The sequence below is a fragment of the Chloracidobacterium sp. genome (assembly GCA_025057975.1).
Lineage (GTDB): Bacteria > Acidobacteriota > Blastocatellia > Chloracidobacteriales > Chloracidobacteriaceae > Chloracidobacterium.
Genome location: JANWUV010000017.1, coordinates 1 through 57,671, shown reverse-complemented (window position 1 = coordinate 57,671; position 57,671 = coordinate 1). Strand labels below are relative to the sequence as shown.

The 57,671-nt window shown below is 61.4% G+C and carries 43 protein-coding genes and 2 tRNA genes (1 of these 45 running past the window's edge); 26 read left to right on the top strand and 19 right to left on the bottom strand.

Annotation, left to right across the window (positions count from 1 at the left end):
• The 3 genes from selB to NZ585_13610 form a co-directional block, all read left to right on the top strand.
• Positions 1-1,611: the 3' portion of a selenocysteine-specific translation elongation factor gene (gene selB, locus NZ585_13620; GenBank protein ID MCS7081073.1), read on the top strand. 282 nt of this gene lie to the left of the window's left edge; 1,611 of the gene's 1,893 nt are visible here — the last part of the coding sequence; its start codon lies off the left edge, out of view; it ends in the stop codon at positions 1,609-1,611.
• Positions 1,612-1,979: 368 nt separating this feature from the next.
• On the top strand, positions 1,980-3,107 hold the full coding sequence (locus NZ585_13615) for a hypothetical protein (GenBank protein ID MCS7081072.1): 1,128 nt from the start codon (positions 1,980-1,982) through the stop codon (positions 3,105-3,107).
• Positions 3,091-4,278 (top strand): DegT/DnrJ/EryC1/StrS family aminotransferase, encoded by a 1,188-nt coding sequence (locus NZ585_13610; GenBank protein MCS7081071.1) that lies wholly within the window; start codon positions 3,091-3,093, stop codon positions 4,276-4,278. The genes NZ585_13615 and NZ585_13610 overlap by 17 nt, the downstream gene beginning before the upstream one ends.
• A gap of 278 nt (positions 4,279-4,556) precedes the next feature.
• Here the strand turns inward: NZ585_13610 and NZ585_13605 are convergent, their stop codons facing one another.
• The 3 genes from NZ585_13605 to NZ585_13595 form a co-directional block, all read right to left on the bottom strand.
• On the bottom strand, positions 4,557-9,233 hold the full coding sequence (locus NZ585_13605) for a hypothetical protein (GenBank protein MCS7081070.1): 4,677 nt from the start codon (positions 9,231-9,233) through the stop codon (positions 4,557-4,559).
• Between the two features lie 1,130 nt (positions 9,234-10,363).
• Positions 10,364-11,440 (bottom strand): WD40 repeat domain-containing protein, encoded by a 1,077-nt coding sequence (locus NZ585_13600; GenBank protein MCS7081069.1) that lies wholly within the window; start codon positions 11,438-11,440, stop codon positions 10,364-10,366.
• 243 nt (positions 11,441-11,683) lie between these two features.
• Positions 11,684-13,039 (bottom strand): GTP-binding protein, encoded by a 1,356-nt coding sequence (locus NZ585_13595; protein ID MCS7081068.1) that lies wholly within the window; start codon positions 13,037-13,039, stop codon positions 11,684-11,686.
• Positions 13,040-13,208: 169 nt separating this feature from the next.
• Between NZ585_13595 and NZ585_13590 the strand changes: the two genes are divergently transcribed.
• From NZ585_13590 to NZ585_13570, 5 genes are all read left to right on the top strand, one after another.
• On the top strand, positions 13,209-13,874 hold the full coding sequence (locus NZ585_13590; protein MCS7081067.1) for an ABC transporter ATP-binding protein: 666 nt from the start codon (positions 13,209-13,211) through the stop codon (positions 13,872-13,874).
• Between the two features lie 43 nt (positions 13,875-13,917).
• Entirely contained in the window at positions 13,918-15,354 is a 1,437-nt protein-coding gene (locus NZ585_13585) for an ABC transporter permease (protein ID MCS7081066.1), read from the top strand.
• Positions 15,355-15,373: 19 nt separating this feature from the next.
• The gene (gene rfaE1 / locus NZ585_13580; protein ID MCS7081065.1) at positions 15,374-16,360 is read left to right on the top strand and encodes a D-glycero-beta-D-manno-heptose-7-phosphate kinase; all 987 of its coding nucleotides are present in this window, start codon (positions 15,374-15,376) and stop codon (positions 16,358-16,360) included.
• A gap of 160 nt (positions 16,361-16,520) precedes the next feature.
• Positions 16,521-17,648, top strand: a complete 1,128-nt coding sequence (locus NZ585_13575) for a citrate synthase (protein ID MCS7081064.1) — start codon at positions 16,521-16,523, stop codon at positions 17,646-17,648.
• A 26-nt stretch (positions 17,649-17,674) separates the two neighbouring features.
• Positions 17,675-18,871, top strand: a complete 1,197-nt coding sequence (locus NZ585_13570; GenBank protein ID MCS7081063.1) for a M14 family zinc carboxypeptidase — start codon at positions 17,675-17,677, stop codon at positions 18,869-18,871.
• A 95-nt stretch (positions 18,872-18,966) separates the two neighbouring features.
• Here NZ585_13570 and thpR read toward each other — a convergent pair whose 3' ends face one another.
• A complete protein-coding gene (gene thpR, locus NZ585_13565; GenBank protein MCS7081062.1) occupies positions 18,967-19,530 on the bottom strand; it encodes an RNA 2',3'-cyclic phosphodiesterase in 564 nt (187 codons plus the stop codon).
• A gap of 9 nt (positions 19,531-19,539) precedes the next feature.
• Positions 19,540-21,492: a hypothetical protein gene (locus NZ585_13560; GenBank protein ID MCS7081061.1), complete on the bottom strand. Its 1,953-nt coding sequence runs from the start codon at positions 21,490-21,492 to the stop codon at positions 19,540-19,542.
• Between the two features lie 167 nt (positions 21,493-21,659).
• On the opposite strand from NZ585_13560, the gene NZ585_13555 reads away from it, so the two are divergent.
• From NZ585_13555 to hisF, 3 genes are all read left to right on the top strand, one after another.
• A complete protein-coding gene (locus tag NZ585_13555) occupies positions 21,660-21,896 on the top strand; it encodes a DUF465 domain-containing protein (protein ID MCS7081060.1) in 237 nt (78 codons plus the stop codon).
• 171 nt (positions 21,897-22,067) lie between these two features.
• Positions 22,068-23,180 (top strand): M48 family metallopeptidase, encoded by a 1,113-nt coding sequence (locus tag NZ585_13550; protein MCS7081059.1) that lies wholly within the window; start codon positions 22,068-22,070, stop codon positions 23,178-23,180.
• Between the two features lie 6 nt (positions 23,181-23,186).
• Entirely contained in the window at positions 23,187-23,957 is a 771-nt protein-coding gene (gene hisF / locus NZ585_13545; protein MCS7081058.1) for an imidazole glycerol phosphate synthase subunit HisF, read from the top strand.
• A gap of 47 nt (positions 23,958-24,004) precedes the next feature.
• Here the strand turns inward: hisF and cofG are convergent, their stop codons facing one another.
• A complete protein-coding gene (cofG, locus tag NZ585_13540) occupies positions 24,005-25,060 on the bottom strand; it encodes a 7,8-didemethyl-8-hydroxy-5-deazariboflavin synthase subunit CofG (protein MCS7081057.1) in 1,056 nt (351 codons plus the stop codon).
• Positions 25,061-25,134: 74 nt separating this feature from the next.
• On the opposite strand from cofG, the gene hflX reads away from it, so the two are divergent.
• The 5 genes from hflX to NZ585_13515 all read left to right on the top strand — a co-directional run bounded on the left by hflX (position 25,135) and on the right by NZ585_13515 (position 32,255).
• Complete coding sequence (gene hflX, locus NZ585_13535; protein ID MCS7081056.1) at positions 25,135-26,877, top strand: GTPase HflX; 1,743 nt, start codon at positions 25,135-25,137, stop codon at positions 26,875-26,877.
• Between the two features lie 156 nt (positions 26,878-27,033).
• Positions 27,034-30,039, top strand: coding sequence for an outer membrane protein assembly factor BamA (gene bamA, locus NZ585_13530; protein ID MCS7081055.1), 3,006 nt, complete (start codon positions 27,034-27,036; stop codon positions 30,037-30,039).
• Positions 30,040-30,107: 68 nt separating this feature from the next.
• Entirely contained in the window at positions 30,108-30,704 is a 597-nt protein-coding gene (locus NZ585_13525; protein ID MCS7081054.1) for an OmpH family outer membrane protein, read from the top strand.
• Between the two features lie 15 nt (positions 30,705-30,719).
• Positions 30,720-30,793, top strand: a tRNA-Arg gene (locus NZ585_13520).
• An 82-nt stretch (positions 30,794-30,875) separates the two neighbouring features.
• Entirely contained in the window at positions 30,876-32,255 is a 1,380-nt protein-coding gene (locus NZ585_13515; GenBank protein ID MCS7081053.1) for an aminopeptidase P N-terminal domain-containing protein, read from the top strand.
• Here the strand turns inward: NZ585_13515 and NZ585_13510 are convergent.
• From NZ585_13510 to NZ585_13485, 6 genes are all read right to left on the bottom strand, one after another.
• Positions 32,241-32,558: a hypothetical protein gene (locus NZ585_13510; GenBank protein MCS7081052.1), complete on the bottom strand. Its 318-nt coding sequence runs from the start codon at positions 32,556-32,558 to the stop codon at positions 32,241-32,243. The two genes, NZ585_13515 and NZ585_13510, sit on opposite strands and share 15 nt — an antisense overlap.
• 33 nt (positions 32,559-32,591) lie before the next feature.
• On the bottom strand, positions 32,592-33,284 hold the full coding sequence (locus NZ585_13505) for a hypothetical protein (protein MCS7081051.1): 693 nt from the start codon (positions 33,282-33,284) through the stop codon (positions 32,592-32,594).
• A 27-nt stretch (positions 33,285-33,311) separates the two neighbouring features.
• Positions 33,312-34,046 (bottom strand): CDP-alcohol phosphatidyltransferase family protein, encoded by a 735-nt coding sequence (locus tag NZ585_13500; protein ID MCS7081050.1) that lies wholly within the window; start codon positions 34,044-34,046, stop codon positions 33,312-33,314.
• Positions 34,047-34,182: 136 nt separating this feature from the next.
• Entirely contained in the window at positions 34,183-36,384 is a 2,202-nt protein-coding gene (locus NZ585_13495; protein ID MCS7081049.1) for an ATP-dependent RecD-like DNA helicase, read from the bottom strand.
• On the bottom strand, positions 36,381-36,692 hold the full coding sequence (locus NZ585_13490) for a Rieske (2Fe-2S) protein (GenBank protein MCS7081048.1): 312 nt from the start codon (positions 36,690-36,692) through the stop codon (positions 36,381-36,383). The genes NZ585_13495 and NZ585_13490 overlap by 4 nt, the downstream gene beginning before the upstream one ends.
• 112 nt (positions 36,693-36,804) lie before the next feature.
• Positions 36,805-37,383: a type II secretion system GspH family protein gene (locus tag NZ585_13485; protein ID MCS7081047.1), complete on the bottom strand. Its 579-nt coding sequence runs from the start codon at positions 37,381-37,383 to the stop codon at positions 36,805-36,807.
• A 370-nt stretch (positions 37,384-37,753) separates the two neighbouring features.
• Here NZ585_13485 and NZ585_13480 point away from each other — a divergent pair, with 370 nt between their 5' ends.
• The 3 genes from NZ585_13480 to aroE are packed head-to-tail and all read left to right on the top strand — an operon-like array spanning position 37,754 to position 40,367.
• Positions 37,754-38,338, top strand: a complete 585-nt coding sequence (locus NZ585_13480) for a hypothetical protein (protein MCS7081046.1) — start codon at positions 37,754-37,756, stop codon at positions 38,336-38,338.
• Between the two features lie 5 nt (positions 38,339-38,343).
• Positions 38,344-38,805 carry a DCC1-like thiol-disulfide oxidoreductase family protein gene (locus NZ585_13475; GenBank protein MCS7081045.1) on the top strand — a complete coding sequence of 154 codons (462 nt, stop codon included), beginning with the start codon at positions 38,344-38,346 and terminating at the stop codon, positions 38,803-38,805.
• A gap of 35 nt (positions 38,806-38,840) precedes the next feature.
• Positions 38,841-40,367 carry a shikimate dehydrogenase gene (aroE, locus tag NZ585_13470; GenBank protein MCS7081044.1) on the top strand — a complete coding sequence of 509 codons (1,527 nt, stop codon included), beginning with the start codon at positions 38,841-38,843 and terminating at the stop codon, positions 40,365-40,367.
• Here the strand turns inward: aroE and NZ585_13465 are convergent.
• From NZ585_13465 to speA, 4 genes are all read right to left on the bottom strand, one after another.
• Positions 40,345-40,842, bottom strand: a complete 498-nt coding sequence (locus NZ585_13465; GenBank protein ID MCS7081043.1) for a GNAT family N-acetyltransferase — start codon at positions 40,840-40,842, stop codon at positions 40,345-40,347. The genes aroE and NZ585_13465 overlap by 23 nt on opposite strands.
• Before the next feature lie 6 nt (positions 40,843-40,848).
• A complete protein-coding gene (locus tag NZ585_13460) occupies positions 40,849-41,238 on the bottom strand; it encodes a 6-carboxytetrahydropterin synthase (protein ID MCS7081042.1) in 390 nt (129 codons plus the stop codon).
• Between the two features lie 108 nt (positions 41,239-41,346).
• Complete coding sequence (locus tag NZ585_13455; GenBank protein ID MCS7081041.1) at positions 41,347-42,396, bottom strand: deoxyhypusine synthase family protein; 1,050 nt, start codon at positions 42,394-42,396, stop codon at positions 41,347-41,349.
• Between the two features lie 101 nt (positions 42,397-42,497).
• Positions 42,498-44,387, bottom strand: a complete 1,890-nt coding sequence (gene speA / locus NZ585_13450; protein MCS7081040.1) for a biosynthetic arginine decarboxylase — start codon at positions 44,385-44,387, stop codon at positions 42,498-42,500.
• A 243-nt stretch (positions 44,388-44,630) separates the two neighbouring features.
• Between speA and NZ585_13445 the strand changes: the two genes are divergently transcribed.
• A tRNA-Leu gene (locus NZ585_13445) sits at positions 44,631-44,713 on the top strand.
• Between the two features lie 64 nt (positions 44,714-44,777).
• Here NZ585_13445 and NZ585_13440 read toward each other — a convergent pair.
• Entirely contained in the window at positions 44,778-46,247 is a 1,470-nt protein-coding gene (locus NZ585_13440; GenBank protein MCS7081039.1) for an AarF/ABC1/UbiB kinase family protein, read from the bottom strand.
• A gap of 194 nt (positions 46,248-46,441) precedes the next feature.
• Here NZ585_13440 and NZ585_13435 point away from each other — a divergent pair, with 194 nt between their 5' ends.
• From NZ585_13435 to NZ585_13415, 5 genes are read left to right on the top strand one after another with little or no spacing between them, the layout of a single operon-like run.
• On the top strand, positions 46,442-47,764 hold the full coding sequence (locus tag NZ585_13435) for a Glu/Leu/Phe/Val dehydrogenase (protein MCS7081038.1): 1,323 nt from the start codon (positions 46,442-46,444) through the stop codon (positions 47,762-47,764).
• Positions 47,757-48,344 carry a methyltransferase domain-containing protein gene (locus NZ585_13430; protein MCS7081037.1) on the top strand — a complete coding sequence of 196 codons (588 nt, stop codon included), beginning with the start codon at positions 47,757-47,759 and terminating at the stop codon, positions 48,342-48,344. The genes NZ585_13435 and NZ585_13430 overlap by 8 nt, the downstream gene beginning before the upstream one ends.
• 20 nt (positions 48,345-48,364) lie before the next feature.
• On the top strand, positions 48,365-49,435 hold the full coding sequence (gene lpxD, locus NZ585_13425) for a UDP-3-O-(3-hydroxymyristoyl)glucosamine N-acyltransferase (GenBank protein MCS7081036.1): 1,071 nt from the start codon (positions 48,365-48,367) through the stop codon (positions 49,433-49,435).
• A complete protein-coding gene (locus tag NZ585_13420) occupies positions 49,432-49,971 on the top strand; it encodes a hypothetical protein (GenBank protein MCS7081035.1) in 540 nt (179 codons plus the stop codon). The genes lpxD and NZ585_13420 overlap by 4 nt, the downstream gene beginning before the upstream one ends.
• 9 nt (positions 49,972-49,980) lie before the next feature.
• Positions 49,981-50,997: an MBL fold metallo-hydrolase gene (locus NZ585_13415; GenBank protein MCS7081034.1), complete on the top strand. Its 1,017-nt coding sequence runs from the start codon at positions 49,981-49,983 to the stop codon at positions 50,995-50,997.
• 45 nt (positions 50,998-51,042) lie between these two features.
• On the opposite strand, the gene NZ585_13410 is transcribed toward NZ585_13415, so the two are convergent.
• Entirely contained in the window at positions 51,043-52,647 is a 1,605-nt protein-coding gene (locus tag NZ585_13410; protein ID MCS7081033.1) for a methylcrotonoyl-CoA carboxylase, read from the bottom strand.
• Between the two features lie 327 nt (positions 52,648-52,974).
• Here NZ585_13410 and NZ585_13405 point away from each other — a divergent pair, with 327 nt between their 5' ends.
• The gene (locus NZ585_13405) at positions 52,975-53,865 is read left to right on the top strand and encodes a class I SAM-dependent methyltransferase (GenBank protein ID MCS7081032.1); all 891 of its coding nucleotides are present in this window, start codon (positions 52,975-52,977) and stop codon (positions 53,863-53,865) included.
• 219 nt (positions 53,866-54,084) lie between these two features.
• On the opposite strand, the gene NZ585_13400 is transcribed toward NZ585_13405, so the two are convergent.
• Positions 54,085-57,426 (bottom strand): Swt1 family HEPN domain-containing protein, encoded by a 3,342-nt coding sequence (locus NZ585_13400; GenBank protein ID MCS7081031.1) that lies wholly within the window; start codon positions 57,424-57,426, stop codon positions 54,085-54,087.
• Positions 57,427-57,671: the final 245 nt, after the last annotated feature.

Here is a 57,671-nt window from a genome sequence, read left to right as displayed (position 1 = left end):
CAAACGGTTGAACATCTGGCGATCTGTCGGTTGCTAGGTCTGACGCGCGGCGTCGTTGCCCTGACCAAGCGCGATCTCGTCACGGCGGAGTGGCTCGCGCTGGTTCAGGAAGATGTCGCGCGGCTGACGGCTGATACGTTTCTGGCCGACAAACCGATTGTTCCGGTCAGCGCCAAAACCGGCGAAGGTGTAGATGACCTACTGGATGCGCTTGAAGTGGAAGCCGCGTTGGTCAGCGTCCGCGATGCGACACGTCCGCCGCGCCTGCCGATTGACCGCGTGTTTACCAAGCGCGGCTTCGGTGTGGTAGCGACGGGTACGCTGATTGCTGGAACATTTCGCGTTGGTGACGAAGTCGGCGTTGAGCCGGGTGGTCTTACGGCGCGCATTCGCGGGATTGAAGTTCACGGCGAAGCGCGGGAAGTCGTCCGGGCCGGCGAGCGGGCGGCGTTGAATTTAGGAGGGCTAGCGGTCGCCGATCTTCGGCGCGGCCAAGTGATTGTGCCGGCGCGTTGTTTTCAGCCGACTTCCCTTCTTGACGTACGGTTGGAATTGCTTCCTGACGCGCCCCAACCGTTGCCGCAGAATGCCCGCGTTCGCTTCCACCACGGGACCAGTGAGGGAATGGCGCGGGTGACGCTGCTTGACGGTGGCCGCGAACTTCCGCCCGGCGACGCCTGTTTCGCCCAGCTTCGCCTTGAAGCGCCGATTCTGGCGCTGCCCGGCGACTGCTTCATTGTCCGGCGACCTTCACCGCCCGCGACGATTGGCGGTGGGCGCATCCTTGACGCCCACCCACCGCGCCGCCGCGGCCGTTTGCGCGCTGCCGCCGACTTCCTCTCAAGGCTGGACGCCGATCCTGACCATCGGCGCTTAGCCTTTGTTGAGCGAGCCGGAGCAAACGGGCTGACGCTTGAAGAGCTTGCCGGACTGACTGGCGACGCCGACGCCGAACTGGAAGCCTTCGCGCGCCGGACGGTAGGTTGCGTGTATTTGACAGCGACCCGTCGGTTGGTGTCCAAAGGTGCGTTGGACGCGCTTGCGCAAACTATTCTCGATGCGCTGGCGGCGACTCATCGTGAGCGTCTGCTTCAGCCTGACCTGCCGCGCGAAGACATCCGCAACCGTGTCGCCCGGAATGCCCCGCCGGAAGTTTTCCAGTACGCCGTCGCTCAGCTCGTTCAGCGCGGAAACATCATCGCCGACGCCCGCGCCATGCGGCTGGCGACGCATCGGGTTCAGCTTTCCGAAGAAGAAACGGCGCTGAAAGACCGCGTTGAGCGCGTATGCCGTGCGGCCGGCGCGCAGCCGCCGACGATCGAAGAGATTGGCCGTGCTACCGGCCTGGCCCTAGCGCAGGCGCAAGCCAGCGTCGCGGCGCTGCTGGCGGAACAGCGCATCCTGCGAGTAGCTGATTTCCTGCTTCATGCCGAAGTCGCCGCCGAGATTGTCGCTCGCGTACGGCAGGCGAAATCACCGGGCGAAAAGGTGGAAGTCGGTGACTTCAAAGCAATGTTTAACCTGCCGCGAAAGTATGCGATTCCGTTGTTGGAATGGCTTGACCAGATCGGCGTCACGCGGCGCTATGGCGACAAGCGGATTGTGGTGTAATAAATGTAAGGCGACGCGCGCGCTTTCGAGTGTAAGTCGCCGCCTACTGCCCAGGCTGCTCATATAACCCTGCCCGTACCGCCACTACTCGGCAGACCGACCCAAGCGTCGAAGGCGAAGCGCCCTTTCCGGGAGATGCAGCGCACGGGAAACGCCGCCGCACAGCAAATGGCAAGCCAACTTGTTACTTTCTTTGCCTGAAGAAAATCCTCTGACCTAACGTATCAGAAGTCACAAAACGGGACTTGGCGTTGTCCGGGGTTGCAATGTAGGGTGAAAGAGGAAAAGTGCGCGACGGCCCCGACTCTGCCGTACGTCATCTTCGTCTCCGCGTCGCGCTCGACCTTATCTCGCAAGCGAGATTGACCATGACCGACGGGGTGCAACTGCTGTTCTTTTCGGTGTTGGGGTTGGCCGGGCAAGTCGTAGCGGTGGGCGGCGCGCTGATGGCCTTTCGGCTCGGCGCGCGGATTGAACGGCGGCGGCTGCCGTCGGCGTCGCCAGTCACCGATGGAGTTTTTCCGGCGACGCAACCGACGGCTGCAAATGCGCCGCCAACTGGAGGGCTAGATGCGCGGTCGGTAGCTCTCCTCCGCTGCCTGCGCCTACCGCAGGTAACGGATCAGGCGGCTTTGCTGGCATGGTACAGCCGGTTGCAACTAGATGGAGCGGCGCTGGCGGCGGCCTTGCCGCCTGATATTCAGGCTGGCTTTCAGAAGGCGCTGAACGCTATTCGGGACATTTTGGAAACTCCCAATTTGGACGACCGCTATGAACTTCTGGCGGCGGCTCTCCTCCCTGTGTACGAAAGCCTGCACGCTGAGCCGACCGGGGCTCCCACATCAGCTGCCGTCAACCGAACGGTGGCGGTTGCCGCGCCAGGTTCAGCGAACGGTTCGGCCGTGACATCTGGGCCGGCTACCCCTGTCGCCGCCTATCGGGAAACACCCACGCCGGTTAGTGAGAAAGACCGTTTGGCGGCTTTGTTTGAGCAGGTAGAGGCTGTCGCGCGGGTCAATGGGCTGTCAGCGAGCGCTCCGGCGGGAGCGCCGCCCGGCGAGGCGATGCGAACAACGCATGGTACGCCAGCGGCTACCAAAGCCAACGCCGAACCCCTTCACCACGTATCGCCGTCGCAACTGGATACCTCCCGGCTTTCTCGCCGTTTGGCGGAGATTCTCAAGACGGCGGAGCGCAATGACCAACCGAGTGAGCCGAAAGCTGAGGAAACGCCGACGGCTGAACCAAGCGCTCCCGATTTGCACTTAGTGACGCCGCCGCTCAAGTCGCGCCTCAAACGTAGCAGCAAGCTCACGCCGGAGCAGGAAATCTCGCGCAAGGCGGCGCACGTCGTCGGGCGTGCGCGGGAGTGGTATGGCCGGCCGGATATTACACTCCGCGAGGTGCAATTGGCGTGCGAGGCGTTTGGACTTGAATTCAACGAAGTCGCTGCGCGAGCCGAACTTGCCAAACCGCTTGCTGAAGAAGCCTCCTGAAACCGCGCCAGACAGTTTCATCCCGATTCTCAACCTCGAACCGCAGTACCGTGCGCTTCGTCCTGCTTTGCACGCAGCGATGGAGCGCGTTTGTGCGTCGCAGCGGTTTATTCTGGGCGAGGAAGTGACGGCTTTTGAGGCGGAGGTTGCACAGTACTTAGGCGCGGCGCACGCTGTCGGCGTCAACTCAGGGACGGACGCCTTGGTGATTGCGCTTCGGGCACTCGACATCGGCCCCGGCGATGAAGTCATCACGACGCCGTTTTCATTTTTTGCGACGGCGGAGGCGATTAGCCTAGTCGGTGCGACGCCGGTTTTCGCCGACATCGAAGCTGACAGCTTCAATCTTGATCCACGCAACGTTGAGGCCTGCATCACCCCGCGCACGCGGGCGATACTGCCAGTGCATCTTTTCGGTCGCCCGGCGGCAATGGGAAGGCTGCTGGAGTTGGCGGAGCGTCATGGTCTGGCTGTCATTGAAGACGCGGCGCAGGCTTTTGGGGCGCAGTACTCGCCACCTTGCGCTGGTTGTGACGGTCTAGCTTGCGCGCCTACCACGCAGAGGGGGCTGCAAGGACGTTACGTTGGAACGCTGGGAACCCTGGGGACTTTTTCATTCTACCCGTCAAAAAACCTCGGCGCGTACGGCGACGGTGGTCTCATTGTCACCAACGACGCCCACTTGGCCGAACGTTGCCGTAAGTTGCGCTCGCACGGCTCGCTTATCGCGTACCAGCACGAAATGCTGGGGTACAACTCGCGGTTGGACGCGCTTCAAGCGGCAATTCTCCGGGTGAAACTGCCTTATGTCGCCGAGTGGAACGCCGCTCGGCGGGCGATTGCCGAGACCTACCATCGGGCCTTTGCAGGGTTGCCGGGCGTTGTGACGCCGGCTGTGACGCCCGGCCACGTCTTTCACCAGTACACGCTGCGGATTCAGGATGGGCGGCGCGATGCAGTACGCCAACGGCTAACGGAGCAGCGTATTGGGACGATGGTGTACTACCCGACACCGATTCACCAACTGCCAGTGTATGCCGGGCGGTTTCCGCCGCAACCGGTTAGCGAGGTGGCGGCAAGTGAAGTACTCAGCCTGCCGATGTGGCCGGAAATGACAGAGAGTGAGCAGTTACAGGTGACAAATGCTGTTGCGCGAGCTCTTTCGGGGTAAACCACGTCAACGGTTCGGCGTGCAGCGGCATTCCGCCGCTTTCCCCTGCGGCGGCTGCTCGTTACGAGAACCACGTCACAAAAGGCGTAGCAAGAGCACCCTTCTCTGAAGCCGTCTGGTGCAGCGGAGCTCCCCAGCCTACTTGGGAGACCGCAACTTCACAGAAGCGCACTGAAAAACAAAACCGCTGGAGCATTCTGCAGAACGCTCCAGCGGCTCAAGGTTACGCCGTCAGGTAGGGTGGACGACCGCCCGACCCTACCTGCGGGTTGAGAGGTTTACTGCCACTTACCAACCACCGGTCGGTCAGCCGGATTACCGTAGTTGACGGTAATATCCGCTGTGCCGCTGGTGTTGGTGTTGCGGAGGAAGAACACCGGGAATGGCGCCGCCCGGAAGACGCCGATGGTCGTAATACCATCACCGTTCCAGTCGCCCGCAATCGGCGAGTCGCCCGCGCTGCCGAAGAACGCCTGAATGTCGGCGTTGCCCGGCGTGTTCGAGTTGCGCAGGAAGAAGAACGCAATTGAGCTGCGGAATGCCCCGATGGTCGTCACACCGTCGCCGTCCCAGTCGCCGACAATCGGCGTGTCGGTCGGCAAACCGTAGTTGATGATGAGGTCGGGTGCGCCGCTGGTGTTCGAGTTGCGCAGCAGGAAGACACCGCCACGGAACAACCCAGCCGTCGTTGTACCGTTGCCGTCCCAGTCACCAACAAGCGGAATGTCACCCGGCTGCGTACCGGCGATAGCAAACGCTGGAACATCCGCCACGCCGGCCGTGTTGCTGTTGCGCAGCAAGAACTGACCGCCACGGAAGACGCCGATGGTCGTGATGCCATCACCGTTCCAGTCACCAGCGAGTGGGATGTCCGCCGCCTGACCGTAGAAGAAGCTCGTATCGGCGAAGCCCGACGTGTTGGTGAAGCGCAGGTAGAAGAAGCCATCCGACGGACGGAACATACCAATGGTGTCCGCTCCGCTGTCCGGCGCCTGCGACACTGTAACTGACTGCGGCGTAGCGCCCGGAGCCGTCACCGTGATAGTCGCCTGCCGCGCCGCGCCGCTATTGCGGCCGACGGAGAAGCTGACCGTACCGGTTGGGCCGCCGGTCGCACCCGACGTGATGACCAGCCATGGCGCACTGCTCGTCGCCGTGTAGGTGCAACCTGCCGAGGTCGTCACCGTGAAGCTGCCCGTACCACCGCCGACCGGCTGCGACGTACCTGTCGGAGCGCCAAGCGTCAGCGTGCAGGTGCCGTCCTGCGTGATGGTGATGGTCTGACCTGCCACCGTTACCGTCGCTGAACGCGGCGCGCCGGTGTTGGCCGCCACCGCGAAGCTCACCGTAGCGGTACCGCTGCCGCTCAACGGGCTGGCCGAAATCCAAGCCGGCAGTCCCGTGATTGTCCACGGGCAACCCGCTCCGGTCGTGATCTGGAACTGGCCCGTACCGCCGGCGGTCGGGAAGGTAGTCGGCACAGCTACGGCCGAGAAGGTGCAGCCGGAAGGCAAAGGACCTTGGCCGAAAGTAAAGGTGGTCGGCGCAGGCGACGTACCCGTTTCGCTCGGCAGCGTCACCGTCACCGAGCCGGTGCGGAGCGCGCCCGTACCGTTGGGTGACACACTGATAACAATGTCCACAAAGCCCGGATTCGTCGTACGTGGTACCGCACCGACGATCGTGACGAACCCGGAGGTTGTCGAGATGGTCGGCAGCAGGTTGCACAACGACACGGCGCTGCGGGTCATTGTGGCGATGACCATTTGGCCACCAGCAGGACTCATTGCCGGAAGCGTCACGGTACCGCCAGCTGGAATTGGCTGGAACGGCGGGAAGCTCGGCAGCACAAGGCCATACGAGCAGCCGGAGCCATTCTGCAATGCCGCCACACCCGGCCACCGGATGTCAAGGTTGAGCCCAGTCGGAGCACCCGCGCCGTCGTTCTGGAAGTCGGCGCGTACCGACTCAAAGACATTGAACAGACCGCCGATGTATGCGCGCCGCCGCGCCGGATCAAGCGTGATGGTGTTGACCGTCATCGCCGTATCTTGGAAACGCGGCCCAAACGGCGGCGTTATGCTGAACGGCAGGTTGGGGTAGTAGCCAATTTCATCGCCGCCAACCGGGAAGATGGACGCCGGCGAACCAAAGTCGTCCACGGCGTACGGCCCCGGCTGGAAGACCAGCGGCGCATTCGGGTTCTGACCGACGCCCGGTGGAACAGCTAGGAAGGTCGCCCGTGGGACGCCGAAACCGTCCACATCGTCTTCAAATGTACCGTTGACGCCGGTGCGATGGACGCGGACGCGCGTTGTGTTGTTGATGTAGCCGATAAAGTCACCCGGAACCAAGTCACGCGGCCCGATTCGGAACGGCCCGCCGATGAGCGGACGGTCATCCGCCTTGACGGCAATGGCGCGAACCACTGGAGCCGCCGTGAAGTTCAATTGAGCAAACGAGGCATCGTGGCGACCGGTTGGCTCAAACCGCGTAAAGGCCGTCCGCACCAAGCTGCTGGCTGTGCCGGTCTGGTTGAGAATGCGCGTAAAAGCGCCGCCAATCAGGATGCGTCCGGCATTCGCGCCAAGGCTTTGGCGACCGAGTGCGAAGATTTCACCGCCGCGCCCATTGGAGGTCGCTCCATTGTTCGGTCCGGTTGCGAGTGTCGCGCCCAACCCGGAAGTGCCGGTCGGGAACGTCGTGCCCGTCGGGCCGGTGGCAAAGCTCGTGTCAAGCGTACCGTCGCTGTTGAAGCGAGCAATGTTGAAGCGATCAACGTTGTTGGCGCGGGCAAACAAGCCGGCCACAACCACCTTGCCGTCTGGCTCAAGCAGAATGGCGTTGACGCGCGCCCGCTGATACGCCACAACGGCGCTGGTGCGCGGAATGTTAACCACGGCTGCCCCACCCGGATTACCGCACAATACATAGTCACCAACACCGGGCACTGAGAACGAGTCATCGCCAAACGTTGGGTCGAGCGCACCGGTGCTTGTCAAACGCGCAATGCCGCTCCGGGGCACTTCATTGTAGCACTTGAAGTTGCCGCCGATGAGCACCTTCCCGTCAGGTTGCAGGACAATCGCATTGACGCGCCCTTGATCAGGGTTGAACTTCTCACCACTGCCGGCAGACGGCAAGGTTGGTGGAGAGTCGCAGGTACCCACCAAAGCCGGGAGTGCTGTCTGCGGATCAACCGTTGTAAAGCCGGTACCGGGCGAGCCGAAGCCGGTTGGGCCACCCTTACGAATCGGGGTGTAACCGGCCGGTGGCGACGGGTCATCTTGTCCGACTTGGAACAGCGGATCAATTGTGCCGTTCGGACGCAGACGCACGAGATTGTTCCACGGCACAAACGGTCCACCGGGGCCGTCGGAAACTTGGTTGAACTGCCCACCCACGTAGATGTCACCGTTCGGCGCAACGGCTATCGCGCGAATGGACGGCGGCTCGACCACGTCAATCCGTCGGAAGCCCATGCCGGGCGTGGTGTTGATGTCGAGCGGCGGCGACACAAGGTTGCCGTTGTCAATGTCGTTACGCACCAAGTAGCCGCCGACGTTTCTAAACCGCGCCACGACGCTGACCGTGCCGCACGACGTAATCCGGTAAAGCTCAACGATATGACCACCGTCGGCGACGGTCGTGCCAGTGGACGGCACCCCTACGTCACCGCCGATTAGGAGATCACCGTTGGGCAGCAGTGCGGAAGCGTAGAACTGTGTCGGGCCGGCGGCGACAAACGACGGCAAGCCGGCGGCGTTCGGCGGGTTGTAAGCTGTGTTAAACGTAGCCCGGAGCTTTTCAGCTTGCGCGTTGAGGAAAGCGCCGCCGAAGAGCGCACCGTTCGTCGCATTCGGCGCAATCGCCCGGACAACGGCCGGATTCGCCGGGAAGAACGGTGAAGCGGTATTCAGACCGGCGCTAATCACACCAGTTGTCGGGCTCATCGCCACATCGGCAAAGGCTGTCGCCGTCTCCTGACCGCCGACGTGCAAAACAGCAAAAGGCGGCGGCTGCGTGAAAGGAGGACCGACCGTGAAAGCCAGCGCCCGGACCGGGTTCGGCACCGCAGCCGCCGGCGTAGGAACGAAAGCCAAATCAAGACCAAAAGCCGTGAACTTGGCCACTCGCGTACGAGCCTGCTGGTTAAACAACGAAAACTCGCCACCGGCGAAAATTTGTGAAGCGGTGCCGGGCGGTGGCTCAGCTACGGCAAGGGCATTGACCGGTGCGTTTGCGCCGCCGCCGGTCGTCGGGAAGAAAAAGTCCACCTGACCGTTCGGGTCATACAGCGCAATGTTGCCGACGTTCTGCGACGTGCCGCCGGTGGCTTGTGTAAACGAGCCACCCACCACAACACCGGGAACGCCGATGCCGAACAGGTTGGCGGCGTACTTGATGGCGCGCACCGGGCCGGCGACCGAGGTTGGAAACGCCGGCGGAACAACCGCAGCAGGGTTCCAAAAAGCGGTTGGGTCAAGCGCCCCAGTCGGCAACAAACGCGTAAAGTTGAGACGCCCGCCAATTGTACCGCCGTTGAGGCCGACGTAAATGTTATCCGCCGGATCCACTTCGAGCGCCAGCACCTCGGCGGTCGGCACCGGCGGGTTGAATCCAACGTCAAGCGCACCGGTGGGCAGCAAACGCAGCAGGCGCGAACGGTTCGGCGGACCGGGAATGAGAAACGCGCCGCCAACCACGATGCGGTCCAGCGAGTCAACCGCCAAAGCGTTGATTGGCCCGGGGAAGAATAGCGTTGTGAAGGTTGTGTCGATTGAGCCGGTCGGATTCAACCGCAGGATATTGCGGTACGTGATGTTTGTCCCCGGCACACGGTAGGCAAAATCGCCCGCGACGATGAACTTATTGGCATTCACGCCAATGCGCTGAACGGCAATCGCTCGAACTTCACCCGGTGCCGGGATGATGTTGCCGATTCTCTCCAGCATCGCGGCGAGGGAGCCATCGATCGTATTGAAATTCGGCGGGCCGCTGTAACCAAACGAGCGGTCGGTGTTACCGGGACCGGCGCCGAGACCGGCAACGGCCGGCGGACCCGACGGACCCGGGCAGTCTCCCTGACCAAACGCGGTCCCGCCTGCGCCAAAGCACAGGATGACCGCCCAGGCAAGCAGCCATCGGAATGATGACAGCCGGACATGACGATGAGAGATCATTGTGTCCTCCTCAAGAAACTTCTGCTAGCTGACAAACGAATGCGGGCGGGAAAATACCACGTCGCAAGCGCCTGTCAACCAAACGGTTTGCTGCAATACCAGTTTGAAATCGTGTGTTCGTAACAACTGGCATGTAAACTTTTGCCGACGCTAGCGTTTTCGACTTTGGCAAGTCAAGCCGAACGCCGTGCTGATCGCGTGGCCACTTCGGAGCGTCATGCCCTCTTCGCCGGACTCATACGGCCTCTCACCTCCTCGAAGATTTCTACCCCGTGATCAGCAATCGGACGGAAGCCGTCACTCGCGCGCAAAGGACGCAGCGAGCGCCGTCGCCGACCGGCGGTTCGATGAATGAAAACACCCGCCTCCGCCCATGCCTGCCATATGTCGCCCGCAGCCGGCCTACAGAGAAGGGTGTGACGCCTTGGAAATCTGACACGCCCCAGCCAAGGCCTGCGACAAAAGCCGGACAGGCACAGTAAGACCTTGCCCTGACCGTACCAGTTGGGCGTAAGATTTTGATCCGCCTTGTGCCGAGTTGGTAAAGAACTGCCTGAAAGATAAGAGGCAGAAAGCACAGGTAAGATGCCACAATATACAGCCTTGAGCAAGCGCTGGGCGAGTTACAACCTGGTTTGACCTAACCTGGTTGCACCACACGTGAAGCGCCGCCTATCGAAAAAAATATGGAGACGCTGTTGCACGATTTTTTCAAGATGACTCTGCCGCCCACTATATGCAGGCTCAGTGGGGTTGTCAAAGGGTTTCTCGTGAGGCGTTGCGTGGGCGTAATGCTTGGTGAGGGGGGTTCGTTGCAGTGAGGTTGCCTAACGTTCATTCCCCACCAACAGCCCGTGAAGTGGGCGACACGATGCCGGCCGCGTCTGTTGGACAGGCGGAAATCACGCCAAGTCGCCCGCCAGAACGGCGACTTCGCCCTGCGGACTGCCGACGGCGATGCGTCCCCCATCAGCGCGCCACGCCAAAACCGACACCCCGCCGGCCGGTTCGTACCGACCGGACGGCGACGCTGGACGCCCCGGCTTCTCCGGCGGACGCCACAGCAACAACCCATCCTCGCCACCTGAGGCCAACACCTTCCCATCCGCACGATAGGCCAGCGCCGTCACCAGCCCGGCGTGACTTTCCAACACCACCGGCGTTGAGCCGGCCGGCCCGCGCCCGGAGAAATCCCAGATGGTCACAGCCGTCCCGCCGCCCGTCGCCAGAAATCGCCCGCGCGGATGCCAAGCCAACTCGCGGACCTTCGTCTGGTAGCCCGACATCATCAAGTCTTCGCCGGTTGCAGTGTCCCAGACGTGCACCGTAGCGTCCTGATCACCGACAATCAGATATTTACCGTCCGGCCGCCACGCCGCTGCCAAATGCGATCCCTTCCACGCGAAAACCTCGGCCGGAACATCCGCACCCGGCACCCAAACCGTCAACAAGCCATAACTTGCCGTCACCAGTGCGCGCCGCGTCGGATGCCACCGGATGTCGGCAATCGTACTCGTATGGCGCGTGTGTTCGCTGACCAGTTCGCCAGTCGGCGTCCAAAAGCGCAGCGCCTTGCCGGCCGCCGACGCCAGAAGGAGGGGCTGACCGTCGGCGTACACCGGACTCCACGCCACGCGCTCCACCCAACTCGCCCCGGCCGGCAAATCGGCGACCTGCTCGCCGGTCGTCGCCTTCCACAGCCTTACACGCCCGTCCTGCCCGCCCGTCGCCAACAACGCGCCGTCGAGCGCGCCGTCCAGCGTCATGCCGCCCACCCGGTGCGCGACTTGCGTCCAGCGGACGACGCCGGAAGCCGCGTCAAAGACCGTGAGCGTCCCGGCGGCGGACAGCGCCGCCAACTGCGCCCCATCCGGCGACCAATGCAGCGCCATTACGTGATCGTCAAGCGTCGCCCGCCAAAACGGGTCTAGTTGCCGAGTCGCGCTTTTCAAAAACTCAGTGATTGATGGCAACGGCATAAGTAACGCTCCTGCCGCCTTCAACCGCAAAGGAGGCGGAAAACCGTAGAGACGTTCATTCTCCAGCCAGCCTAAGGTATTAGGTTGGGAAAGGAGAGCGCCGACACAGGGCATCACAGTTAGGTTCGGCGCAGCCTCCGCCCAACTGAAGCATTGCCTTACCTGGATCGCGCCAAAGGTTGGCGGCGGCGCTCAACGCCGGTTGGCGGGTCAGTTCGCTAGAGGTCGTTCTCGGAAAGCGTGCTAATTCACCAAACACGCCCGAAAGCTTGCCTCCAGCGCCGCACGGTCGAGGTTGCGCCCAATAAACACCAGTGCATTGTGGCGCGGCTCCGTCCCCCACTCCCGATCCGGACGACCTTCAAACATCATGTGTACGCCCTGAAACACAAACCGGCGCGGATCGCCTGAAATGCTCAAGATACCCTTCATCCGAAAAATGTCCGGCCCCTTGTTTTGAAGTAAGTCGCCCAACCACGCATTGAGTTTCTTCGGGTCAAGGTCGCCCGGTGTCGTGATCCCAACCGACGACACTTCATCATCGTGTTCGTGATCAGGCTTGTACGCCCGGCTCGTCGTCGGCGTCACCACGACGCCGTCACGCCGGAGCACCGCCGCAAACTCATCGGGCTGATGCTGTGTAAAGAGCGCGTACCGCCCATCGCTTTCAATCTCAAACACAAAAACCGTCGGCCCATCCGCTTCCAAGCACAACCGCCGCAACCGCTCGCTGGGCGTGATGACGCCGCCCGCCGTCACGCGGTCGGGGTCGTCGGAAAACACGACAATGGCTCGGTCGGCCGTCGCCGCCAAACCGTCTGCCGCGCCGTCGGGGACGGGCAACAACGCGGCGTCCATCGCCGGGTTAGGCCCCAGCTGCATCACAAACTCGTACCGCCCGGCCGCCAACTCGTACACGCCGCCATACTCAAACGGATGCTCCGGCTCTAAAAACTGCGGGTCTACCGCCAGCGCCCGGTTCAAATCAAACGCGCCAATGTCAAGTAAGGCGTCCACCGGGGCGTTCGATTGCTGCGTACGCAGAATTTTCGCCGTGGCGTTCATCGCGCGAATGCGCTGCTCCAGCCGATCCAGCGTCTCAGGGTCAACCAGATCGGTCTTGTTGATCAAAATCACGTCGCCAAAAGCAATCTGCTCCTTGACTTCATGGCTGTCGAGGTGTTCCCAGACGTGCTTGGCGTCCACGACCGTCACGATGCCGTCCAAGCGCGTTTTGCTCCGCACTTCGTCGTCTACGAAGAACGTCTGCGCCACCGGACCCGGATCAGCCATCCCGGTCGTCTCGACCAAGATGTAGTCAAACTTGTCCTTGCGCTTCATCAGGTTGCCAAGAATCCGAATGAGATCGCCCCGGACGGTGCAGCAAATGCACCCGTTGTTCATCTCGAAAATTTCCTCTTCGGCGTTAATGACCAGCTCGTTGTCCACGCCGACTTCGCCGAACTCATTCTCAATGACGGCGATGCGCTTACCATGCTGTTCGCTCAACAAACGGTTGAGCAGCGTGGTCTTCCCCGCCCCCAGAAAGCCCGTCAACACCGTCACTGGCACGCGCTGCGCGGCAGCTCCCGACGACATACCTCACACCTCGTTCGTCCAGAATGTTTTGCTCAAACCGAAGAATCAGGAACGTCCGGCTTTCGCGCCCGTTCCCATATCGAGTAGATTGCGTTGCGGCTCGACTGTAGTTAGGAATCCTCCTAGCCGCAACCGCCGCTGGCGTTAGGCGGCGGTTTCAGAAACCACCATGCTCAACTTGCGCAACCTTCGATTGGAGTATCCTAGCCCCGGCGGCGAACCGCCTGTGCGCGTGCTTGACATACCGACTTGGACGGTCGCCGCCGGTGAGCAGGTCGCGCTGGTCGGCGCAAGCGGTTCTGGTAAAACCACCCTACTCAATGTTATCGCCGGCCTTGTCACGCCGGATGAAGGCGAAGTCCGCCTTGACGACACCGACATTACGCGCCTGGACGAAGTTCGGCGCGATCGCTTCCGTGCCGCGCACATCGGCTACGTGTTTCAGAACATCCATCTGCTGCCAGCCTTTACGGCGCTCGAAAACGTGGCGCTGGGGATGAAGTTTGCCGACAACCGCGCCGGCGCGACCTACGCCCAGGCCCTGCTTGACAAAGTCGGGCTGCGAGAACGCGCACGGTATTTTCCACGCCAGCTTTCCGCCGGACAGCAGCAGCGCGTCGGCGTGGCGCGCGCACTGGCGAATCGCCCGAAGTTGGTATTGGCGGATGAGCCGACCAGCGCGCTCGACGCCCGCAACCGCGACGCCGTACTGGACTTGATGCAAAAACTTTGCGCGGAAATCGGCGCGGCGCTTATCGTTGTTACGCACGATGAAGCCGTTGCACGGCGTTTCCCGACCGTTCTGCGCCTTTCCGACATCAACCGCGCCAACTAACATCCATTATCGCGTCAACCAAGCGTGGCGACCAAGACCGGCTATGCAAACACTCACGGTCATCTATCGCAACCTGCGTCAACGTTGGCTTTCAACCTGCCTGACGGCGCTCTCTATCGCGCTAGGCGTGGCGCTGGTGACCGCGATTACGGCGCTGCGCCAGCAGGCGCAGGCGAACTTTGACAACGTGGCGGCGTCCTATGAACTGGTCGTCGGCGCGAAGGGATCGCCGCTCCAGCTCGTACTCAACACAGTGTTCCACCTTGACGTACCGGTGGGCAACATCCCCTACGCCTACTATCGCCAGCTCAAAGCCGACGACCGCGTCGCCTACGCCGTGCCACTGGCGCTGGGCGACAACTACCGGGGCTTCCGGCTGGTCGGCACCGAGCCGGAGTATTTCAACCTCGTCAAGCTCAAGGATGGGCAGCCGGTCGCTGTCGCGCAGGGACGACCGTTTGCGGCGGATTATGAAGCCGTGATCGGGAGCGTCGTTGCGCGCGAAACAAAACTTGGACTGGGACAAACCTTCGTCGCACGACACGGGGTGGAAGACACCGTCGCCGCCGAAGAACACGAAGAAGCGCCGTTTACAGTCGTAGGCATTCTGCGCGAAACCGGCACGCCGCTTGACCGCGTGATTTTCATTTCACTCGGCAGCGTGGATGAAATCCACCGCGACAGCACCAATACCAGCCAAAAGAGTCAAAAGTTGCTCGACCAACTCAACGCGCTGGGCGCAGACCCGGAATCGTCCCTAACACCGGAGGCCAAGGAGGACGACCATAGCCACCGCCACGGTCATCGCCACGGCCGTAAGCCGTCAGCCGCCATGCCGACCGAAGCGCCAGCCGCACCGGCGCAACCCGCCTCACAAGCAGCTGCGCCCGCCGGTGAGATTGCCGAAGTGACCTCGGTCATCGTCAAGCTGCGCTCGCCCGGTTACTTGTTCCTCATGCAGCGGGAAATCAACAAGGGCAAGGACGCGCAGGCGGCGCTGCCGGGCGTTGAGGTGCAAAAGCTGTTCGCTATCGTAGGGACGGTTGATCGGGCGCTGTTGCTTGTCTCGCTGCTCGTGGTGGTCGTCGCGGCCGTGTCGGTGTTGGTGGCGATTTACAACTCACTGGCGGAGCGGCGGCGCGAAATCGCAGTGCTGAGGGCGCTCGGTGCACGCCGCCGGACGATTTTTGCGTGGCTGCTGTGGGAAGCCGCCGCGACGGCCGCGCTAGGCGGGCTGGTTGGGGTCCTGCTCGGCCACGCGCTGCTGGCGACGGCCGGGGTGACGCTCAAGTTCCTAAGCGGTCTGCCGCTCGCGCCGTGGACGTGGACGCGCCTAGAACTCGGACCGGGCTGGCTGAAGACGTACGTCCCGTTTGAGGCGGTCGTTGTCATTGGTACGCTGCTGCTTGGGGCGCTAATGGGGCTGCTGCCGGCGGCGCTGGCTTACCGGACAAACGTCGCCCGCCATCTCAGTGAATGACCAAGGACGACCAACTTCGATGAACCAGCGCGAACGCGAACAAGCCGTCGCCGCCATGGCCGGACAGCGTATCCTTGTTCTCGGCGATGTCATGCTGGACGAATTTTTCTGGGGACGCGCTCACCGCATCGCTCCGGAAGCGCCAGTGCCCGTCGTTGAGATCGAACGCGAAAGTTACGCGCTGGGCGGCGCAGCCAACGTCGCCGCCAACATCCGCGCACTGGGCGGCGTGCCGTTTGTCATAGGCGTCATCGGCGATGACCCCGCCGCCGAACACTTGCGTGACGCCATGCTGCGGTGGCATCTGGAATGGCACGGACTCGTCACGGACGCCGCCCGGCCAACGACGCGCAAAACGCGCGTGATGGTCAACGCCCACCAGATGGCCCGCTTTGACCGCGAATCCCGACACCCAATTCCCGAACCCATTGAAACCGCCGTCATCGCCAAGATTGACGCTTGGCTGCCTCACGTCGCGGCAGTCGCTGTTTCCGATTACGACAAGGGTGTTCTTACGCCGCGCGTCCTGCGTCACACCCTCATGGCGGCGCGCTCACAGGGACTGCCGGTGGCGCTCGACCCAAAACCGGCGCGATTCGCCCACTATCAGCCTGTCACCGTTGTCACCCCGAACCTCCACGAAGCTGCTCTCATCGCCCAGACGCCAATCTCCGACGATGCGACGCTCAGTGATGTTTGCCGCCGCCTGTCAGCAATGCTCGGCGACGCCCACGTTTTGGTCACGCGCGGCGAAGCTGGTATGACGCTCTATGAAGCGACCGGCCGCCTGCGCCATCTTCCAGCTGTTGCCCGTGAGGTCTACGATGTGACCGGCGCAGGCGACACCGTCCTCGCTGTTCTGACACTCGGCATGAGCATAGGGCTGCCGCTGCATCAAGCCGCCGAACTGGCTAACCGTGCCGCCGGCGTCGTGGTTGGTAAGCTGGGCACCGCAACCGCCCGCCCTGAAGAACTTGTCGCTGGACAGGTCCTAACGGTGCGTTGACCGGTTACATGCGGCTTTGTTATGGTTCGCACACTTCGGCGGCGGCCCGCCACCGGAATGACCGGTTGCCTAATCCCCCCTCCGGTCGGGTTGCGTGGCGCGGCGTAGCGGCGTTCAGTCACAAGGACTATATTTCTTTACTCTCCATAAAGGAGCAGACATGGCGCACGAGGATTTTGTCAAAGGTCTGGAGGGCGTGTTGGCGGCCCAGTCATCCATTTGCTTCATTGACGGCGCGGCCGGTCGCCTGACGTACCGTGGGATTGATATTCAAGAACTAGCCGAGCATTCAACGTTTGAAGAAACGGCCTACTTTCTCCTCTTCGGCCACCTCCCCAAACAATCGGAACTGGACGCTTTTACCAAGCAGTTGCAGACGGAGCGCGGCGTTCCGAAGGAAATCTACACGCTGCTGCGGACCATGCCGCCGACGGCGACGCCGATGGAAGTGCTCCGTACGGCGACTTCGGCCCTTTCAGCGTATGACCCGGACGGCCATGACAACAGCGACGAAGCCACTGTCCGCAAAGCCATCCGGCTCATCGCCCAGATGACAACGCTGACCACCGCCTATGACCGGATTCGACGCGGCCTTGAACCCGTCCCGCCGGATCCGTCCCTGACGATGGCGGAAAGTTTTCTACACGGGTTGACTGGGGAGAAGCCGCATCCGTCGAGCGCGCGCGTGTTTGACGTATGCCTCATCCTGCATGCCGACCACGAACTGAACGCCTCGACATTTGCGGCGCGCGTGATTGCTTCGACGCTTTCCGACATTCACGCCGCCATTACGGGCGCCATCGGCGCGCTGGCTGGGTCACTTCATGGCGGCGCGAATCAGCGCGTTCTCGAAATGCTGCTTGAAATCGGCGAACTCGACCGGGTTGAAGCTTACATAGACAACCTTTTTGCCAACAAGAAGAAGGTCATGGGCTTCGGCCACCGCGTCTATCGGACAATGGACCCACGCGCGACCGTGCTGCGCAAGTTCGCTAAGCAGCTTGGTGAAGATATCGGCAACACCAAATGGTACGAAATGGCTGAACGCATCGAGCAGCTGGTTTTCGCCCGCAAGAAGCTATACCCGAATGTGGACTTCTTCTCGGCTCCGGTCTTCTACACGCTCAACATTCCAGTGGACTTGTTTACACCGATTTTCGCGTGCAGCCGGATTTCAGGGTGGGTCGCTCACACGATTGAGCAGTTCCGTGACAACCGTCTCATCCGGCCGCTGGCGCTCTACACCGGCGCGGAGAAGGCGACGTACATTCCGATATCTCAGCGATAGGTTGCGCGAACGGGAATGCGCCTGCCATGCCGGGCCTCTCTGCGGCGACGCTCGCCTTGGTTGAGTTTCTCAACGCCCACTATGATCGCTACGCCGTCCGTGGGGTAACGCCCCGCTTGACGGCGCAGGAACTCGCCGCACACCTCGCCGCTTTTGCGGCTCAGGACAAACGCATCAAGGTGGAGGTCGCTGGTCAATCGGCCGCCGGTCGTCCCATTCACCGTGTGATGTTTGGGGAGGGCCGGCGGCGTGTCCTGATGTGGACGCAAATGCACGGCGACGAACCGACCGCAACCTTGGCGACGCTTGACCTGCTGGCGGCGCTGACGACCTTCGACCAACACGCCGGCCTCACAACCATCCTCAAAGAGGTACAGGTCTGCATTATCCCGATGCTCAATCCGGATGGCGCTGCGGCCTTCCAGCGGCGGACGGCGCAGGGGCTTGACCTAAACCGCGACGCACGTTGCCTTCGGACGCCGGAGGCGCGCATTCTCAAGCGGACGCATGACGATTTCGTCCCAGATTACGCTTTCAATCTCCACGATCAAAATCCCCGCTACACTGTCGGCGACAGCCGCCGGTTGACGGCGATGGCCTTTCTGGCGCCGGCGCACGACGCTTCAGGGAAGGACAATGTCACACGCCGCCGCGCCAAGCGATTGGCGGCGACGCTGGTGCATCTGCTGACGCCTTACATCGCCGGCCACATGGCGCGCTTCGATGACACGTATGAGCCGCGCAGTTTCGGCGACGCCATGCAGGGCTGGGGCACAAGCGTCGTCTTGGTCGAATCCGGCGGCTGGCGTGATGACCCGGAAAAGAACTTCTTGCGCAAGCTCAACGCCGTGATGCTGCTGGGCGCGCTCCATGCCATTGCCGGCGACGAATGTGAAGAAGTCGAAGTGTCCGCCTACGAGGCGTTGCCCGGCAATACCGAACACTTCTACGATCTCATTTTTGAGTCCGCCACGCTCGACTTCGGTTCCGGCGTACCGCCGGTTGTCGCCGACATCGCCGTCAACGTCCTCGATAGCTGGCGGCAGCCGCATGTGGACGCCGTTCGCGGGCGGGTGATGGATGTCGGTGACTTACGTGATTACGAAGCCGGTGAACGGTGGTCGCTGGCCGGCCGGAGCGTCAGCGGGGAAGAGGTCCGTATTGAGGCGGAAATTGACGTGGATGCGCTCCGTGCGCTGGCTCAACCTATTGAGCTGGCGTAAGGCGCTTCGCCATGCCCCTCTAGGGCGTTTTCCGCACAAACTAGCCATGCTCCGGCGTAATGCCGCTCCAACGGCATATCACGCCAGTGAGCGCACTATGCGCCGCCGGACAACATAAACCGCCGCAGGACGGTGTAGCGCGGGCCGTCAGGTCGCAAGTCGCTGCGATAGAGCACCAGCGCGTCCGCCCGCCACCGAGTCAGCGCCGGCGCTATCTCTAACCGGACGCCGGACGGCCATGTCGGGCGCGTCCTTCCCAAGGTGATGTGACCACGGAACGGCTTGTCGGCGGCGGCTAGCCCGACGGACTGCGCAGTGGTCTCGGCCAGCGTCGCCAACGCCGTCAATCCTGATGTCGCAGCGACCAAACAGGCGATGGTTCGTGGCTGCTGCGCCGAGGGGAAAAAGCGCGGCTCGGTCATGTTCAGTTCCAATGGGCCCGGCGCGTCCGGTCGCCCAAGAGCAGCCTCTAGTCGCTCCGTTAGCGCCGCATCAACGGCGGCGTCAATGTCGCCAAGGAAGCGGATCGTCATGTGCAAATTCGCCTCAGCCGTCCATTTCACGTGACGCGCCCATGGCGCTTCCAACAGACGCCGCCGATAGCGACATAAAACTTCGTGCGCATCCGCATCGGGATTCAAGGCCAAAAACGCCCGCATTCGGCAACCTCACATAAAACGACGTTTTTCTATCCGCGCAACCCCGCCGCTCGTCCCCACAAACACGGCGTCCGGCCGGACGGCGATTGCCGTAACATTGGCGGACGGCAGGCCGTCCCGCCAGACGCGCCATCGGTCGCTTCGCAGGTCGTAAACGAGCAAACCACGATCCAACGTCCCGACGTAAAGCCGCTCGCCGTCCGTCGCCATAGCGTTGAGGTTGATCTCAACGCCCTTGGTTTCCGGGAAACGCCGGATGTCACCCGCTGGACGCATGGCGCAGACGCCGCCGCCGTATGTGCCGATATACAGCGTGTCCTCCACGGCCAGCAGTGCATTGATCCAATTCGCCGGCAAGTCGCTGTTGTCCGTCCGCCACGTACGCGCTACGCGCAACCCATCCAGTTCCGCCAAACCGCCGAGCGTGCCGACGTACAGCTTGCCGTTGAGCATTTCACAGCAGTACAGATAGTTGCTCGGCAGGCCGTGAAACGCCGTCAAGCTGCGTCCGACGCCGTCCCGCCAAATTGTCAGGCCTTTCGCCGTCGCCACGGCCAGCGCCTGCGCAGTAACGCCATTTTCTAGCGGCCGGACATGGGAAACGGCGTCGCCAATCAACGCGGCCGATTTTGCGTCGTAGCGCCGCACCACCTTCCCCGCCGCATCAAACGCCACAAGCCCGCCGGAGGTCGCCGCCAGCATCGGCGACAGCCGCGAGGTTGCGCACAGGTGGTTGATTTCCCGTACGGTTTCATCCTGGATGTGACGCAGCAGATCGCCAGTGTCGGGATCGAGAATGTCCAACCCATTCTCGAACGTTCCCACCCACAAACGTCCCGTCGCATCAAACGCTAGACTGGTGACATTGCCAGAGGTCAGCCGCCCTTCCGCCGGATTCGGACGATCAAATCGCCGCCATTCGAAGCCACTGTCGCCCTTGGAACGTACGGCATAAACGCCGCTCTGTGTCAGCGCCAGCAGTCGCTCACCGACCACCGCCAGCCGAACCTGACGGTGCGCTGCGTCTGACCCGGCCTGTACCGGCGATAACTGCGCAGCGCGCAATGCGGCCTGACTCATTGGCCGCACTTCCACAATGCCACCGACGACCAAACCGGCGTAAAGTTTGCCGTCGTACACAGCGAGCGAACGAATGTTGGGCTGGCGCGAAACCGGTTGAAGCTGTTCGTCTTGCGTCAGACGCACCACACCGGCGTCCGTCGCCACATACAAGCTTTCGTCACGCCAAGCGAAAGCTGTGACGTGCGGCGACGGCAGCCCGCCGGACGGCGGCACATGCTTGAGTTCACCGTCGCGCCAGATAAAAAGGCCGTGCGCCAGCGTTCCGATGAACAGGCGCGTCCCGACAGCGTACAGCGCCGTGACGCCGGTGATAGGTGTTGCACGTGGCGGCTGAAAGCGCTGCCCGAACTGCGCGCCGTCATAGTCGTACAGCCCACCGTCGAGCATCCCAATCACCAATACGTCCGGCGTCGCCAACAAGCTGCTCACATGAACAGCTGCCGGTTTGCGGAATTCGTGCTGAATGAACCGCACGCCGTCATACTCAACGAGGCCGGCTGTGCGCGTCCCGATAAACAGTCGGTCCCGGAAGACGGCGAGTGTAGTGAGATCGTTGTCTGGCAAGCCGTCGGCGGTCGTCAGGTGACGCAGCGGCGCACCGTCAGTATCCAGCACCGCCAAGCCGCCGCTCGTCGCCGCGTAGAGCTGACCGCGAAACTCCGTGAGCGCCTCAACGTGCGCCGCATCCAACCAAAGCGTCACTCCCGCCATATCTGGCGGGGCCAGCGGCGTTGAACGTGTTTCCAGCCGTCCGGCGGCTTCGGCCGCCAGCCGCACTTCCTGCGCTGCGCGCCATGTTGACCACCAAAACCACCCGCCGACAGCGACGATGAAAAAGCTGACCAAACTGAGTACAATAAAACGTGTACGCAGCGGCATGATGCGTTTCACAGGCGGTCGCTTGCGTTTGAAGGCGGGGCGTAATACAGTTGCGGCCTCGCCGTTTCACAAAACTTTGCCATCGTCCCTGCTGTTCGTGTTCCGTCTCGGTCTTGACGACAGCCGCGACAGGTTTCGCGGCTTTGAACCACAAGGAGAATACCCCTATGAGCCTTTCTACGTTGGAGTCGCTCAAACAACAGTTGTTCCAGACGCATCCGGAATACCGGAGTTTAGTCCGTGAACATCAACGCGCCGACGCTCGCCTCCAAGAAATTCTGGCGTTGCCCCACCCGCGGCCGGATGAACTCGAAGAGTCCGCGCTGCTCAAACGCCGCAAGCTTTATCTCAAAGACCGGATGGAGGAAATCATACGCCAGCATCAAGTCAGGGCAACGGTGTGAACACGCTTTGATACCCTAGACCGGCGCGTTGCGCCATGGATGAAGCGCCGTTTCCCGGCAGGGGGCGGCGCTTCGTCGCTTTCGGTCGGTTGTGTGATAGGGTGTGACGGCCACTAAGGCGACGCCTTCAATGCTGCTTAGCGGGACACTTTTTAGACAGGCGACATCACGATGACCGCGCCACGACGGGAGCGTATTCGGTTGCCAAAACTGCGAGCGGCGGACTTCCAACATCCGCTTGACATAGCAGCGCTTGAGGCCGTCAAGCAAGCGCGCGGGCTGGATTTTATCGTTCGCAAACTCAACGAGTACGGTTGGGAACGCTGGTTTCGCGTCACGAACGTCGCCGACAACGTGCGCGTCACGCCGCGTCAGTGCAAGCGCATTCATGACCTGCTGCGCGAAGCCTGCGCGATTTTAGCTGTTCCTGAGCCAGAGCTTTATTTGGACCAGGACCCGATTGTGAACGCCTACACCTTTGGGACGGAGCGGCCGTTCATCGTACTTCAGTCGGGCTTGGTGGATTTCCTCTCTGAAGACGAACTGCTCGGCGTCATCGCGCACGAACTGGGGCACATCAAATGCGGTCATGTGCTTTACAAGATGATGGCGACCTTCCTTTCGGTCATCATCGAGCGAATCGGCGAGGCTACATTCGGTCTCGGCGCAGTGGTTGGTTCAGGGTTGCTGCTGGCGCTGTATGAGTGGGATCGCAAGGCGGAGTTGTCATGCGACCGCGCCGGGTTGCTGGTCGTGCAGGATGTTGAGACGTACCTGACATTGCTTCTCAAGCTGGCCGGCGGAAGCCGGGCGGTGTTTGACCAACTTAACACAGAGGAATTTTTGCGGCAGGCGGAAGAGTACGAAGAACTTGACCGCGACCTGCTCAGCCGGGTCTATAAGTTCCTCCAAGTTTACCGGCGGACGCATTCGTTTCCCGCCGTCCGAGCCAGGGAGATCAAACAGTGGGCTGAAACGGGCGCGTATAAGTCCCTGCTTGACGGCAGCTATTGGATGCGGCCGGCAGTGACCGACGAACCGCCTAGCCGGCGTGGAACGACGGCGGCCGAGGCGGCAGGTTCTGTCGTCCTGCCGGTGTGTCCAGCTTGTGGCGCGGGCCAAGTGGACGCTCATGCACGGTTTTGCTACCAGTGTGGGCATCCGCTGGATCGTCCGGCACCGCCGAAACTCGACACCCGGTTGCGCTGCCCCAACTGCGACGCTCCTATCCTCAAAAGCGACGTGTTCTGCCCGTCGTGCGGGCTGAATACCCAGCTTGGATAAGGAACAATGCTCGCCAAACGCATCATCCCGTGCCTTGATGTGGACGCCGGGCGGGTCGTCAAGGGTGTTCGCTTCCAGGACCTCGTGGACGCGGGCGATCCGGTTGAGCAGGCGCGGCGCTACGACGCCGAAGGCGCGGATGAACTGGTGTTTCTCGACATCACGGCGTCGTCCGACCGCCGCGCGATTGTGACGCGCATGGTGCGCGCCGTCGCGGATGAGGTGTTTATTCCCTTCACTGTCGGCGGCGGCGTCCGCACAGTTGACGACATGCACGCCATTCTTCTTGCCGGGGCTGACAAGGTTTCCGTCAACACCGCCGCCTTCGAGCGCCCTGAGCTAATCGCCGAAGGCGCGCAGAGGTTCGGCAGCCAGTGCATCGTTGTAGCGATTGACGCACGGCGCGTTCCGGGCGTACAGCCCCCGCGGTGGGAAGTCTTCTTGCACGGTGGGCGTACGCCGACGGGCAAAGACGCCGTCGCTTGGGCGATGGAGGCTGAACAGCTTGGCGCGGGCGAAATCCTGTTGACGAGTATGGATCGCGACGGCACGCAGGACGGCTATGACCTTGAACTTACGGCGCGTGTTGCGGAAGCGGTTTCAATTCCAGTCATTGCGTCGGGCGGCGTTGGGACGCTCGAACACCTGTACGAAGGTCTAACGGTCGGGCGGGCGAGCGCAGCGCTGGCGGCTTCGATTTTCCACTTCGGACGACATACGATTAGCGAGGCGAAAGCGTACCTTCACTCACGCGGCGTCTGTGTCCGACAGGTATAAAAGCCAACGCTTGAGAGGGAACAGCGGCCTACCTTTGAGCCGTAGGCCTAAGCGGGTAGTGCACCCAGCTTTTTTATTGCGCGTTCCACCTCCGGTTCGAGCCATTCGGACGTCTGAAAGCGCGGGTACACTGCCAAGCGCGGACGCAGCACGAAGCCCCACGCGGCAAGTTCGGCGGCGTAACGCTGCGGCGCAAGCCATGGTTCGTCGGGGTTGACGTGATCCCGTTCCGGTGAAATCCCACCGAAATCGCGCGCCCCGGCTAGTAGCAATTGCCGCCGGCCATCGGCGTCCGCAACTAGATTCGGAGGAATCTGAACGACGACTTCATCCGGCAGGATGGCGCGCGCCAACCGTACGGCGGCGACCAGGGTTGGCAGGTCGGGTCCAACATCAGCCGCCATGGCTGTCCCCGGATGCGGCGTGAACGGCTGGATGATGACTTCCTGAATGTGACCATACCGTTGATGCAGCTGGGCGATGGTCTCCAGCGACCGCCGCCGGTCATGCCACGTTTCGCCGACGCCAATGAGCAGTCCGGTCGTGAACGGAATGCGCGCCCGTCCTGCCGCTTCCAGTGTCGCCAACCGCCGCTGCGGGTGCTTGTTCGGCGCACGTCGGTGGGCGCGCTTACGCAACAGCGCCGTACTCGTCGTCTCCAACATCATCCCCATCGAGGCGCATACCGAACGCAGGCGGCGCAACTCAGCCTCGGACTGATTGCCAATGTTGATGTGCGGCAGCAAGCCCCACTTCAGCGCCAACCGACACACGGCGATCAGGTAGTCATGATAATCCTGAAAGCCCCAGCGGCTGAGCTGCTCCCGAATAGCAGGAAAGCTCATGACGCCTTCGCCGCTCATAATCAGCGCCTCGCGGCAACCGGCGCGTGCGCCCCGCGCAAAGCAGGCTTCGGCGTCTGAAAGCGCAGCGAGCGGCGTTGGACGCGCAAAGGCGCAGTAACCGCAAGCAAAGACGCAGCTGTAAGTAGGAATGAACGTTATGCTGTGTGAGTAGGTCACAACCAACGCCGGCCGGTCAACGCCGGAGGGCGAATCAGCGGGTTTGTCCCAACAGGCCTCTCGATGGCGCTGGAAGCTCATGCCTTGCATCTTGGTACGTCGCGCGTATGCTGAAATCAAAACCGACATTCTCGCCGTCGCTGCGGAATCGCAGGATGGCTGCAACGGGAGGAACGCCTATTTCCAAGGTCGAAGGTAACACACAGGGACTCAAATCCAGTCAGCTCAAGCGACTTGAACGGCTCTTGAGCCGCCGTGTTCCGCCCCGCGACATCATTACCCCGGAACTAGCGCGGCAGATGACGGAGCTTTCCGCCGAAATCCGGCGACAAGTCGGGGTTTTGATTAGTCGGTCGGGCGAAGTGGCGCATGTCGTCGTCGGCGACGCCGGCGGCATCGTCATTCCCGACCTCAAACGTGTGCGCAGTGGGCAGGGACGTTTTCGCGGGCTACGCTGCTTGCATACTCAGCTTTCCGGCGACGGACTCACCCGCGACGACCTCAACGACCTCGCCCTGCTACGCCTCGACTTAATGGGCGTCATCAGCGTGGAGGATGACGGGCTGCCGGGTTGGCTTCACGCCGCACATCTTCTCCCTGCCTCCGCCGCTACTGACCCAAGCGGTGAACCTTGGGCGTATCTGGACAAGGTTCATCCCAGTCGGCTGCGTGTGGACTTCCTCGAACTCATTGAAAACCTTGAGGCCGAGTTCGCCCGCACCCGTAAACTCCGGGATGCACGTGACCTTCGTGATCGCGCTATGCTGGTCGTTGTAACAACCGGCCCGCTCGCCGACGCGGAAGCCGCCATGGACGAACTGGTTGAATTGGCTGAGTCCTGCGACCTTGTCGTGGTGGACAAGCTGATTCAGCGCCGCCGGGAACTCGATCCGAAAACGCTGCTCGGCAAAGGGAAGCTCCAAGAAGTCATCATTCGGAGTCTTCAGCATGCGGCGGACGTCCTGTTGTTTGATCGGGACCTGTCACCAACGCAGGTGCGCACCATTGAGGCGGCGACGGACCTGAAGATTCTTGACCGGACGCAGCTCATCCTTGACATCTTCGCCCAGCGCGCCCGTAGTCGTGAAGGCAAGGTGCAGGTCGAACTGGCGCAGCTCAAATACCTTTTACCGCGTCTTACCGGACGCGGCGCCGACATGTCACGGCTTGCCGGCGGCATTGGCGCGCGCGGCCCTGGCGAAACCAAGCTCGAAGTAGATCGGCGGCGTGCGCGTGACCGCATTGCCGATTTGGAAAAACTCATCGCCGCCCTCCGCAGCCAACGTCGGCTGCGCCGGGCGCAGCGCGAGCGGCGACAAATGCCCGTCGTTTCCATTGTGGGCTACACGAACGCTGGGAAATCCACGCTTCTCAATGCGTTGACCTCAAGTGAGGTCACGGCGGAACGCCGGATGTTTGCCACGCTTGACCCAACCAGTCGGCGGCTGCGACTGCCGCGCGACCGTGACATCATCATCAATGACACTGTCGGCTTCATCCGCGACCTGCCGCCGACGCTGCTGGCCGCCTTCAAAGCGACGCTAGAAGAAATCGAAACCTCTGACCTTCTGATTCATCTGGTGGACATCGCTGCCCCCGACTACGACCGTCGCATCGCAGTAGTCGAGGAGATTTTGGCGCAACTGGGGCTGTCCCACCTCCCGCGCCAACTTGTTTTCAATAAAGTGGACCTGCTCCCGCCCGACCAAGTTCAGACGCTCTGCGCTCGCTACCGGGCCATTCCGATTGCCGCCCGCGATCAGACAACCTTTGCGCCGCTGCTTCAATCCATAGACGCGATGCTTTTCGCTGAACAGCCGGGAACTCCCGCCGACGACCCACCGTCTTCTTGCTCTTGGCGGCCGGCATTCGGTGTCGAGGCTGTGGCTCTCCCCTAACCGGGCCTGCCGGTGACGCTGCAAAGTTTTGAATCGCAACCTTGTGTGAAGCGTTGCTTTTGAAATGGCTTTCCTTGATTGCAACCCCGGTTTGGTTATGATGCGCGACCTGTTCGGCGCTTCTCGGTATCGTTTACTGGTTTGAACCTGTTACCCGTGCTCCGTTTCATGCTCTGGCCCTTCACATCCTTGGCTGGTTGCATCTGTCGCCGGTGGGCCGCGCCGTTTTGGACGGCTCTGCTGCTGTGGAGCTTCGGCGGCGCTGCGCCTGTCTCAGCGCAAACTGGCGGTGACATCAGCGCCGCCGCCAGCCAGGACCCCCTCCAGCAACAACTCATTGAAGACGTTCAGTTTCGCGGCAACCGGCGCATCCCGACCGACACGCTGCGCCTGTACGTGACCATGAAGCCGGGCGACCTCTACAGCGCGGAGCAGGCCCAACGCGACTACCAAGCCGTTCTAGCACAAGGGTTTTTCGACCCCTTGCGTAGTAACGTTACGTTGGAGCCAGGCAACACCGGCGGCGTTATTGTCGTGTTCAACCTGACCGAATACCCAATTGTGCGGGACATCATCTACGAAGGCCTGAAATCTATTCAGGTCAGTGACGTGCTGACGCGCTTCAAGGAAAAGCGCATCTCAATCACCAAGGACTCGCCCTATGATCCGGTACAGGTCAAGCGCGCCGAGAGTGAACTCAAAACTATGCTTAGTGAGCGCGGCCGCCCCAACGCCGTCGTCACGGCTGAAATCGAGGATGTGTCAAAAACCTCTGTGGTGATCATCTTCAATGTGGATGAAGGCAATCGGGTGCGGGTCGCCAAAATCGAGTTTGAGGGCAATCAAGTCTTCTCCAGTCGGACGCTGCGGAAGCAGATGAAGTACACCAAGCCGTCGAGCTTTCTGACGCGCTTCACCTCGAAGGATGTGTATTCGCCGGAGAAGTTTGAAACCGACTTGCAGCTAGTAGCGCAGTTTCTGCGCGAAAAGGGCTACCTGCGTCCGACCATCGGGAAGCCGCGTATTGAGAACATCGGCAAGGTTGGCAGCGGCATTCCGCTGATTGGTCGGAAGGCTGAAGGCCTGCGGATTGTCGTCCCAATTGACGAAGGCATCCGCTACCGTTTCGGCGAGATCACAACGGAAGGCTCAACGATTTTCACGCCGGAACAAGTTTTGCTCATCTGCGGTATGCGTAAGGGTGACATCGCCAGCGCCAAGACCATTCGCGAAGGTGTTTACGAACGGCTCAAAAAAGCCTACGGTAGCCGTGGCTACATTCAGGCGGAGGTCAACGTCCAACCGACGTTTAAGCCGCCCGCCCCAGGCGAAACAGAAGGTGTGGCAGACTTCGTGATTTCGATTGACGAAGGATCGGTTTACACCATTGAGCAGATTGAGTTTACGGGCAACAACATCACGCGCGACAAGGTGCTGCGCCGTGAACTGCTTGTCAGTGAAGGTGAGCCCTACAACCAAGAGTTGATGGAGTACTCCATCCTGCTGCTCAACCAGCTTGGTTACTTTGACGAAATTAAGAAAGAAGACATTCAAACGACGACGGACGAACGGCGTAAGACCGTCAATATCGTCATCAAGGTCAAGGAGCGTGGACGGCAGCAGATTCAGTTTTCCGGCGGCGTTTCCGGCATCGGGGGGTCGTTTATCGGCTTCACCTACACCACGAACAATCTGTTTGGCTATGGGCAAAGCGTCGCCGTTGATGTTCAGGCTGGCAATCTCTTCCGCAACATCGCCTTGTCCTACAGCGATCCGTATTTCCTCGACCGGCGCATCGGCTTCGGCGTTTCGGTGTTTAGTCAACGCTTCCGTTATGCGAGCGGGATCAGCAGCGCGGCTATTGCCAGTGGCTTTTTCAACAGTTTCACTGGACTTGATGAGCGTAACCTGTTTACCCAAGACACAACCGGCGCGTCGCTGTCGTTTTCCGCGCCGCTGGCGGTGCTGACGAGCCGCTTTCCCAAGCTTGGCCGTGTATCCCGGATCGGGATCGCGTACAACTACAGCACCTCGCGGATCATTGACCCGCCCGTCAACCGGGACAATGACCCCAACAACGACATCATCGTAACTTTTGCCCAACCGGGCATCACCATCAGTTCACTGACGCCCTCGTTTGTGTACAACACGGTCAACAATCCGATTAATCCAACAAGCGGGCGTAATCTGACGTTGAGTCTGACGTGGTCGGGGCTGGGCGGACGAGTGAAAAACCTCGCGCCGCTGCTGGAGTACCGCGAGTTTCGTCCATTTCGCTTCCTTGGTCAGGGCATTGAGAAACCGGCAGTGTTCGGCATGCGGTTTCGCGCCGCGCACGTCAGTGCCTATGGGACGCCCTTCGACAGCAACTCACTTGCCTTCATCGGCGGCGTCCCCCAGTTCAACCGGTTTTACACGGGCGGCGAATTCGAGATTCGCGGCTATGGGATTCGCACCATCTCGCCGGTCGCGCCGATTGAAGACCGGCGGACGACAACCAACGTCCGGGTGGTGGACGCGCTAACTGGACAAGTGTTGCAACCGGGCTTGCAGGTCAGTCCAACGGTCATTCAGGAGTACACCTATACGGACAAGCTTTTCCCGCTGCCGCCGGGGTCGTTTCAGTTCATTCCGGTCGGCGGCGACTCACAGTTGCTTCTGAACATGGAGTACCGCATTCCGTTGGTCGGACCGCTTGCCGTGGCGCTGTTTGCCGACGCCGGTTCGGTGTTTAACATTCGTTCGCTGCGCGATCAGAGTGTCCGCGCGCGGGCGCTGCCGGCGACGCTAGGTTCAACGCCTGACTCGCCTGTGCCGGGACCGATTATTCTTCGTCCTGACGGGACGCGCCTAGACGGCACGCGCCCAGACGATCCAAATCCCAACGGGCCGCTGCCGGATGGGTTCCGCGTTGCGTTCGTCCAAGCCCTGCAGGCCACCCGCACACAGATTAGTCTCAGTCGGACGTTGGGCGGGATTGGGCGCAACTTTCGCGCCTCGGTCGGCGCGGAGCTGCAAGTCAACCTACCGGTGCTTCAAGTACCGTTCCGGCTGATTTTCGCGTACAACCCTGGCGCCAAAACCAATGTCTTTGATCCGCGCCAGCTTGGCATTGTTGAAGAACGCGGCGTCATTCGTTTCACCATTGGGCGGACATTCTAACCGTCCAGCGGCTTTTCGTGCGGCGCCGCTCGTATGCAGCGCCGTTTTATTGAGGTTGGTCAACTGCTATGCCCTTATTGACATACTGTGCGCTAGGTCTTTTGAGTCTGGCGGGCGGCGATTCGCCGTCCGCGCCGACCGTCGCCGCCGTGCCGACGACGCAGCAGCCCACCGCTGGACAGGCCGTCGGGCCGCGGATTGCCGTGGTCAACACGCAGGCCTTCGGCGAACTCATCAACGAATACCGCCAGCAGGTGGCGACCCTGCAGACGGAATTTCGCCCAACAGTTGAGGCTCTGCAGCGCCTGAGTACAGAGATTCAGGCTGAGGAAGATGCGCTTCGGCGGTTAGCCGACCAACTCTCCCCCGATGTTCGCCTCAAGCGCACCGATGAACTCGAACGCAAGAAGAAAGACCTGAAGCGCCGGCAGGAAGACCTCAATGAAGCTGCCGAGAAACGCGCTGCTATCCTGCTCAACCCTGTGCGCGAAAAAATTACCAAGGCGCTGGAAGCGTATGCTAAGGAACGCGGCATCCTCATCCTGCTCGATGTCGCTACGGCGGCTGAAGCGGGAGGGGTTGTGTACCTTGCGCCCGGCATGGACATTACTGAAGACTTTGCGGCTCGGTATAATCAGGCGAACCCGGCGGGGACGTCCCGCTGAGGTGCTCAATCGCATGCGCCCATAGCTCAGTTGGATAGAGCAACTGCCTTCTAAGCAGTAGGTCGTAGGTTCGAATCCTACTGGGCGCACTACCTTACCAGTTCTGCTGTAGCTGGCGCAGTCCGCAGGGTCTTTTCCCGGACATCCCACGCCTTCTGTTGTCTCCGCACTATGCTGCGTCCACCGTCTGTTGTCGCCTTGGGTTTTCTGTTGTTCTTTGTCTGGCCGGCGCAATATGCGGCGGAAACACCACACGCCGTACCTATGTTGGCGGAGCAGCCGCTGGCGGATTTCAAAGCTCGGCGAGAGCAACTCCGGCGACGACTGGCGGACGGTGTTGTTCTCGTTCCGGGTCGCCTTGAAGAGGCGCTCGGCGTTAATGAGAAATTTTTCCAAGACGACAATTTTTTCTACCTAACTGGCGTGGAAGCGCCCGGCGCAACATTGTTGTTGACGCCAACGCCGTACCAAGGCGTCCACGAAATCCTGTTTCTGCCGCGACGCGATCCGCAAAAGGAACGTTGGACGGGGCCACAACCAGGACCTGACCAGGACGCCGAGCGGCGGTTCGGCGTTGAGAGAGCCTTGCCGTCCGATACGTTGGCGCAAGTGTTGCAGGAACTGCGTTTGTCCGGTGCGTTCAAAGACGGTGGCCAAATTCATCTTATCGCTGACCCGGAGGACGTGCAGGAGCGCGCCGTCCGGCAACTGGTCGAGTTGCTGCGCCGTGAGTTGCCGACCGTACCCATCAACGACGCCCGCTCGGCGGTCAACCTCATGCGGATGTGCAAGACTCCGGCGGAAATCGCGTTGCTTAAAAAAGCGGTGCGCATCACGAGCGAGGCTTTTCGGGACGTTTTCAAGCACCTGAGGGTAGGATGCTACGAGTATGAGCTTGAAGCCGTGGTGTTGGCGGCTTTCTACCGCAATGGGGCGGAGCGTCCGGGCTACCCCTGCATCATCGGCGGCGGCCAAAACGCCACCATCCTGCACTACAACCGCAATCGCGACCGGATTGAGGACGGCGATCTGGTGGTAGTGGATGTCGGGGCTAAGTATCGCGGCTACACGGCTGACATCACTCGCACCTTCCCAGCCAACGGCAAGTTCACGCCCCGGCAGCGCGCCATCTATGAAGTCGTCCTTGCAGCGCAGGAAGCGGCGGTTAAGGCGTTTGCGCCGGGCAAGAGCCGAATGAGCGACCTGACGCTAGCGGCGCGCGCTGCCATGCGCGCCAGTCCGTTACGCGCCGGTGATCAACTCACGTTGGATAACTTTTTCATCCACGGTCTTGGTCATTTCATCGGGCTACATGTCCACGACGTAGGCGATTATGCGCGCCCACTGCCGCCTGGTAGCGTCATCACCATTGAGCCGGGAATTTATATTCCGGCGGAACGGATCGGGATTCGGATTGAGGACGACTATCTTGTGACAGAAACTGGGCTGGTCAAACTCTCCGCTGACATCCCTTCCCGCCCGGAAGCCATTGAACAAGCCCTGCAGCAGGCGCGGCGCGCAGCCGGTAGGCTAAATTCAGCCAAGGATTGAGTTGGCCGGCCACCGGCGGTCGTAGCGGACACTGATGTACTGCCCCGGCCAGTAATGACTCGCTGCCTGCGGGGTTTCAATCACGTCAAGGGATTCATACTCAACGTTGGCCACTTCGTAGCGATACCGGATTAAGACACCGCAGCCCGCCCCAATCGGACTGATTTCCAGGACTTCGCCTTCAATGATGCGGCCCACTTCCCGCAATCGGCGGCGACGAATAAGATCGGGGTCTTCCTTACCGAGCAGGCGTCGCCACCAAGTCCGCAGGCCGCCGGTTATCTTCCGAGGACGCGCTTCCATCACCAGAGCTTCGGGCTTTCCCTAGGAAAAATGTTACTTGTCCGTCGCGCGGGGCGGCGGGATAAAGACGCCGTCCTGGAGGATAAGATCGTCCGCCGTCCCAAACTCGCCGTCTTCGCCGGCTGAGACGATGCGGTACTGGGTCAGCACTGGCGTCGCCGATGGATTCGCCGCCGCCAGCTCACCTGTCGGCTGGTAGCGCAACGCCTTTCCCCACTTATCGTTAACAGGGCCGGAGAGCAGACCGGCGGTGCGCAACTCGTCAAGTTGTGGCGAGGGCAGCGCATGGCGTTGCCTTCGGTAGGCCTGAATGGCAAGGGCAAGCTCTAGCATCCGGGCGCGACTGATCGCGCGCGCGCTTTCCTGCCGGCCGACATACCAGGCATGCGCGCGGTAAGCGCCAAACAGCAGCAAGCCCGGCAATGTCAGGCCGGAAAGAATGACAGCAACCCGCGCTAAACGCAGCCCGCCAAACTGTGCCGGTTCGCGTTGGGCGCGACGGTACGCCGTCCAACCGGCGTAGGCCCCCAGTCCAGCTAACGGCAGCAACCACGGCGTCAAAAAACCGCCCAAGCCAACAACGGCGCAAACTAACCCTGTGACGGCCCATCCAACACGCGGCAGTTCGACAATCGCGTCGGTTTGCGGCGCAGCGACAGCCCGCGCACCACAAAGGCAGCCCTGCCGCAAGTCTTGCTGTTCTCGTCCACAGCACGGACACAACATCGTTACCCAGTCCTCCTCGCCTTGGCGCTACGTCGCTCGATACCAAGGCGCCGCCTGTCCTTTTGGCAAGGCGGGTTCCCAAGCAGCGTCAGGTGACTGGGGCGCAGCACCCCTGACGACCAACTCGGACTCACCAGCCATATCCAGTCGCTGCGCTTCGAGATAGGTGTGGTACATCCGGTGCACAACCGTCCAGTGTGAGAGAACGGCCAACACCCACAAAACGGCGCGCATTTTGTGCAGGAACGGATTGTCCTCCGGGCCGATTTCCGTCAGTGAGCCGATAATGATGAGCACCACCCGCTCCGGTCGCTCCAAAAAGCCAACTTTGCACTGGTGAATCAGATTTTCCGCCCGCGCGCGGGTATAACTGACCAGCACGGAACCCAGCAGCGCAACCCCGGCTAACGTGACATACAAGGTGCTGTGGTAGGGGGTATTCCGCGCGTAGAACACCATAATCCCAATCAACACAATGACATCGGAGTAACGATCCATGACCGAGTCGAAGAAGCCGCCGAAGCGGGTCACACGTCCGGTCAGCCGAGCGACGCGCCCATCGAGCATGTCGAAGAGGTTGGCGACAATCATCACCAGTCCGGCGATGAAAAAATGCCCCCAGCCGTAGAGCACGGCGCACCCGATATTGATGAGCAGCCCGATGAAGGTCAGCGTGTTGGGGTTGGGAAAAATGCGGGCAAGGTAGCGAACCAGCGTATCCAGAACCTTAGCGCCGGCGTTGCCAATACGCTCACTGAGCATGAAGCCGCTGGAACCCTTTCTCTCGCCGGGGCAAACGGTCTTTGCCCGTAAGTGACTGAAAATTGCAGTACAGCCTATGTTGCGTCGCCGGGCGATGTCAAGAAACGACGCAGCGCCGCGTTCCATGAGGAGCGGGTCAGAGGACAGGGTCGCGCAGCATGGCCGTCAGCCGGGTGTAGCGCTGTTCAGCTTCAATCCGACGCAGCGCCAACCCGATGGCGCGCGTTGTTCCTAGCAATACAGCCGTTTGCTTGGCGCGTGTCAGCGCCGTGTAAACTAGATTTCGACTCAGCACCGGGAACGCCTGCGTGTGTAGCACAATGACCACGGCTGGATACTCCGATCCCTGACTTTTGTGGACGGACAGAGCAAAAGCGTGCGCCAGTTCAGCAGCGTCCGCCCAGTCGTAATCTACTTCCCGTCCGCCGTAATCTACCGTCAAGGACTGCTCCTCAAGATCAATCCTGACAATTCGCCCGATGTCACCGTTGAAGACTTCGCGCGTGTAGTTGTTGACGCGCTGCACAACCTTGTCGCCGACTCGGAAGATTCGTCCCAACCGCTCGACCTCCGGCCGCCCAGCCTGCGGCGGATTGAGCACGGCCTGCAAGCGCCGATTGAGTTCCCCGGCCCCCAATTCGCCACGATTCATCGGCGTCAGCACTTGGATGTCGTCAACTGGATCATAACCAAAGCGCTTAGGGAGGCTGCGCGCCACAATGTTGGCGAGACGCCGGTGAATGTCCTCCGGCGTCTCGGCGGCGACAAAGTAGCAGTCGGTCGTGGTTTTGCCGTCCGGCTGGATCAGCTTGGGAAACTGTCCGGCGCGGATGCGGTGAGCGTTCTGAATGATGAGACTGCCCTCCGCTTGGCGAAACACCTGCGTTAGGCGGCAAACCGGTATGACGCCGGACGCGATGATGTCGCCCAGCACTCGCCCTGGTCCCACCGAAGGCAACTGATCAACGTCGCCAACCAGCAGCAGCCGGCCGTGCGCCGGGACAGCCTTGAGCAACGCCGCCGCCAGCGGTGCGTCCAGCATCGAGGCCTCATCGACAATCACAGCGTCAGTATCCAGCGGATAATCGCCGTCGTGGGTGAAACGCCCGCGTCCCGGATCGTAAGCCAGTAGCCGATGCAATGTGCGCGCCTCGCCGCCGGTGACTTCCGAAAGCCGTTGGGCGGCGCGTCCAGTCGGCGCCGCCAAGTCAACCCGTAGACCCAACGCCCGGAACAGACTCACGACGGCGCGCAACGTCGTCGTCTTGCCGCAGCCCGGCCCGCCTGTAATGACCAATATCCGCCGGACGGCCGCCGTCAGTACAGCCTGACGTTGTTCTTCGGACAGTTGAAGCCGCTCACGCGCCATGTAGTGTTCAAGCCACCGAGCGGCTTTCTCTTCCAGATCCGCGCACGGACGCGCGCACAGCCCATGCGCCAAACGTGCAATGTGCTGCTCGGCGTAAAACAAATACGGTAGGTGGTAGCAAGTCTCCGGTGGAGCGTCCAGCGCAGCGGCGACTAATTCCTGCTCGGCGGCCAGCACGTCCGCCGTCGCTTGCACGCGCGATGCGTCCGGCAGGCCCAGCAACGACTGGACTTCAGCGACCAGCTTGGACGCCGGCAAGAAGCAATGTCCATGCTCCACGGCTTCGTGCAAAACATGGAGGCAGGCGGCGCGCAACCGGGCTTCGGCGTCAGGCGCAACGCCGAGGTTGGCGGCAATCGCATCGGCGGTCTTGAAACCGATGCCGTAGATATCGCGCGCCAGTTGGTAAGGATTTTCAACGACGGTCTGAATCGCCCGCGCGCCGTACTGCTTGTAAATCTTGGCGGCGTAGTGCGTTGAGACGCCATGCGACTGCAAAAACAGCATGACATCTTTGACGGCGCGCTGCGCTTCCCAAGCGCGCGCAATCATCGCCATGCGCTTAGCGCCGATGCCGGGCACCTCGCTCAACCGTTGAATGTCCGTTTCAAGGATGTCTAGGGTCGCTTCTCTAAAGTGGGCGACAATCCGCCGGGCAGTGACGGGGCCGATGCCCTTGATGAGGCCGGAGCCGAGGTATTTCTCAATGCCAGCGAGCGTCGCCGGTTGGCGAATCTCGTGCTGTACGGCCTTGAACTGGACGCCGTGGGTGTGATGCGTCGTCCAGAAACCTGTCAGCCGGAGCGTCACGCCCGGCGACAGCGTCGGAAAGTAGCCGACGACCGCCAAAGGCTCGCGTTCGTCTGGGACCTGTAACCGGAGTACTGTGTAGCCCGTTTCCGCATTGGCGTACGTAATGCGCTCAACCGTTCCAACAAGCGTCGTTGGGACGGCCGGCCGACCGGTCATGGAAGTTCCACCCACACCTCGTCATTCTCGATGGTCGTTGGAAACACGGTCAGCGTTTTCGGGGCAAGCGGATTACTGGTGCATGCGCCGGTCGTCACATCAAACGACCAGTGATGCCATGGGCAGGTCACTTCCGTCCCAATGAGGACGCCGTCGCTCAGGGATGCGCCCATGTGCGGGCAGGCGTTCTCACTGGCGTAGAACATCCCGTTGCAGTTGTAAATGACTAACTTCCGCTGTTCCGTTGAAGCAAGACGCATTTGCCCCGGTGGTATGTCGGACAAGGCGGCGACTCTGACACGCGGCATGGCTTTTTTCACGACAAAAAAGTCCCGGCTGACCGAGACTAGAACATAACGTTACTCGCGAGTCTAGCAGTGACGCCAAAGCTGAGCCAGCCTTCAGCGCTGTCAAGGACGGCTAGGGGGTACATGCGGCGTCTGGGCAGATTCGATCTGGTGGAAGTCCCTGATAAAAGATGAAGATTAGCCGGCGATCTGTAGGGATTGCCTGTCCCATGCCGTAATCGGCCCAAAGCGACGCATTGTTAGTAATGTTGCCGTCTGCCGGAGCGCCGCGCAGGCCGCAGTAACACAGGCCAACGTAACGCGCTCCCGGTACAAGTGGACTAGGGTGTACCTGGTAGTCAATTGCCCACGTCGGTTGTTGGGCGGGGTTAGCAAAGCCGACCCAAGGCATCCCGGAGTCCCGCTCCCACTTGGCCGCATCACCACCCGGCGCTTCATAGAAGATGCCGTCCCTTGGATAGCGTCCGCGATTGGCTTGCGCAAACACCTCCAAAGATGACCCGATGGCGCGCGCTGTGGATTGAAACCACCCACGGCGGGCGGCGTCGCGTGCGATAATCAGATTAGGAACGGCGATTGCCGCAATAATGCCTAGTATAGCCACAACGATGATGAGTTCAATCAGCGTGAAACCTCGCTGGGGACCCCACAACGCCCGACGGCGCGGCCTAAGTAAGAGCCTGTTTGACATACTTGACCTTTCCCTTCAAAGCACCTGCCCAGGCACGATGATCGTCGCCTGGGTTTGGGTTCAAAGTTGCTCTATTGAACCGTCCTAGCGCACTGGTGCGTACCGCAAAACCGGCTCCACACTACCAAGACGGACGGGTGGACAGTTGTCAAATCCTGCGGAAGAGAACGTAAAGCTTTGCAAGAGATGGTTTTGGCTTACCTGTGCGCCGGTGAGCCAGAATCCGAAGTGCAGATGGAATTCAGCATCATTCCAGACGACTGACGGATTTTTGTTACCAGATTGTGGAAAACTGACGTATTTTGTCACTGCCGCGGGTGATTGCAGTCCCTCGCCGCCGCTATGTTGCGTGTTGGCTTGAAGACCCGTTATGAGATGTCCGCGCTGTTTTTATGAAGTCCCAGTGGACGCCGACCAGTGTCCTAGGTGCAAGTTAGCGACGCCGAAGATTCAGCAGGCTGGCGTGAGCACCGGCATCGCCGGCAAGTACGCAGCGCCGCAAGCCAAAAAGAAGATTGCGCCCGGCAAAACTGGCAAACTCACCCGTGCTCAGACCAAACCTGAACTCAAGCTCTCCAAGTGGCAGTTAGTCGCCATCTTTGGCGGCGTTCTCGTGCTGTCTGGCGCGCTCGGCTATGGCATCAGCGAGTATAGATTTTGGAACGCCCCGCCGCCAACCGTCGAACTGGGCGCGCTGCATCTAGTGGAGCGGGCCAAAGCCAAGCAGGGTGGAACAATCGGCGAGGCGCTCACCGCCTACCTCGTGGAGTTGGTGGAGAGCAAGAAGGTCGATCAGGCGGAGGGCTGGCGCGTTGAGTGCCAAGGGTCAAAATGTAAGGTGACGTACACGGTCAAACTCATTGGTCAAGAACCACAGACGGCTGTGTGGGAGGTGGATGTCGCCGCCAAAACTGTGTCGCCCCAAAACAGCTGGGCAATGGAACTCACGAAGTAACCACTATGTCCTCAACACCAAATCGTGCGCAAACGTATACGAGGGACGGTGAACCCTCCGAGCCGGAGCGCGTTTTGCTCTACGACGGCGTTTGCGGCTTTTGCAACTGGACGGTGCGGTTCATCATTGCCCAAGACAGGCGCGGAACCATGCGCTTCGCCCCTCTTCAAGGGGAGTACGGCGCAGCGGTCGTTGCGCGCCATCCATGGCTAGCGACCGTGGATTCCGTCGTCTTGGTTGAAACTGCGTCCGACGGCACAGAGCAGGTCTTCGTTCGTTCAACGGCGGCGCTTCGTGTGGCTGAGTACCTTGGCGGCTGGTGGCGGCTGCTGACCGTCGCCTACGCCCTGCCCACTGCCCTACGCGATTGGCTCTATGATCTTTTCGCCGCTTGGCGCTACCAGCTGTTTGGGAAGTACGACACGTGCCTGACGCCGTCGCCGGACATCCGCATGCGCTTTTTGTGATGCGCTTCTTGTCGTGAGCTGTCACCGTGATTTGTATGCCGATTGCCGCTGCGACCGCCGACGCCCTTTTCGCTGCTCTTGCGTCGGCTGTCGTCGCCGACGCCGACTGGCTGGAGTTGCGCTTGGATGCGCTTCAGATGACGCCGCCGGCCGAAGTGAGTAACATCCTGCGTCAAGCCCTGACCAAACGGACGAAACCGGTGGTCGTCACATTTCGTCCCCGCGAACAGGGCGGTTTTCGGGAACTGACCCGCGATGAACGGCTGGCGTTCTGGCGTGACGCCCTGCAGACCGAGGCTGAAGCCTTTGACGTTGAATTAGACCTTGTTGCGCCTCTGCTTGCCGCCTACTCACCCGATCAGCCCGTCTGGTCGCGCATCATCATCTCACAGCACGACTTTCACGAAACGCCGCCGGATGTCGGCGGCTTTGCTGCAACCTGCTTTCCGCCATACGCTGGAGCCGCCAAGCTGGCGACTACGGTCAACCGACCGGATGACGTGGCGCGACTCTTTCACTGGCTGCAAACACCCCAACCGCCAACGCGGAAAATTGCCGTCGGGATGGGCGGCTACGGCGTTTTCACCCGGATTCTCGGTCCAGCCTATGGCGCACGTTGGACATACGCCGCCGCACACGACGGACGCGCCATTGCGCCCGGACAACTGCCCGCCGCCGAACTGCGCCGGACGTTCCGCGTCCCTGAACTCAACCGCGAAACCATCGTCACTGGCCTGATCGGCGCGCCCATCGCGCATTCACTTTCTAAGGACCTGCACAACGCCGCCTTCACCCATCTGGGCTTGAACTGGGTGTACATCCCCGTTGAGGTGTCGCCGGATGATCTGGGGATGTTCGTGCGAGACTTTGTTCATCCACGCACGCGACGGACGCCTTGGTCGGTCGGCGGCTACAGCGTGACCTTGCCCCATAAGACAGCTGTCATCCCGTACCTCGACCACCTGACACCGACAGCGGCGCGCGTCGGAGCCGTCAACACCCTCTTGACACAGGGTACGGAACTCATCGGCGACAATACGGACGTCGTTGGCGCAATGCGTCCTCTTACGGAACGCTTCACGGTGTCCGGTCGGCCGGTCGCTGTCATAGGCGCGGGCGGCGCAGCGCACGCCGTCGTCTGCGGACTGGTTGAAGCCGGCGCGCAGGTCACGGTTTTCGCCCGTTGTCCAGCACGCGCCCAGGCGCTTGGCGCACGCTTCGGCGTACCGGTGGAGCCGTTGGAGCGGTTTTGCGGCGCCGGGTTTACTGGCCTCATCAATACAACGCCTGTCGGCATGGCAGGCTACGCCGAAACCGCTTGTCCAGTTGCGCCGGAAAAGCTCGACGGCTTGGCGTGGGCTTACGACTTGGTGTACCGCCCACGTCGAACGCCTTTGCTCCAAGCCGCCGCTGACCGGGGGATTGCCGTCTTGGATGGGCTGCCGATGCTCGTTGCTCAGGCGGCGGAACAGTTCACCCGCTGGACGGGACAAACTGCGCCGGTGTCGGTCATGCAGGCGGCCGCCGAGCGCGCCCTGGCTATATCTCCAACAGGGACTTGACCATCTTCAGGGCGTCGTCTCCATCAGGGTAGTAGCCGGGTAGGCGTTGCGCGGCCACGTAACCTGCCGTGGCGTACAGTCGGCAGGCGGCGACGTTTGCGGCATGAACCTCAAGATGCACAATCGTCATTCCTCGCCGCCGAAAGCCTTGTTCGGCCGTGGTCAATAAGCGCCGCGCGTGTCCCTGCCGCCGCGCTTCAGGCGCAACGCCGACTGCTACAATGTGTCCGCTGCCGAGGAGTCGGCCGCGCCCGCGGCCGGGCGTCGGGAAGCGGTCAACCAACCCGATGAGAAAACCCACCATGTGCCGGTCAGCGTCAAGCGCCTTATAGGAGACCGAATCCGGCGAGTCGAGCAAGAGGCGAAATGTGGCGAGATCGTAGGTCTCGTGCGCGGCGAAACAGCGATGGGCCAACGCCCAGCAAGCATAGGCGTCCAGCGCCGTCAGCGGGAGAACCGCCGATACGTCCGTCACGGTCAACTAACTCGCAAGGCCATAAGCGGCCATGGTCGAAGGCGTTTCCCACGCCCGCACCAACGCCACCTGATAGCGGTCGGTGTTGATCCGGGCAGCGACCTGGTGAAACACAAAGGCCGCAATGTTTTCCGTCGAGGGGTTGAGTTCGCGGTCAAAGGGCGGTAGTTCGTTGAGGTACTTGTGATCGAGGTACCGCATGACGGCTTCCGTCGCTTCCCGCACCGCCCGAAAGTCAATCAGGATGTGGTTCTCGTCGAGCCTGTCGCCGCGCACAAAGACCTGAATGCGCCAGTTATGACCATGGACGGACTCACCCTGGCCGTGGTAGCGCCGCAACGCATGCGCCGCACAGAACTCTGTCTCAACCATGACCTCGTAAAAACGCTTACTCATAGCCTGTTCGGCGTCTAGCAATAACAGACGCTCCCAACTGCTGCCGGCTTCTTTTCAACTGGAGGGCGACGAAGCGACAGCCTTAGGCGTGGGGAAGCTTTTTCAAAACTAGGCGGCGTTCATGACAAGTTCACGTCCGATTGTGAACGTCGGCTTCCGTCGGGTTTTGATCTGGCGTGCGGCGCTTTGCGCCAGCGCCGTCACCAGTATCGGCAACGCAATCGTTGGATCACAGTATGTTGTCACCAGCCGTAGCTCCTTCGCTGCGCGACTCCAGTTGTCGGCGTCTTCCAGCGGATGCAACACCGCGCCACCGCTGTGCAGGCCGTCCAGCGTGACGTGCACAACGTACTTCAGCGGACGCAACCGCGCATTGACCACCGTGCCGGTCGCTTGAGCCTGCTGTACAAAGTCGCTACAGAGGCTAGAGCCAAAATACAGTGCGCCGACGTTGGTGGAACCGACCAGCACGTGCGCCATTTCCACCACATCCTGAATCACATCAAACAAAAACGGCGATTTGCGATCAATCCGCCCGGCTGCGATCCCGCGCACCAGCGGCGAAGTCGTCACGCCGGGACAAAAGACCGGAACGCGCGCTTTGTACGCTGCCGTTAGGACGCCGTCTTCATTGGCGATTTCCGAAAGCTCGTGGCCAAGCAGGTTGAGAAACTCGCGGGTGGCATACGGACGGCTCATGTCCTGCATATTGACAAAGCTCCGCAACCACTCATCCGCCTCCTGAATTTCTTCTTCGCTCAGCAACGTGTCATACAGACGGGCGATGCCGTGCGCCTGCAACTCGCTCGGCGACGTTAGCGGCGAGCCCTGATAATGCTGGCGACCGAGCGATTCATGAATGTCATGAAAAACTGTCAAACCATCGGAGACGACCACATCTACATAGCGGTTACGAATCAGCCAAGCAATCAAGCGCCGCATCCCCGCCGGAATGAGTGGGCCGCTCAACCCAAGCACGATGGTGCAGGCGTCCTCGAGCATATTCAGCCAGATGTTGTGGGCGATGGCGAGGTTACGGGCCTGAAAAGAAGTCGCCTCAAACTTGGACAGCAGCCCGGCCACACTGCGGTCACGGTCAAGCTCAATGGGATCAGTGGGTCGTTTCAAGTAGGGCGACGCTTTTGCTTTTCTGCTCATAGCCTCTTTGTTTCCAACTCATGTCTCCAACTCGTGTCACAGGCGCTGCGAAGCGCACGCTGGGCAATGGCGACAGCCCCCTCAAGCCGAAATCAGTTGGCTCAGGTCAGATAGGTATAGCAGGAAACATAGCTTTCGTATTGTCGGCACAACTCATTCGCCCGCTCGGCCGAAAGACGGCCGCGCTTGACCTGCTCAGCGGCTAACTCGCCAAAGCTTTCCTGAAGCGCCGCCCGTTCATAGCGGGCCGTTTCAACCGCTTCCCCTAGCGTCCCGCCGGGGACGACCTTGGTGATCAAGTAGCCTTCGTCCTCAATGATGATGTGCGCCTCATTGAGTGGGCCGAACAAGTTGTGGCCGCTGCCCATGACTTCCTGATACGCGCCGACTAGAAAAATCCCTAGAAAGTAGGGCTCGCCTCTGAACGGATGCAGTTCCAACGTCTCTTTGATGTCTTTCAAATCTACAAACTTGTCAATTACGCCGTCGGAGTCGCAAGTGATGTCCACCAACGTCGCCAGTTCGGTCGGGGGCTTGTCCAGTTTGTGCAGCGGCATGATGGGAAAGAGTTGGTCAATAGCCCAGCTGTCAGGCAGCGAGCGGAAAATTGAAAAGTTGCATAGATACTTGGCCGCCAACATCTGGCGCAACTCTTCGTATTCATCAATCATGCTTTTATCATTCTGGGCATACTTCGCTGTCCGCTCACAGACTTCCCAGAACAGAATCTCACCCTTGGCGCGGTCCTCCAGTGAGATCAAGCCAAGATTGAACAGCGTGTACATCTCATCCTTGTGCTCTAGAGCATCATGGTAATACTCGGCGTAGTTCTTTGAGTTGATGCCCATGCACAGATCTTTGAGTTCAACGATGACCTGCGGATCATCTTCATCTACTTTGACACTTTCATATTCGCCGACAACTGTCTCAATTTCAGCGCGAATGTTTGCTACCAAGATCGCATGGTAGGAAGTCAGCATGCGTCCCGATTCCGTAATGATGTGCGGCTCGGGCACGTCTTCGTCCTCGCATACGCTCTTGATGGTGTACACCACGTCGTTGGCGAACTCCTGAACAGTATAGTTAGCCGATGACTCCGAACTGGTCTTACTACCGTCGTAATCAACGCCTAGCCCGCCGCCTACGTCGAGATAATCCACATTGATTTTCATTGCCCGAATTTTAGCGTAGACGCGTGCGGCTTCCTTGATGGCGTTTTTGACGCGCTTGATGCTGGTAATTTGTGAGCCGATGTGGAAGTGGAGCAGGCGAAGGTCATCAACCATCTCGTGTTCACGAAGAACACGAATGACCTCCAGAATTTCACTCGTAGTCAGGCCGAACTTCGCCGACTCACCACCTGACTTTTCCCACCGACCGCTGCCTTTCGAGTACAACTTGACCCGAATGCCGAGCAACGGACGGATACCGATTTCCTGTGATAGCCGAATGACGGTTTCTAATTCGCCAATTTTCTCAATGACAATGATGACATTTTTACCGATTTCCGTGCCGAGCAACGCCAAGCGGATGTAACTTTCATCCTTGAAGCCGTTGCAGATGAGAACCGAATCAGGCGATTGCTCGTGCGCAAGCGCCGCGTACAGTTCCGCCTTGCTGCCGACTTCTACTCCGAAGTCATACCGCCGACCGGCGCGCAGAAACTCTTCCACAACCTCACGACGCGGGTTGACCTTCATTGGAAACACGCCGTAGTAGCGGCCGTTGTAACCAAACTCTTTGATGGCGTTGCGAAAGGCCCCGGTCAACTTTTTCATCTGGTTGACAAGGATTTGTGGAAACCGCAGCAGCAGCGGCGCCTGAATGCGTCGTCGTTGGAGGTCTTCAAGAATTTCCATGACATCAGCGCCGCGTCGGTCATATTCACTGGGATGAACCACGAGGTGTCCCTTTTTGTTGATGCTGAAGTACCCTGCGCCCCAGTTTTCAATCCCATACGTTTGAGCAACCTCCTCAAGCTTTGCTTTCATCGCCTCCCCTCGCGGCTTGAAGTCACGTTGTGTGGTTACGACGCAAACAAGCCAGTGATTTTAGCAAACGCAAAAATAGGCGTCAAAAAAAAATCCACCCCGCCCAACTAGGCCTAAGCCAAGTGTTTCCAACAACATGAAGCTGTCCCTTGCCACCTGCAACATGCGCTCGCCGCCCATCCCAAACGCAGGACTTTGCACCTAGCCGCCGGGCTGCGCTATATTGGTTTTCGTCATACGCTCGCCGGAGTGGTGGAATGGTAGACGCGCCGGACTCAAAATCCGGTGGGGGCAACCCCGTGAGAGTTCGAGTCTCTCCTCCGGCACTTCTTCCCCACGCTAAGACGGCTAGAAAGCGCCATGTTCTTCAGAACCCTGTCGGCGATAGGGTTACGGCCGTCCGGCTGTGGTTTCAACGGCCGTTTCGGCCTTGCCGGACGCAGCGGCTTGGTCGAGTTGTTCGGCGGCTGGGGCTAACATCTCCTGCAACGTCTGGAACAATCGTCGCACCGGGCTTTCGGTCGGCCGCAGGCGCGTACCATTGACAGTGACAGCCGGCGGTGCGACCGGCGTGCGGGAAGTGGGAGATGACACCGTTCGGCGCACCAAATCCTCCAGCGCCGCCTGCAAACCTGCTCCGCCGTCAGCGATGACGTTCCAACCGGGCCGGTAGTATGACGCCACCCCTTCAAGCATTTGAATCAACCGAAAGGCGTACGCGAGGTCTTCCGGCAGAAGAAAACGCACCTGGCTCTCTTCAACCGCCCGCCCGACGGCCGCAATGCGGTTTTTGGTGTTCGACTGCAAGACGTTGATTTCACCAATGCGGGCAATTGCCGCCCGCGCTAGATCACGCGGCGTTTCCGGGGCGACCAGCCCGATACGGTAAAACCCATCCACTACTTCGTCGAGCTGACCGCGCAGGGCGGCTTGTACGATACGAGCCAGCGTCTCGCGGGTCGCCGCCTGCATGGTTTGCACCATGCCGAAGTCCAGCAGCGCCAAGCGGCCGTCAGGCAGCACCAGAAAATTTCCCGGATGCGGATCGGCGTGGTAGTAGCCCTCGCACAGAATCATGTAGGCATAAAGGTGAACAAGGCGGTCAAGCAGCCGTTCGGGTCGGCGGACGATCCGGCGTACGGCCTCGGCGTCGCTGATCCGGCATCCCTCCACGAAGGCCAGCGCCAGAATGCGCGGCGTACACAACTCGTCAATTGTTTCCGGGACGACGATATCCGGGAACGGCGCTAAGATCTCCCGAATGCGAACGGCGTGCCGTCGCTCTGCGGCGAAGTCCGCTTCCTCCCGGAAGCCAGCTTCAAAACGGCCCACCACCGTCAGAATGTCCTCCCAGATGGGGTTGCGCGAAATCCGGCGCAGGCCGCCCGCAATGCGCCGAATCAACTCAAAATCCGTTTCCAGCAGGGCAAGCGTGTCCGGCTTGAGAAACTTGATAACCACCTCCCGCCCACGCCACCGCGCGCGATGCACTTGCCCGATGCTGGCCGTAGCGAGCGGCTCCGGGTCAAATCGCTCAAAGATTTCCGACAACACACGCCCGTATTCACGTTCGAGAAACGGTTTGACGATGTGAATCGGCACTGGACGCACGGCGTCCTGCAACTTGGCAAGTTCGGCGGCGTAGGCCGGCGCCAGCGTGTCCGTACGGACGCCGACGACTTGCCCCACCTTGATAAAGACAATGCCTAATTGTTCGAGAGCTTCACGCAGCTTTTGCGCGGCGCGCGCCGTGCGGGCCGTCCGGTCACCCACCGGCAGGCGACTGAGGGCCCAAGCGCGAAAAAACGGCAGAAACGTGCGGAGAATGGTTACGAGACGACGACGAAGTTTTGGCGGCATCGGATTCAAGCTTTTGACGCCGGCGGCGCATCGCGCAGGGCGTCTAGAGCATTGCAGACTCGGTGTCACTCACAACGTAGCGTATGGCGCGGGGGATTACGCCCCAGAAAAGTTGAATTAACCACCGCAGACCGATTCGGTGTAAAACTACACGCGGCGCACGCACTTCTACCAACAACCGCAAGGAATCGCCTATGAGTAATCCCCTTCTTTCGCTTTCCTCCCGTTCCCTGCCCGACCTCGACGCCGCCAACCTCGACGCCACGCCTGACAACAAGGCGCGCATGACGCGCGTCGTGAGCATGTACTTCAACCGCGCCGCTGATATTTTGAACCTCGACCCGAATTACCGCCTGATTCTGGCGCTGCCGAGCCGTGAGTTGGCCGTCAGCCTGCCGGTTCAAATGGACTCCGGTGAAATCCAAGTCTTTCCGGGCTACCGCGTCCAGCATCACGTCGCCATGGGACCAATGCAGGGCGGGCTGCGCTACCGTCCTGACCTGACGCTGGACGATCTACGGGCGCTGGCGCTGTGGGCGACCCTGACGGCGGCCGTGGCTGATGTCCCCTTTGGCGGCTCGATGGGCGGCGTCATCTGCGATCCGTCGCAGATGTCGAGTCAGGAAATTGAGCGCCTGACCCGCCGGTACGTGGTGGAAATTCTCGACATCATCGGGACGGAACGGGACATCCTTGCGCCCGACTTCAGCACCGACCAGCAGGTGATGGCATGGATTATGGATACGTACTCAATGCATGCCCGGCAGACCGTGACGGCGATTGTCACCGGCAAGCCGTTGGAGTTGGGCGGCTCGCATGGCTCGCACGAAGCCGTCGGCTACGGCGTCTGGTGTCTCCTTGACGCCGCGCTCAAGCACCTGGGCGGCCAACCGTCCCGGACGCGCGTAGCGATTCAGGGTGCGGGACGGCGCGGCGGCGCGGCGGCGAAGTTGCTGTATGAAGCCGGCTACCAAGTCATCGCCATCACAGACTCCGGCGGCGGCGTGTATCGGCCCGACGGGCTAAACGTCCCCGATGTACTGGAGTACTTCGCCCGGACGCACTCGTTGACGGGCTACCGGGAAGCCGACGCTATCTCCGACGCCGAGTTATTGACACTTGACTGTGACGTGCTCGTGCCAGCCTACCTGCAAAACCAAATCACTGCCGACAATGTCAATCACCTGCGCTGCCGCATCCTGTGTGAGGCAGCCTACGGCGCGACGACCGTGGAAGCAAGTCAAACGTTGGAAAACAGCGACATCTACGTGATTCCGGCGATTATGGGCGAATCAGGCGGCATTATTGTCCGGTACTTTGAGTGGGTTCAAAATCGCATCGGTTTCCGCTGGCGGCGACACGTTGTGTTGGAACGGCTGCGCGATTACGTCACTCGGATGTACCACAACGTCGTCAAGACAGGGGAAATGTACGGCGTTAGCCTGCGCGACGCAGCCTACATCCTTGGCGTACGGCAAATGGGACGCGACCTCGCCCTGCGCGGAATTTATGCCTGATGTCCTAGCCCGCTGGCTAGCGGCGACAGATGGGCGGCGGGTGCTAGACATTGGCTGTGGACGCCGCAAGACCCCCGGTGCAACAGGCTTGGACGCCAACCCGCACTCCGCCGCCGATGTCATCCACGATCTTGATGACGTGCCGTATCCCTTTCCCGACAATGCGTTTGATCTCGTCATTGGGCGGCATGTCATCGAACACGTACAGTCGCCCTTGACGGTCGTGACGGAGTTGCACCGTATTGTCCGGCCCGGCGGGTGGGTTTTGCTGGTTGCGCCGCACTGGACAAATCCTGACTTTCCAACCGATTTGACGCACCGCAACCACCTCAACAGCTACTCTTTTCGGAACCTAACGGTCGGGGGGGAAGTTTTTGATTTCTACACGCCGGTGCGCTTCCGTCAGCGGCCGCCGTATGTCACTCTGCTCAACCTCTGGCGTGTATGTGGCGTTGAATGGCTGGTCAACCTTGACCGCCGCCATCCGCGCTGGCGTTTCCTGCGGCGTTTTTGGGAGCAGTACTTGAACGCCGTTATGCGCGGCAAAGAGATTTACTTTGAACTAGAAGTCGTCAAATAACGCCCACGTCACCAAACGGCATGACCACCAACCGTTCAGCTTACACCCTTGGCGAGATTGCCGCCGCCTTCGGTTACGAAGTGGAAGGCGCGACGGATGTCGTCATTACGGGCGTCGCCGGTCTTGAAGACGCCGGACCGACCGAGCTGACCTTTCTCGCTAATCCCCGTTACGCCGCCAAGGCGCGGACGACGAAGGCGGCGGCGATCATCCTCAGTCGGGGCGCGGCGGCGGACGGCGTACCCTGCCCGATTGTCCGCGCGCCGGACGCCTATCTGGCGTTTGCGCAGGTAGCGAAGTGGTTTTACCGGCCGCCGACGCCGCCGCCGGGTGTGCATCCAACAGCGCTCATTGCGCCCTCGGCGCGGCTAGGCGCAGAAGTACGCATTGGCCCTTACGCCGTCGTCGGGGAAAATGTCCTCATTGGCGACCGGACGACGTTGTACTCGCACGTTGTCGTGTATGACGACGCGCGGATTGGCGACGACTGCGTGCTGCATGCCCATGTCGTCGTTCGGGAAAGGGTTGAAATCGGGCGACGGGTCATCATTCACAACCACGTCACGGTCGGCTGCGACGGCTTCGGTTACGCCAAGCGCCCCGACGGAAGCTGGGAAAAAATTCCGCAAACCGGGCGCGTCATTATTGAGGACGACGTGGAAATCGGCGCAGGAACGCAAATTGACCGCGCAAGCGTCGGCGAAACCCGCATCCGACGCGGCGCTAAGCTCGACAACCTTGTGCAAATCGGCCACGCCGTTGAGGTCGGCGAAGATACGCTGTTGTGCGCGCAGGTCGGCATCGCCGGCAGCGCCGTCATTGGCTCGCGGGTGATTCTAGCCGGGCAGGTCGGCGTCGCTGGCCATTTGACCATCGGCGACGGCGTGACGGCCCTAGCTCAGAGCGGCATCCCGAATGATGTCCCACCCGGCCAACAAGTGGCCGGCTATCCGGCGGTTGAACGCCGTCAGTGGCTGCGCGTTTCGGCGGCGCAGGCGAAACTACCGGCGCTGCTGAAGTCAGTGCAAACCTTGGAGACGCGCGTCGCCGCCCTAGAAGCCGAGCGCGCGCCGGAAAGGGCATCCTCATGAATCGCAAACCTGTTCAGTTGGTTTGGCTTGTGCTCCTTATTTTGCCGGTCGTCACCTTGCCCGGTCATTCGGCGGCGCAGGCGGGCTTTACAAGCGCCTACACCGACCTCAACACACAGTGTCGCTACGGACGCGCCGCCGCCGAGGGAAGCGATGCGCCGCTGTACTGCGCCGGCTACGGCGACTATCGCCTGCTGGTGAGCTTTAGCGCGCTGGCCGCCGATGTGTTTGTGGAATCGCGCGACAGGCGGTTCTCACGCCTTGTCGTCTCCGGGCAAGCTCCAAACTACGCCGAACAAAAAGGGCGCAGGGTGGAGTGGCGGCTGGCCGGCGGCGAACCGTTCGCCGTCATTGCGCGTGCGTTTGAGTACGCCGAGGGTGCGGACGGCGCGCCAGATTTTTCCTGGAAAACCGGCGAGAAGCTCATCGTGAAGGGCCTTGAAGGCTACGATCACATTGACTTCACGCTGGACGCCCGCACTCCCAATGCAAACGCCCGCGCCCGCCAATTAGCGGATGACAACCATCACAGATAGGACAGAGCCATGAGCGCTGCTCGGGTGCGCCGGCCGTCACGGGGCGGTTGGCGCAGTTGGTTGTTGCTTTTGGCCGGCGTTGGCCTTATTGCCGCCGCTCTCTGGGGACTGTGGCGGTTCCGGGATCGGTTGACGCCGTCGCCGCCCACTCTGACGGGCAAGGTGCTCTATGTCCATGCGATTGACGTAGGGCAGGGCGACAGCTTCCTCATCGTCACGCCCGAACGAAAAACCGTCCTCATTGACGCGGGCCTCGCTGAAGCCGGTTCGCGGGTTACGGCGTTCTTGCGCCGATTGGACATTCGGGAGCTTGATCTGGTCATCGCCACGCATCCCCACGCCGACCACATCGGCGGCATGGGCTATGTGTTGGAAGCCGTCAAGGTCAAAAATTTCCTCGACAGCGGACAAGAGCACACGACCCTGACCTACCGCCGGATGCTTGAAGCCGTCAAAAAGCACGTCGGACGGCTGACCATCGCCAAGGCGGGACAGAATTTCAATCTTGACAACGGGATTGTGCTTTCCGTCCTAGGGCCGCGGCAGCCATGGCTGCAAAACGTCTCCGGCAGCGACCTGAACGCCAATTCCGTCGTCGTGCGGTTGGATTATGGGCGCTTTTCAATGCTGTTTACCGGCGACGCGGAAGACGAAACAGAAGCGCGTCTGCTGGCCGACAAGGCGCCGCTCAACGCCAAAGTGTTGAAAGTTGCGCATCACGGTTCACGTCACTCGACCAAGGAGCCATTTTTGCAGGCGGTGAAGCCGGAAGTCGCCGTGATTTCCTGCGGCGCGACGAATCGCTACGGTCACCCGACGCAGGGGACATTGGACCGGCTGCGGCGCATCGGAGCGACCGTGTACCGCACCGACCTGCATGGCGACATCACGATTGCCAGCAACGGGACTGAGTACGTTGTCACAACGGCGCGCAAGGCGGCGGCGGAGGCCGTCTGGCGTGGGCGGCAGCCCGACGCCGGCAACGACACCGGCGACGACATGCCGGACCGCCGCGCCGGGCGTTGACGCCGCCGCTGTTGGTATGCTCGCACCTTGTGATGGTTCGGCCGCTTACATGCGAAACACGCCATAGCGAGACGCTGGCTCGCTGGTGAAGTCTGCGTTGTACGCCATTGACAACCCCAACCCAAGCACCCGGCGCGTATCGCGCGGGTCAATGATGCCGTCGTCCCACAGGCGTGCGGTGGCGTAGTACGCCGAGGATTGCGCCTCGAACTGCTCGACGACTTCGCGGCGCATAGCTTCCAGTTGCTCGGCGTTGGGCGTCTGGCCGCGTGCTTTCATTGCCGCCACCCGCACTTGGACGAGCACGCCCGCCGCTTGTTCGCCGCCCATGACGGCAATCCGGCTGTTGACCCACGAAAACAGCAAGCGCGGGTCATAGGCGCGGCCGCACATGGCGTAGTTGCCCGCGCCGTATGAGCCGCCCACAATGACCGAAAACTGCGGTACGCTCGCGTTGGAGACGGCTTGGATCATTTTTGAGCCGTGCTTGACGATGCCTTCGTACTCGACTTTCTTGCCGATCATAAAGCCCGGCGTGTTGTGTAGGTAAATGATCGGAATTCGCGTCTGATTGCAGATTTGGATGAAATGCGCCGCCTTAAGCGCGCATTCCGAAAACAGCACGCCGTTGTTGGCGATAATGCCGACTGGAAAGCCCTCAATGTGCGCATGGCCGGTCAGCAGCGTCGGGCCGTAGTCACGCTTGAACTCATAGAAGCGCGAGCCGTCCACAATCCGAGCGATGACTTCGCGCATATCGAACGTCTTACGCGGGTTGACCGGGATGATCCCAAGCAGTTCGTCAGGATCGTAGGCAGGCAGTTCCGGCGTCCGGCGGTTGGGGATGGGCGGTTTGCGCCAGTTGAGGCTGGCGACGATTTCACGCCCGATGCGAATGGCGTCCTCGTCGTCTTCGGCTGTGTAGTCGCTGACGCCTGACACGCGCCCGTGCATGTCCGCCCCGCCGAGGGTTTCATCGTCAATGTCTTCACCCGTCGCCGCCTTGACGAGCGGCGGCCCGCCCAAGAACACCTTGGCTTGCCGGCGTACCATCACAACGAAGTCAGACATGCCGGGCACATACGCGCCGCCCGCCGTACTACTGCCGAACACGAGCGAGATTTGAGGAATGCCGCGCGCCGACAGCCGCGCCTGATTACAGAAGCCGCGCCCACCCTCGACGAACATTTCCGCTTGATAAAACAGGTTGGCGCCGGCGGATTCGACCAACGAAATGCAGGGTAGACGATTTTCCAGCGCGATCTGCTGCGCGCGGAGGCTTTTCTTGACGGTCATCGGGTAGAACGCGCCGCCCTTTACGGTGGCGTCGTTCGCCGTGATAAGGCACTCGACCCCATGAACTCGCCCGATGCCAGCAATGAACGACGCGCATGGGGCTTCGTTGTCGTACATATCCCACGCCGCCAGCGGCGATAGCTCTAGGAAATCGCTACGTGGGTCGAGCAGCCGCTCGATGCGTTCACGCGGTAGTAGCTTGCCGCGCGCCCGGAATTTTTCCTGCGCCGCTGGGCCGCCCCCCTGCTTGACGAGTTCAAGGCGTTCACGCAGTTGCTCGCACTGCGCCAGCATTGCGGCGTAGTTGGTTTGAAACTCTTCACTATCAGTCTGAAGCTTGGACTCGATCAACATAGACTGTTCCGTAAAGCGTGCGTCACGCGGTTGGAAAGTGTTGGTTGATTAGCCCAGCATACGCGCCGCCTCCTACAAAGCAAAGCGTCATTCATTCTGAGGAGAGCTTATTGTCTGGCGGCTTTAAGCGGATACCTTTCGACGCTCGTTTCGATGAACGGCGCACAGACGGAGAGCAGGGTTTCTTCCCGTCGGAAAGCCGTTTTAGAGTGTCAGACCTCACCTGAAGGGGTGCCCTAGCGCGCACGCCCCAAGCGCCGTTAGGAGATGTAGCTTGATGTGATAGGCGCTTTCAGTTGTGGTGTTTGCGGCGGACAGGATTGGCGCGTGCTTTCCGAAGTGGACGGTAAAACCGGCCGCCCGTTGATGACTGCGCTATGCCTGCGTTGTGCCGTCGCACAGGTGACGCCGCGACCCGACGCGGAAACGCTGCATACGTTTTATGCGCAGGCGTACCGTGAAGCCTACAAGGGCGTTCATCGTCCAAAAAAGAAGCACATCGTACGAGCGGCGCGGTCGGCGCGCGAACGCCTTGATTGGCTCGCGCCATGGCTTCTTCCGGGCGCGCGCTTGCTCGACATTGGCGCGGGTGGCGGCGAGTTTGTCGCTGTGGCGCGGGCGCGGGGTTTTGATGCGGAAGGCGTTGAACCGCACGCGGGTTACGCTGCCTATGCGCGGGCGGCGTACGCTGCGCCGCTTGTGAGCGCCCCACTAGACGCGCTCGAACCACAGCCAGTCTTTGACTTGGTGACGGCCTTCCACGTACTTGAGCATCTCCGTGATCCAGTCGCCGCCCTGCGCCGCATGGCCGCTTGGTTGTCGCCGCAGGGAAGGCTGGCGATTGAGGTTCCCAACCTGCTGTACCCATATGCTGCGCCGCACAACACGTTCTTTGCGGCGCACCTCTTTCACTTCACGCCGGAAACATTGGCGACCGTAGCAGCGCGCGCCGGACTTGAGGCGCTTCAGGTACAGGCCGCCGGCGACGGTGCTGTGATCCGCGCCGTATTCCGTCCGGGAGCGTCAACCGTTGCGCCGCCACCTGCTGGTTTGGCGGCGGAGATTATGGCGCTGTATGCCCGGCGAACCTGGAGGCGTTACCTGTCGTCACCGCGCGTCTGGCGCAAGCTGCCGTCGCGTCTGCGCCGCATCGCCGAAGAAGCCTTCTGGAGCACATATTGTCGTCAAGCGCAGGATGTCATCCGCCAGTTTGCCTAAGACGGTCTCCAGAAACGTAGCTATGCCCCGGCTAGGCTGCGTCAACGGTTTTTTGTATGCAGGGGACTTCCACTGTGTTCATAGCGGCGTCCCGCCGCGCCGCAAGGTGTGGCGGCGGCTGATTTCAGAACGGCGCGAAACGCTGCGCCACACGCCAAGCCATTGACGCAGTTCGCGCCGTGAGTGTCGCTCCAGTCAAGGCGGCGACTGCTTGAACGGCTACTCCGTCTCGAAGGCATACTGGTTGAACTTCAGCGTTCGGCTGTTCTCCGTCACCGTCCGCACCACCTGTTCGCTCGCTCCGTTCGGCAGTCGCGCCTCAATTTCCAACGTTACGCTCACTTCCGCGTCCGGCTGACCGAGCAGGTGCGCAATGACTTCCTCGGCAATCCGTCCCGCGTCGCGTCCGACCCGCGCCGGATCAAGCCTGACTGCCCCGTAAAAGCGTCGCAGGGGCGGCGGCACGGACGGCTTCAGCGCATCGGCGTCGGAAACACGCGCCGCCGCCGGTACGGACTGTACCAAATCGGCGCGGCCCGGAACGGATTGGCCGGAAGCGGAAGGCGACGGCGTTTCCTGCGCCAACTGCCGCCGCGCCGCGTCGGGCTTGACGACCAACCCGCCGTCGTCCACACCGAGGGTCAACACCTGCCCGGCGCGCAACCCACGGTAGCGCCCGGCGGCTTCGTCGTAGCCCTCGGCATAGGCGAACGTTTCCATCTCCCAGCTCAGCAAACCGACGCCCTTCTCAACCGCCTGAACCAAAACCCGCGGCCCGGCCAGTCGCGGCAGGTACAAATAACCGGCGAAGTCCTCAATGAGTCGGCGAACGGCGACGTGTTCGCCCCGCCACAGCGGTATCTCGTCCAGATGCTTTCGCAGCATGGTTGCGCCAAGGGACGTTACCAGCAGCTCGTCGTAGCGGAGCTTCTTCCCGGCGCGCGCCGCCAACGCATCCGCTCCCGACAACCGGGCGGTCGTCCACGTCACCGGCGACGCCGGCGTTTTCTGTTCCGGGACCAGCAGCCACTGGTACGTCTCCGGCAGTCGCGCCGCCACGGCGCCTTCCGCCGCCTGTCGCTGAGCCTCCGCCTGACGCAGCTGAAACGGCGACAGGTCGAGCGTGTCCTTCTCCGCGATGATGGACGCCCACGCCAGATACCGACGCACCGCTTCGTCCAAGTCGGAGAGACGCGCCCGGTCGGCCGCGAGGAACACCAGCGTGTTGCGGTACAGGCGCGGCGTGTTCCCGCGTGCATCCAAAATCGCCTGCGCCGCCCGCTCGGCCGCGTTGCCGGCTTCCTTGCCGTAGGGATGCTCCGGCGGCAGCACCACCAGCCGCACGTCCAGTTCGTCGGGCACGTCCGCCCCGGAGCACGGCCAGAGGTGAACCCGCGCGAAATCCGCCGTGTTCCGCAACTCGGCGCGCAAACGCTTCTCCAGTTCGGCGGCGACCTGATCCGGGTCGCGCTTGAGTTGTTCGGCGCGCTCTTCGGCCAACTTGGTTACGGTCGGTTGCGGCGCGTACCACACCCGCGCCCCGTCCTGATACAGATACGTCGCCGCCGCTGCCAACCGGCGCAGCGCGTCGCCAAAAACCGCCGGCGACTCACCCGGCGCAACACAGCCCAACTTCACCCGGCGATCCTCAAGCCCCCGCTGGGCGGCGGCCGTCGTCGGGGCCGAACCCAAGTACACCGCCCGCGCCACGCGCCGCGTCGCCTGCAACTTGCCCAAGTTTGGAAGTTCGCGGTCAAGCTTCATCGGCAGGGAGCCGGCGCCGTCCACATCCTTCTCGATGATCGGCGTCCAGTTGTCGGGCAAGTAGCGCGTGAGTTCAAACCGCACACGCGGATCGTCAATCGGAATGCTCGCCGGTAGGATCAGGGGGCTGCGGTCGCCGCTCTCCCAGAGACGATGAATCACCGCCGCCATCAAACGCAAAACGCCGCGCGTCCGTTGAAACCCGGCCAACGTTGACCAGTCCTCATACAGCCGGTCAAAAACCTCCGGGTGAATGGGATAGGCCGCCTGTAGGCGACGCTCGTAGTCGGCGCTGCGACACTCCGGCGGAAACTCAGCCGCATGCGCGCGGTACAGGTCGGCGAAGGCGCGCGCCGTCACGTCGCGTTGTTTGTAAGCTTCGGGACCGGACAACGGCTCAAACAACCGCCGCCGAACAATCTCGAAGCCTTCTTCGGCCGTCGCCGGACGCCATGCGGACTCCACCCGCCCCACGACGTTGCGCAGCCGCTCCAACGCCTCACGGCCGCGCAGTCCGCCGACTTCCACATCGTCGGCCGGCGCGTAGGCCGTTCCCTGCGTATCCGAAGCCGGCAGCGAAACGACCAGCAGACAGTTTCCCACGAGTTTGACGGACTCGGTGAGCGCCTGCGCAAACGTAAACTGCGTTTCAAAACTGCCGCCGGGCAAATCGTCGGCGTCGTGGAGCTGGCGGGCGTACGCCACCCATTCGTCAATCAAAATCAGGCACGGGCCGTAGTCGCTCAACAGTTCCCGCAGACGGTCGCCGGGGCTGGTGGCGCGCTCGTCGTCCGGCGCAATCCGCGCGTAGGCTTCCGCACCGCCAAGCTGGTACGCCAGCTCACCCCACAGCGTGCGCACCTGCACGCCGTCCGGTTTCACGACGGGGTTGCCGGGCGACAGCTTGTTGCCGACCAGTACGACGCGCCGCACACGCTCCGGCGGCGCAACGCCGGCTTCGGCCAGCACGGCGTCCACGCCGGGGAGTTCGCCGACGCGGACGCCGGAAAACAGGTGGTACAACGCGAGCATGGCGTGCGTTTTGCCGCCGCCGAAGTTGGTTTGCAGTTGGATGACCGGATCGCCGCCCCGTCCCGCCAGTCGCTCTACGGCGCCGACCAACAGCCGCTTGAGACTTTGCGTAAGGTAGGTGCGACGAAAAAACTCCGGCGGATGCCGATACTCTTCCGTCCCTTCGCCTAAGTGAACCTGCCACAGGTCGGCGGCGAACTCCGCCTGTTGGTAGCGCCCGCCGGCCACATCGGGATGCGGCGTGACGACCTCGCGCCACGGGGCAAGATGGCCGGACGCGGCCGGTTCAATGAGCGAACCGCCGACTTTGCGCTTCTCGCCGCGTACTTGCTCGTCAAACCGGGCGCGCAGCAGTTCGAGCTTCATCCGCTCAATCTCATCGGCTTCACGCGCGGAAACGGCCGTCAGCAAACGCGCCGCAGAATCGAGAACGCGATAGGCGTCGTCGCTGGAAAACGCCTCCTGATGCGCCCACTTGTTACGCCAGTCCCGGAGTTCGGAAACCAAGCTGCGTTCGGAGAAGCCGAGCGTTCGTCGGAAGACATCGTTCCAGACTTCCCACATCAGCTTGAGCAGCGCCGCCGCGTCCCACGTCGCAATCGGCTTCTGCCCGGTGAGCGGATCGTCTAGAAAGCGCCGCACCGCGTCATGATGCAGTATCCCGGATTGGAAAGCCGCCTGCACTTCGCGTTCGACGTAGGGACCTAGCCCGGCGCGCAGCGCCTCCATTGCCTTGCCGACTCGTTCCTGATTCGTGACGGCCATCGCTCCTCCTCTGTCGCCGCCGTAGGACGGGACGCCGGGGTGGTGCGCCCGGCGAGTGTGGCTTCCACCAAGCGCCCCGGAAAACCCGCGCACTTGCGGAAACGCTTACGCCTCTTTGTCTCCGAACAGCGTTCCCTGCGCCGCCGCCGCGCCAGCTTCCCGCGCCAGCCGGACAATCTCAGGAAAACTCTGCACCAACGCATTGTACGCCAACGCCTCGGCCGCCCGCTTCCGCCGTTCGCAAA

Coding starts and splice junctions, on each gene's coding strand:
- NZ585_13615 (MCS7081072.1), top strand. CDS start 1,980: ATGACCGACGGGGTGCAACTGCTGTTCTTTTCGGTGTTGGGGTTGGCC.
- NZ585_13605 (MCS7081070.1), bottom strand. CDS start 9,233: ATGCTGGAGAGAATCGGCAACATCATCCCGGCACCGGGTGAAGTTCGA.
- NZ585_13600 (MCS7081069.1), bottom strand. CDS start 11,440: ATGCCGTTGCCATCAATCACTGAGTTTTTGAAAAGCGCGACTCGGCAA.
- NZ585_13595 (MCS7081068.1), bottom strand. CDS start 13,039: ATGTCGTCGGGAGCTGCCGCGCAGCGCGTGCCAGTGACGGTGTTGACG.
- NZ585_13590 (MCS7081067.1), top strand. CDS start 13,209: ATGCTCAACTTGCGCAACCTTCGATTGGAGTATCCTAGCCCCGGCGGC.
- NZ585_13585 (MCS7081066.1), top strand. CDS start 13,918: ATGCAAACACTCACGGTCATCTATCGCAACCTGCGTCAACGTTGGCTT.
- rfaE1 (MCS7081065.1), top strand. CDS start 15,374: ATGAACCAGCGCGAACGCGAACAAGCCGTCGCCGCCATGGCCGGACAG.
- NZ585_13575 (MCS7081064.1), top strand. CDS start 16,521: ATGGCGCACGAGGATTTTGTCAAAGGTCTGGAGGGCGTGTTGGCGGCC.
- NZ585_13570 (MCS7081063.1), top strand. CDS start 17,675: ATGCCGGGCCTCTCTGCGGCGACGCTCGCCTTGGTTGAGTTTCTCAAC.
- thpR (MCS7081062.1), bottom strand. CDS start 19,530: ATGCGGGCGTTTTTGGCCTTGAATCCCGATGCGGATGCGCACGAAGTT.
- NZ585_13560 (MCS7081061.1), bottom strand. CDS start 21,492: ATGCCGCTGCGTACACGTTTTATTGTACTCAGTTTGGTCAGCTTTTTC.
- NZ585_13555 (MCS7081060.1), top strand. CDS start 21,660: ATGAGCCTTTCTACGTTGGAGTCGCTCAAACAACAGTTGTTCCAGACG.
- NZ585_13550 (MCS7081059.1), top strand. CDS start 22,068: ATGACCGCGCCACGACGGGAGCGTATTCGGTTGCCAAAACTGCGAGCG.
- hisF (MCS7081058.1), top strand. CDS start 23,187: ATGCTCGCCAAACGCATCATCCCGTGCCTTGATGTGGACGCCGGGCGG.
- cofG (MCS7081057.1), bottom strand. CDS start 25,060: ATGAGCTTCCAGCGCCATCGAGAGGCCTGTTGGGACAAACCCGCTGAT.
- hflX (MCS7081056.1), top strand. CDS start 25,135: ATGGCTGCAACGGGAGGAACGCCTATTTCCAAGGTCGAAGGTAACACA.
- NZ585_13525 (MCS7081054.1), top strand. CDS start 30,108: ATGCCCTTATTGACATACTGTGCGCTAGGTCTTTTGAGTCTGGCGGGC.
- NZ585_13515 (MCS7081053.1), top strand. CDS start 30,876: ATGCTGCGTCCACCGTCTGTTGTCGCCTTGGGTTTTCTGTTGTTCTTT.
- NZ585_13510 (MCS7081052.1), bottom strand. CDS start 32,558: ATGGAAGCGCGTCCTCGGAAGATAACCGGCGGCCTGCGGACTTGGTGG.
- NZ585_13505 (MCS7081051.1), bottom strand. CDS start 33,284: ATGTTGTGTCCGTGCTGTGGACGAGAACAGCAAGACTTGCGGCAGGGC.
- NZ585_13500 (MCS7081050.1), bottom strand. CDS start 34,046: ATGCTCAGTGAGCGTATTGGCAACGCCGGCGCTAAGGTTCTGGATACG.
- NZ585_13495 (MCS7081049.1), bottom strand. CDS start 36,384: ATGACCGGTCGGCCGGCCGTCCCAACGACGCTTGTTGGAACGGTTGAG.
- NZ585_13490 (MCS7081048.1), bottom strand. CDS start 36,692: ATGCCGCGTGTCAGAGTCGCCGCCTTGTCCGACATACCACCGGGGCAA.
- NZ585_13485 (MCS7081047.1), bottom strand. CDS start 37,383: ATGTCAAACAGGCTCTTACTTAGGCCGCGCCGTCGGGCGTTGTGGGGT.
- NZ585_13480 (MCS7081046.1), top strand. CDS start 37,754: ATGAGATGTCCGCGCTGTTTTTATGAAGTCCCAGTGGACGCCGACCAG.
- NZ585_13475 (MCS7081045.1), top strand. CDS start 38,344: ATGTCCTCAACACCAAATCGTGCGCAAACGTATACGAGGGACGGTGAA.
- aroE (MCS7081044.1), top strand. CDS start 38,841: ATGCCGATTGCCGCTGCGACCGCCGACGCCCTTTTCGCTGCTCTTGCG.
- NZ585_13460 (MCS7081042.1), bottom strand. CDS start 41,238: ATGAGTAAGCGTTTTTACGAGGTCATGGTTGAGACAGAGTTCTGTGCG.
- NZ585_13455 (MCS7081041.1), bottom strand. CDS start 42,396: ATGAGCAGAAAAGCAAAAGCGTCGCCCTACTTGAAACGACCCACTGAT.
- speA (MCS7081040.1), bottom strand. CDS start 44,387: ATGAAAGCAAAGCTTGAGGAGGTTGCTCAAACGTATGGGATTGAAAAC.
- NZ585_13440 (MCS7081039.1), bottom strand. CDS start 46,247: ATGCCGCCAAAACTTCGTCGTCGTCTCGTAACCATTCTCCGCACGTTT.
- NZ585_13435 (MCS7081038.1), top strand. CDS start 46,442: ATGAGTAATCCCCTTCTTTCGCTTTCCTCCCGTTCCCTGCCCGACCTC.
- NZ585_13430 (MCS7081037.1), top strand. CDS start 47,757: ATGCCTGATGTCCTAGCCCGCTGGCTAGCGGCGACAGATGGGCGGCGG.
- lpxD (MCS7081036.1), top strand. CDS start 48,365: ATGACCACCAACCGTTCAGCTTACACCCTTGGCGAGATTGCCGCCGCC.
- NZ585_13420 (MCS7081035.1), top strand. CDS start 49,432: ATGAATCGCAAACCTGTTCAGTTGGTTTGGCTTGTGCTCCTTATTTTG.
- NZ585_13415 (MCS7081034.1), top strand. CDS start 49,981: ATGAGCGCTGCTCGGGTGCGCCGGCCGTCACGGGGCGGTTGGCGCAGT.
- NZ585_13410 (MCS7081033.1), bottom strand. CDS start 52,647: ATGTTGATCGAGTCCAAGCTTCAGACTGATAGTGAAGAGTTTCAAACC.
- NZ585_13400 (MCS7081031.1), bottom strand. CDS start 57,426: ATGGCCGTCACGAATCAGGAACGAGTCGGCAAGGCAATGGAGGCGCTG.